Consider the following 54912-nt stretch of genomic DNA (forward strand, 5'->3'; position numbering starts at 1 on the left):
TTTGCCGCGCTGCTCTACTTCAGCCGGACGGATAAGGACGAGGCCGCAGACCTCTGCCTCTTTTTGTCGCTCGGTATGACTGTCGCGCTCTTCATCTGCACCGTCTTCCCGAACGGCACGGATCTCCGCGTCCCGGCGGATCCCGCAAACGGTTTCTTTGCGTCTCTGGTCCGGATGATTCAGTCCACCGATACGCCGACCAATGTGTTCCCGAGCATCCATGTCTTTAACGCGCTCGCGGTCCATGTCGCGGTCACGCGGAGCCGCTCGCTTGCGCACCGCCCGCTTGTGCGGCGCGCCTCTCTGATTCTGATGCTTCTGATTTGTCTCTCGACCGTCTTCTTAAAGCAGCACTCGGTCCTCGATGTGTTCGGCGCCCTGCTGCTCGGTTACTTTGTGAATGCGGTCGTCTACGGCAGCTATGAAGTCCCCGCCCTGATTCCGGCCGGTGCCGATGCCCTGTTCCGGCGCAAAAAAAATCCGGCCAAGGCCTACCGGCAGCTTCGAAAGAAATAAAAAGAGACAAACAGCCCGGAAGCGCTCCAAGCGCTTCCGGGCCTTTTTGTCTCAATTAAAACCGTAGAACTTCTGTGCGATTTTATAGCCCGCAATGCTGATTTTTCTGCCGCCCTTGCCCGGCAGATTCATGCTCTGTCCGAGGAAGCCGAAGCGAATGCGGAAGTAGAGCCGCGGATTCTGCTGCTTTAAGTAGCGCCAGATTTCCTTCTTCTTCTCGAGGTTCTCGGGGAGCTCTGACTTGATTGCGAGAATCGAGCATATCGTCATCATGATCTCCAGATAGAGTATCATATAGCGTCTCAGCTTCTTTTGCGGAATCTTGTAGGGATCGTAGCTCTCGACCATGAGTCTCGTCACGCGGAGCTGCTGGTCGATGCGCCCTATCATGACCTGCTCGTTGACCGACTGATCCTCTCTGCCGATATAATAGCGGTAAAAGTTCACATCGAGATAGTAGAGCGTCTTCACATGGGGCAACGGCTGATAGACAAAGATATTGTCCACATAGAAGGTGTGCGCCGGGAGCTCCAGGCCGCAACTCTTTAAGAGCGCCGTGCGGTAGATGACCGAATGCATCAGGATATACTGTCCCGGCAGGAAGTGTCCGATTTCATCCCAGCCGATCAGCCTCTCTGTCGGCAATACCTTCCGGTAGTTCATGACGCGCTTATGCGCGGCGCCCTCTTTCTCGTAGACAAAGTTGCTGATCAGGAGATCCAGCTGCGTGTTCTTTGCCGTGAAGTCCCGGAGCGTGTCGAGTATCTTATCATAGCTCTCGGGGTCGACCCAGTCATCCGAATCCACGACCTTAAAAAAGACACCGCTCGCGTTTTTAAGACCGGTCATGACCGCAGCGCCGTGGCCGCCGTTCACCTGGTGAATTGCCCGGCAGATGGTAGGATACTCCCGCTCGTAGCGGTCCGCAATCTCGCCGGTATTATCCTTTTGCGAGCCGTCGTCGACAATTAAAATTTCGACCTCTTCGCCGCCGTGCAACAGCGCGCGGATACAGCGGTCCATATATGCGGCGCTGTTGTAACAGGGAACCGCAATACTCAATAGCTTCATGCTTTCCTCCTTTGATTTGGATTGCAACGAACGCATTGTTTCATTTTACCCGCTTTCCACCTATTTTACCAGCCTAGAGACGCAGCGCGAGGAGGTTAATCGAGAGGTGCGCTGCGACGGAGGCACGGAGTCCGCCGCGCGCTTTCAGCCGCGAAAAGGCAAGCCCCAGCGGAAAGGCAAGCAGCCCCTGGGTCAAGTTCCCGTGGTAAAGCGCGAAGAGAAACGCACTGCCGCAGGCAAGCTGCCAAGGCCGCCCAAAAAAGGCGGCAAGTCCCCGCTCCGAAATGCCGCGAAACAAAAGTTCTTCGGCGACCGCCCCGCAGAGCGCATAGACAACTAGCGTAGCCCGCGCCGCTTGCCCGCCGAGGTTTCGAAGCGCGCCTGCGCTACTCCGGTACAGCCGGTCTGACATCGCAAAGCTGCTTCTGTCGAGCAGCAGCATGAGAAGCAGATAGAGGCAGAGTGTTCCCGCAAAATCGCGCCACGGAAAAGATCGCTCTTCCCGCACGCCGCTTTTACCGCCCTGCCGGTACCAAGCGAATGCCGCGAGGAACAGGCAGCCCTGGTAAGCCGCATTGAAGCGGAGCGCTGTCTCGCCGAGCGGGAGCAGCTTTAGGAGAAGCGAGGCTGCAAGATTCGCGACAAGCGGCAGGAAAAAGACCGCGAGGAGATCCGCAATACAGCGCCGCTTACTTTCCCAAAAACTTGTGCTCATTCCGCAGCTCCTCTCGCATCCCGGGCGGCGAGATCCTCCAGAATGCGCCTTGTCACCTCCCGGTTTCCGCCGCTCGCCTGCATTTTGCGCTTCATTGCAAGCCGCGCCTTCCGGGCTTCCGGATCTCGTAGCAGCTCCTTTGCCGTTCGCCAGAGCCGCGCGGAGGTAAGTTCCTGCGGCGCTATTAACCGCCCGAGCTTATGTTGCGCAAGCTCCTGCCCGACAAGCGGCTGATCCAGACCGAAGGGTAGCACAATCATAGGAACGCCGTAGTAAAGCGCCTCATTTACGCTGTTCATCCCCCCGTGCGTCACGAAAAGGGCGGCGCGGCAGAGCAGTGTGAGCTGTGGCACTTTTGAGAACACCCGCACATTGGGCGGCAAGTCCCCGAGAGAACGCGCAAGCTTTTCGCTGCCGACCGAGCAGATCACTTCGACTCGCTTGTTCGCGAAAGCCCCGATTAGCTTCTTCCAGAAGCGCTTATCCGCATGCATCAGCGTTCCGAAGGAAATGTATACGATCGGATTACCGCTCTCTCCGAAGGAAAAGGCCTCTTCCGCCCTGTCTTCGACCGTGAGCCCCACAAAATGATAGTGCGCCGCCGGAAAACTCGCCTCCTCCGGCTGAAAGTCCCGCAGCGTGTAAATAAAATTGTGCGGCGGCGCTTCTCGCACCAAGGCTTCTGCGAGGTTTTTCTCCCGCAGCGAAAACTTCGGGAGAAAGAGGCGGCTCACCAGCGCACAGAGCCAGTCCGAACGAAACAGCGCCGTCAAATAAGGTCCGCCGGTTTTTCCGAACACACGGAGTAAATGCCGGTTCAGCGCAAAGGTGGAAATCAGACGATAACAGGGAATGCCGAGTTCTGCAGCGAGCGCCTTCCCCGGGAAAAAGAGAAGTTCATAGATCAGGCAGTCGTAGTTCGCGCCGATGCGCCGCACCGTGCGATAGGCCGCCCCCCAGTTTTGGATTTCATTCAGCGCCGGAACAAAGCTGTGCGGCGGCTTGTCGTAGGGCACAAAGCGCGCGCCGCTCGCCTCCACCCGCTCCCGAAACGCTTCCGCCTGGATATAGTCCACCTCGTGTCCCGCCGCGACGAGGCAGCGCACCAGGCCGAGCGAGGGGTTCGTGTGTCCCGCATACGGCAAATTTACCATCAGAATGTGTCTCTTCTTCCCTTCCATACGCTCACGCCCTCCCCCGCGGTTGCTTTTTTGTTCCTCTGAATTTATAATTTTATCATGATTTTTCACGCATATCAGCTGAATTAGGAGGTCTCTCATGTCCAAAAAGCGTCTGGTTCTCTCTCTCGGCCACAAGGATCTCGGCACCAACCTGCCGGAGCAAAAAGCGGCCGTCGCCAAGACCGCGCCGATTATCGCAGATTTTGTCGAGGAGGGCTGGCAGGTCGCCGTGACCCACTCCAACGCGCCCCAGGTCGGCATGATTCACGGCGCACTCTCCGAGTTTGCGGCGCACCACGAGGGCTATACGCCTTCGCCGCTCTCGGTCTGCTCGGCCATGAGCCAGGGCTACATCGGCTACGACCTGCAGAACGGACTCCGCTCGGAACTTCTGTCCCGCGGCATTTATAAGTGCGTCTCGACCATCATGACCGAGGTCACGGTGGATCCCTATGACGAGGCCTTCTATCAGCCCCTGAAGACCATAGGCCGCTTCATGACGAAAGAAGAGGCCGAAGCCGAGGACGCAAAGGGCAACCATACGGTTGAAATCCCGGGCAAGGGCTACCAGCGTATAGTCCCCGCGCCGAATCCGGTCGCCATTGTTGAGATCGATGCGATCAAGGCGCTCCTCGACGCCGATCAGGTGGTCATCTGCTGCGGCGGCGGCGGTGTGCCGGTGCTCGAGCAGGGCACGACGCTCCGCGGCGCGAGTGCCGTCATCGAAAAGGATCTGACTTCCGGACTCCTCGCGCGGGAGGTGGATGCGGATGTGCTCCTCATCCTGACCGCGGTTGACAATGTGACCCTGAACTTCGGCACCCCGGCCGAGGAAGCCATCTCCGAGATGAGCATTGACGACGCCAAGGCCTATATGGAGGCCGGACAGTTTGAGTTTAAGAGCATGCTCCCGAAGGTCAAAGCCGCGGTCGACTTTGTGAGCGCGGGCAAGAACCGCGCTGCGATTATCACGAGCCTCGCAAAGGCCGGGCAGGCGCTCCGCGGTAAGGCGGGCACGCGCATCTCCTGAGTTCCGCCTGTTCTTCGAATCACTTCGGCAACGCAAAGAGCCGCAGAGAAACCCTTCTCTGCGGCTCTTTTTTCGTTTCGTAGGCTACGCGCATAAAAAATTTATGCACCATTTACCTTGTTCAAAGACGATAAGACCCCGCAGCACCTGTCTGTCGCGCTGCGGGGTCTTCTGTAAACTTTTTTTTGACCTGTAACTCTATTCCTCTCGATTACCACTGGAACGGGAACAGACTGCCGTCCTCATTGCTGTTATCGCCGCTGTTACTGTCGCTGCGGTTTCCGCTGTCTCCGCGGCTGTTCCGGCGCTCGCTGCCGCTGTCCCGACTGTCCTGTCCGTCTTTGCTCTCGCTCTCTGCGGTCGCATTCTTCATGCTGTCCTGTCCCTTGAGGGTGAGCTGAATTTCCTTCTCCTCATAGCCCTTGTTCGACGGACGCTTGACTGTCAAAGTCACGGTCTCGCCTTTTTTGTAGCGCGTGAGCTTCTCTTTCAAATCCTCAATCGAAGAGACACTCTGTCCCTCGAACTTCGTGATGATATCGTTCTCCTGCAACTCGGACTCCGCCGCCGCGCCGCCGTCGATAATCTTGTAGACAAAGATACCGACCGGCATGTTGAACTTCTGTGCCGCCTCGTTGTCCACATTCTGCCCGCGGAAGCCGATGTAGCCGCGGTCTGCCTCGGCGACCGTGCCTCTCGTCTTCTGCGAGGAGAGCTGGTTGATGAGCTCCGTCACGCTCGAAATCGGAATCGCATAGCCCATGCCCTCGACCTTCGTGTCGACACTCTTCGACTCGTTGATGCCGATGACCTGTCCCTGCATATTGAGGAGCGCGCCGCCCGAGTTACCGGGGTTAATCGCCGCGTCGGTCTGCAGAAGGTTTTCGACCTTGGTCTCCTGTCCGGTCGAGCCGTCCTGTGCCGTAATTGTGCGGTCCTTTGCGCTCAGGTAGCCGACGGTCACGGACTGTCCGTAGCCGAGCGCATTGCCGATTGCAATCACGCCCTGACCGACCTTTAATTCATTCGAATCGCCAATTTCCGCAATCGCAATCTTCGACTTGGTCTCATCGGCGACATCCGACTTTTTGACCGCAATCACCGCGACATCGGCGCCGGAATCGGTGCCCTTAAGCTCGGCGTCAACGCTCTTGCCGTCGATAAACTGCACCTTCATGCTGGTCGTATTCTCAATGACATGGTTATTGGTGACAATCAGATACTCCTCTTCGTTCTCGCCGATGATAATGCCGGAACCGGCGCCCGAAGTCTCATAGGAAGCGGTGCGGCCAAAGAAGTCGCTGACCTGCTGCTCGCCCTTCACATCGATGGCGACGACCGAGGGCATGGCCTTTTCAACGATAGCCGATACATCGAGCGTAGCGCCCTCGCTGCTGCCGGCCGTGCTGCCCGCCGCTGCCTCCTTGGTCGCCGTCTTTGTCAGGTTCGGCATGACCTCTGCCGCTGCGCTGCTCTCTGCGGATGCGACGCTGCTCTTCGGTGCGACCGCGCGGCTCACCATGCCCATTGTGACGCCCGCCACGGCGCCGAAGACCAGCGCACAGGCCGCTGCGGTGCCGAGCTTCTTTGCGAAACCGCTGCCCTTCTTCGGCTCTTCGGGCGCACCCGCTACATTTCCGGCGTTCCGATCCGAGACTGTGTTGTAGGGATCCTCTGCCTTCCGCGCGCTGCTGTCATAGGGGAAGTTATTGAAATTGCTGTATTGATTGTCCGAGTCGTACATGCTGCATACCTCTCTTTCGATCGCTTTCTCTCGTGTTTCTATGTTGCCCAGTATAAAAAGAAGCTGTGAACGAAATGTGTTGAGAGACAGAGCAAAGTGTGAACAATTCGCCTGTCAGGTTCTACGCGCCGACAAAAAAGAACTGCCCTGCCGGTCTTACACTGCGCTGGAAGGACAGTTCTTCTCTTTGCTTTCTCGTATTACTCTTCATTCGCCGCGGGACCGTTGGTCTCCGACGGCGCCGCTGCCGTGGTCACCTCGCGCGTTGTGACCTGCGCGCTGGTCTCGGCCGCCGTGGTCTCGCGCGCCGCGGAACTCTCTCCGGCCGCACGGCTGCTCTCTCTGACCGTACCGTTCTCCGCTGTCGAGCTGCTTTCGCGCGCAGCGCTGCTGCTCTTCGCACCGGGTCCCGTGATCACATTGCCGCGGGAATCCGTCGCCTCCGCGCTCGTCTCACGCGCACTGCCGGACTCGCTCTCCTCCCGCGTGCTCTTCGAAGAAGCGCTGCTGCCGCTCTCCGTTTCACTGCGGCTCCTTCTGGTCTCCTCCTCGGTACTGCTGTTTCGCTTTCTCGCTGCGGTCGTCTCCTCGCCCTCGTTGTACTCGCGCATCTTCGCCTTGTACTTTCGCTCCTCCGAGCGGCCGCGGTAGCGCGCAATGTCGGAGGCAATGTGGTTGTCGATCTCCTGCACCTGGTTGGAAACCGTGTACTCTTCACCGCCGAACAGGAAGGTGTGCAGATCCTTGACATTCTTCTCGAGCGTGTTCGGAATGACGCAGGCGCCCTTGAAGCCCATGTTAATCTCGCGGCGATCCATCGGGAAGCCTATGGTCTCCACAATGCTGTACTTCTTGACATTGGTCGCGAGGCTCATGCCGTCGTCCCAGGTGAGACTCGTCGCAACCATCGAGAGCAGGTTGCCCGCGAGGTTCGAGAGTGTCGCCGGATCCGCCTGCTTTGCCTTCTGCACGCAGAGCTCCAGGACGCGGCGCTGCCGCTCAGTTCTCGTGTAGTCGTTGTCCATGTAGCGGAGGCGCGCATAGGCGACTGCCTGAATGCCGTCCAAATGGTTCATGCCCGCGTGCGTCAGCTGCACCGAGCCGATCTTGGTGCCCTTGACTGTCTCCGTGATATAGGAGTTGATGTACTTGAACTCCGGCTGGGTCAGGTCGATATCCACGCCGCCGAGGATGTTGATGCCGGTCGCAACCGCCTTCCAGTTGAAGGTCACATAGTCGGTGATGTTGAGGTCGAGGTTCTGGTTCAGCGCCTTGACCGCAAGCTCCGGGCCGCCGACCGCATAGGCCTGGTTAATCTTATTGTAATTGCCGTTTGCGAGACTCAGATAGGAGTCGCGGAACACGCTCGCAATGCGGATTTCGCCGTTCTCGCGGTTGATGCTCACAATCATAATGACGTCCGCATTGTTGCCGCGTCCCACCGAGGAGTCGCGCGAGTCGACGCCGAAGGCCGCGATGTTCCAGTATCCCTTCATCTTCGCAATGTCGTCGGTCGTGAGCTCCGTATTCTCGACATTCTTCACCTCAAAGACCGGGCGCTGTATCTTGGAATACTGCTTCAGAAGATAGGCATAGGCGAAAATGGCGAGCAGAACGAAGACCTCGAGAACTGCCATAATGATAAATCTGCGCCGCTTGATTGCCTTCGCGCTCTTCGGTGTTTTCTCTGCAACTGCCGCTTCCGCTTTCTTCCGGCTTCTGCCTCTCTGCGGCTCCTGCAACTCATTTTCCATACAATCTCCTGTTTTCCTCAATAAGCGTTTTTGTTGATAAATCCGCGGACAAAGGTGAGCAGTATGATTTTAAAATCAAAGCCCAATGTCCAGTTCTCGATATAGTAGAGGTCGTATTCGATTCTCTTCTGTATCGAGGTGTCCCCGCGGAGGCCGTTGATCTGCGCCCAGCCGGTGAGACCGGGTCTCACCTGGTGCTTGATCATATAGTGCGGAATTTCTTCCTTGAACTTCTCGACAAAGTAGGGGCGCTCCGGTCTCGGCCCGACCAGACTCATATCGCCGCGCACAATGTTGAAGAACTGCGGCGTCTCATCGAGACTGGTCTTCCTAAGGATGCGACCGATCCAGGTGACCCGCGGGTCTTTTTTGACGGTCCAGCCCTTTTTCTCCTCCGAATCGACCTGCTGTCGCATCGAGCGGAACTTGTACATCCAAAATTTCTTCTGGTGTAAGCCCACCCGCTCCTGTTTGAAGATAATCGGGCCGGGACTCGAAATCTTCACCAAAATTGCCGCAAGCAACATAATCGGCGAGAAAACAACCAGCCCGACAATGCCGCCGATAATATCCACGAGGCGCTTCGCCGCCGCATTGTAAAACTCGGTCAGCGGCACATGGCGAATGTTGATGACCGGCATACCGGCCACATCTTCCATATAGGGAATGGTCGGAATGACACCGTAGTAATCCGGGATAAACTTCGTGTGCACGCCGGATTTCTCGCAGATGGACACGATATTCTTTAATTTTTCATACTGTGAAAGCGGCAGGGTAATCGCAATCTCATCCAGCGCGTTTCTCTCAAGCAAAGGTTGCAGCTCGTTGACGGCGCCGATAATCCGTATGCCGTGATAGCTGAACCCGGGCTCATGGGTGTCGTCGAGAATGCCGTTGATCTGATAGCCCCACTCGGCATTGGTCAGAATGCGGTCAATGTAACCCTTCGCCGCTTCGCCGTAGCCGACCAGGAGTATATTCTTCTGGTTAAAGCCGAGCCGCCGCATGCGCCGCAAAAAGCTGCGTATCACATTCCGCTCAATCGTCATCCAGACCACACAGGTCAGATAGAAGACCAGCACCAGTCGGCGCGAAAAGTGATACAGAATCGCATTCTTGGATCCCAGATACAACACCAGCGTAAAGAGCAGCACGCCGATTGTATTGACTTTCAGGATGCCCGCAAACTCCGCGCGCCGCCCCTTGGTGCGCTTCGGCGCATAGAGCCCGAAGAGCGCATTCAGCAGGAGGTACAGCGGCACAATGAAAAACAGCGCCTGCATGTAAATCGCAAAGCTGAGGCGCCCGACTTTCTCGTGGTAGAGACCGAACAGAATGTACCAGGCGAGAAAATAAGAGCCGCTGATCACCGCTGCATCAATTAAAATATGCAGTCGATTGAACTGCTTTTGGAAGTCTTTTACCATACGAAAATTATACTGGATTGGAGGCCGATTTTCCAGCTTCCTTTTTCGCGCCCCGCGAGACATAGTGTCTCACATAGGCGGCGGTGCCGAGAACCAGTTCCCACTCGATTGCGAGCATGCGGGAAGTCGGAATCTTCGAGAAATCCGTTTTCTCCCGCGCGGGGAGCGCCGTGAGCCCCTCCGTGAGACCGCGCAGATAGTCGGAAAGCAGGCCCTTCTTCGCGAAGAAAGCTGCCTTTACGGCAATGCCGCCGAGAAGGAAGGGCAGATTCCAGATGAGCTGCCAGAGCGGCTGGTTTTTCGCCATCGTGAAAATATGGTTTCTCGCGGAGAGCCGCACCTTAAACGCATTGTATTTCGAGCCGCTGGTCGCGGAACCGAAGTGATACACCTTGGCCGCCGGGCAGTATAGATTCCGGTAGCCCGCAAGTTTCGCGCGCCAGCCGAGGTCTATATCCTCCAGATAGGCAAAGTAGCTCTCGTCGAGCCCGCCGAGTGCCCGGTACAAGTCTGTCCGGTAGATCGCCGCGCCGCCGCAGGCGGAGAAGACCTCCGCCTCTTTTTCATAGGCCGCGCAGGGCTCCATGGTGCCGCGCTGAAACGCCCAGCCGGGCAGAGAGACCAAATCTCCGGCGTCATCGATTTCATCATGGTTCTGCGTGCGTATCATCATCGCGCTGACCGAAAAGATGCGCTCGTTCCGCGAAATACTCGCTTCGAGGGCGCGCACAAAGTCCGGAAATACCTCGGTGTCGTTGTTTAAGAGCAGTACATAGGGCGTTCTGACCTCCCGGACCGCGCGGTTTACGCCGCCCGCAAAGCCCAGATTTTTCTCGCTGAAGATAGTCGGAATCCCTTCCTCTCGGAGCCATTCCGCGCTCCCGTCCGTCGAACCGTTTTCCATGACGAGGAGCGAAAAATCCCGCTCTGTCTGACGCCGAAGCGCCGCAATGCACTGCGGCAGATACTTCATGCCGTTATAGTTCGGGATAACCACCGTGACGCGCGCATCCTCGCGCTCCCATTGTTCCGCTCTCACGCCTCTTCCTCCAGTTCGCGCAAATATTTTTCGATGCCCGGCATGTGATAGGGCTCGCCGATTTTCTCCTTGTCGAGATCCCGGAGCGCAAAATTCGACTTCCGGAGTGTCAGATTGGGGTTGTAGTAAGGGTCTCCTTTTTCGAGGATTTCCGGCCAGCGCTTCATGAAGCGCGCCACCTCGCGGTTAAAGCGCTCCACTTTTTCCGGCGTGTCCTCGAGACCGCGCGACTTCGACTCGTAGTGATGTAACAGCGCATAGGGGTTATAGACCACCAGTTTTCCGGCCGCTCTCACCTTGAGGCAGTAGTCAATGTCGTTGAACGCGACCGCAAGTTCCTCCGTGAAACCGCCGACCGAGAGGAAGAGTTCCTTTTTTGTCAGCAGGCAGGCCGCTGTCACCGCCGAGTAGTCCTGCGCGGTCAGCGCGCGGTGGAAGTAACTGTTCTGCACTTCGTGGAGGCCGATAAAGGTGTGCCCCGCAATGCCGCCGAAGCCGATCACCACGCCCGCGTGCTGTATCGTATCGTCCTCGTAGAGGAGGCGGCAGCCGACCGCGCCGACATCTTCCCGCTGTCCGTAGCCGATCAGCTCCCGCACCGTGTCGGGATTCATAAGCTCCACATCGTTGTTCATAAAGAGCAGATACTCGCCCTTGGCATAGCGAACGCCGAAATTATTAATCTTCGAGAAATTAAAGCCGCCCTCGTAGTAAACAACCTTGACCTGCGGCAACTCCTTCTGAATCGCCCCATAATAGGCAAAGGTCTCGGGATCGGTCGAATTGTTCTCGACGACAATGAACTCCAGATTCTTGTAAGTTCCCTTCTCGAGAAGCGAACGCACGGCCTTGTCGAGATCCTCGCGATGATCCTTGTTCGGGATAATCACCGAGACCAGGGGCTCTCCCGTGAGCTCGAAAATCGTGTGGTAAATGCCGTAGTCCACACCCTTTTTGACTTCTTTGATCTTGAGTTCCGGATAGACGCGCTCGTAGTGCGCACGGATGGCCCTTGCCCCCGCCTCGAAGGCATAGAGCTTGCTCTCCGGGTTCGAGGCCGTCGAGTTCATGTGGCAGCGCCAGTGGTAGAGCACCTTCGGGACATGGACTATGTGCCGCGCTTTCTCGGTCACGCGAAAGATAAAGTCATAGTCCTGGGCGCCGTCATAGGCCGCGTCAAACTGCCCGACCGTGTCGAGAAGGCTCTTCCGCACCGCAAAGAGGTGGCAGATATAGTTGACCGAGCCGAGCAGATCCGGGTTAAAGTCCGGCTTAAAATGCGGGTCAAAGAGAGAGCCGCCGTCCATGTCGAGCTTGTCCTCGTCGGAATAAAGGCAGTCGGTCTCCGGCTCCTTCACAATGGCCTCTGCAAAAGAGAAGAGCGCCTCGGGCAGCAGAATGTCGTCGTGGTCACAGAGCACCGCAAAATCGCCTGTCGCGAGGGCAAGCGCCGCATTCGTATTGCCCGCGATGCCGCGGTTCTCGCCGAGTACCGTATAGCGGATTCTCGAATCGCGCGCCGCATAGTCCCTGAGGACAGCCTCCGTGTCCTTTCCGGGGCGGCTGCCGTCCGCGAGACAGACCTCAAACTTCGCATAGGTCTGCGCGAGCAGGGAGTCGAGGAGCGCCTTCAGATACACCGTCGGCGTCTCAAAGAGCGGAATTACAATCGAAAAGAGGGGCGCCGTACCGTCAAAGACCGTTTCCCGCTGGCGCTGTAACTCCGCCTCCGTGGGTCTGGTCTTTTCGTACCACTCGGCGTACTCGTAATCCGAGTCTATGCCCTGCAATTTGTTCTTGGACTTCAAAAAGAGCTTTTTCAAGCCGTGCTTCCTAAAATAGTCAAAGGCCACGCGCACGGTCTCCATATTGCAGAGATCCTTGATTTTCTCCATGCGCTTATGCGCTACCGAAGAACGCTTCGCAATCAGCTCTTCGTTGTATTTGATGCGCGCCTTATGCCCCTCGACAGAAATGACCAGATAGTAAATCTTGCCCCTCTCGTAGGGAAAGCGGATGTCAAAGCCGTATTCTTTTTCCGAGGCTTGGTGATAGTAGATCTGGCTCACATCGTCCCGCCGCGTTCTGACGAGCTTGAAGGGAAGGGCGCGGTGTGCCTCATCCTCGACCGAAAATGTCGCCTCGCTCCCCGGGTTCCGCCCGATGGCCCAGCCGTTTAGGGTGATGTAGTTTTCCCGAATGCGCACCACATCGACTCTGTACTTCATCGCGTCTCCTCCGCGTCTTCGCTTTCAAAATTAAGTCGCTCCGCCTCGACCACCAGCGGGCGCTTCATGACGCGCTGGTTAATCGTCAGCACATACTCACCGACCATGCCGATGAAGAAAATCTGCACCGCGCCGAGAAAGAGCATGCCGATTAAAAGCGGCGCAAGTCCCGCCTGGAAGCGATCCCAGTAGAGGAGCTTCATCACAAGGTAGATGAGCGCGATTACAACGCTCACCACCAGGGTGATACCGCCGAGAAAGGTCGCAAGGCGCAGGCCGAACTTCGTATAGGAGGTCACCGAGAGCATGGCTGCGTCGTAGAGCTTATAGAGATTGTTGCTCGTCTTGCCCGCGCGGCGCTTCGGCTGGTCGTAGGGGATTTCCTTCCGGCGGTAGCCGAGTTCCGCGACAATGCCGCGGAGGAAGGGCGTCGGGTCATCGAGATCCCGGAGCACCTGAATAAAGCTCTTGTCGTAGAGTCCGAAGCCCGTGAAGTGCTCAATCTGATCCACCTCGGAGAGCTTCCGGATCCACTTGTAGTAGAGCGAGCGGAGGTGGTACATGAGCGGATTCTCCGCGCTGTGGGTCTTGATGCCGATTGCGATTTTGTAGCCCTCTTCCCAGGCCGCGACATATTTCACAATCATCTCGGGCGGGTCCTGGAAATCCGCTGCCATCAGCACCGTCGCATCGCCGGTCGACTGGAGCATCCCGTAGTAGGGCGAGTTGAACTGCCCGAAGTTTTTGGCGTTAAAAATCGCCTTGATTTTATGATTCTCCGCACAGAGCGCGCGGAGATATTCTCTGGTTCTGTCCTGCGAATCGTTGTCAATGAAGATGAGCTCGTAGTCATAGGCTGCGAGCTCATGCCGAAAGAGGCCCACGAGCGTTTCCGCCATCGGCCCGACATTTTCCTCTTCGTTATAGCAGGGAATCACAACGCTGATTTTTTTCATGCCTGCTGTTCCTCTCCTCCCGGCGAAAGGCGCACCATCACCTTGATTAAATCCTGCGGTTTTCGCCGCATGAGTTCGAGCCCTTCCGCAAGTGCCGGAAAGCCCTCGAGCTTATGCGTGACCATGCGCCCGGGCTCTATTCTTCCGGCCTTCACAAGGCGCAGAAGCCGCTCCATCCGCGCTCTTCCGCCCCTGCAGAGCTCCAGATGGACGGTCTTTCCCGCCATCCCTCTGCCGCCGGAAAACTTCGGAATCCCGATATCGCCGTCTCCGGGATAATGCTTTAAGTTCACGACGCGGCCGATGCCGTAGCGCACCATGTCGACAGCCTCCCGAAAGGTATCGTCGTTGCCGCCGCAGACAAAGACCGCATCCGCGCCCCGTCCGCCGGTTCTCGCCATAATCTGCTCCCGGATATCGCCGTCCTTATAACTCAGCACCTCTGTCGCGCCGAATTCGAGGGCGCGCCGCACGCTGATTTCCCGCGTGCCGACCGCATAAATCTCCGCAGCCCCCTGCAGTGCGGCGCCCTGCACGGCCATAAGTCCCACCGCGCCGATGCCGAGCACCACGACCGTGTCGCCGAATTTGAGTTCCGCTGCCTCAACGCCGGTAAAGCCTGTCGTCACCATGTCGACGCACATCAGCGCGTCCTCGAGGCGCACGCCCTCCGGCAGTTTTGCGAGCGTCGTGTCGGCATCCGCAATGCCGAATGCCTCGGCAAAGACGCCCGGAATGCTCCGCCCGAGCGCATTGCCCGAGAAGGGTCGCCCCGCATGGCGGTCATTTCCCTCCTGAATTTCGACATTCCGCCAGTCCGGCGTGATGGCCGGCACCGCGACCAAATCGCCGACCTGAAAGTCCCGCACGCGGCTTGCAACCGCCTTGACCCGCGCAATGCACTCATGCCCGAGAATCAGGTTGTCCGGCTTTTTGGAACCGCTTCCGTAGACCGTGTTGACATCCGAGCTGCAGGGCGCCACAACCACCGGCTCCAGAACGGCGCCGTACGGCTCCTCGAGCAATGGATACGGCGCGCTGTCAATGAGCGTCGCCTGCCCGGGTCTCTCCAGTACAAATGCTCTCATGCCTCTCTCCTGTCTGTGAGTCGCTCGGGTACATCGCTCCGGAGCGTCCAAATCTCGGTGCCTGCCGGAAACTTCTCGCAGATGCGCGCCGCAATCTCCTCGGTGTAGCCCGGCGCGACAATCAAAATACAAGTCGCCGGGTCCGCCGCTGCTGCGTCCGGCGAGACAATCGGGATGTGCGAAGAGGGGGCAATGTGTCCCTGCTTAAAGGGCGCGGAGTCGATGATGTAGCAGATTTTATCGCCGAGTCCGAGGGAGGCCGCAATCGAAAAGCCCTGGTGCGAAGCGCCCCAGATTGCGACCTTGCCGCGCGCCGCCGCCTCATTCACAAGCCCGGTGATGTCCCGCGCAATGCTCTTTTGCTTCTCAATGAGCCCCGAAACATCCGGTCTCGCCTTCTTTTTGATCCAGACCGAAATCGTATCGCGGTTCACGCGTTCTTTTTTTAGGACGTCAAAGCCGCAGCGGTTCAAGAGAGAACTTAAGCTGTCCTCGGTGAAATAGGAGAGATGGTCCGGAATGAACTCGTAGAAGCTGTTCTCTTCGAGAATGTACTCAAAGCTCGGCACCGTCACAAGACCTGCGCCGCCCGCCGTCAGATTGTTTGCAATCGCGCGGAGATAGGCCGCCGGGTCCGGCTGGTGCTCAAGAAAATTAAACGAAGTGAAGGCGTCAAAGGGTCCGTTCTCAAAAACCTGATCCTCCCGCTCCGGATACTCCTCCGCGACCGTGAGGCCCTTTTCGCGCGCCTTTACCACAAGCTCGTGAAAGTGCTCCATCCCGTAGGCTTTGACCGGATACGCCGCGAGGATGGAAAGAAACTCGCCCTGCCCGCAGCCGGCCTCCAGTATCTTCTTGCCCTCTAAGTGAAAGGCCGGAATCCAGGCGTCGTACTGCGCGCGGCGAAGCTTGTCCATGGTCTCGGAATAGCCGCCGGAGCGTATCACATCGCGGTAGTAGGAAACCGGCTCGGTGTCGAGCTGCGTGAGCCCGCAGCCCGTGCAGGCGCAGAGCCTGAGTGTGACGCCGCGCTCGGTCGCCGCATCTTCCGGACGCGGCAGATGCTGCGCCGCGGCGGGCATGTTCTCAATGGTAAGCAGCGGCTCCGCGGAAAGCGGCGCACCGCAGGCAATACATCTCTTCACGTCTGTTTCCTCCCTCAGTTCTCTCCGTTGACGGTATCCGAGAGCAACTCCCGCACGCCCGCGCGAAAGCTGATTTCGGGCGTCCAGTCAATGTTCCGCAATAATTTCGCGATATCCGGCGCGAGATAAGGCGTTCCCTCCGGCCCTGTCTCCCGCGGCGCAAAGTGCGCAAGCGAAGCGGGTTTGCCCGCTGTCTCAAAAATTTCCTCCACAAAGCGCCGAAGTTCTCTGGTATCGAGACTGCCGACATTGAAGACCGGGTTGCCGTCAGTCCGGAGCACTTCTGCCTCGCCGAGCAGGCGAAGGGCCCGCACGGCGTCGGCAAGCGCCAGAAAGTTCCACTGCTGCGCGCAGAGGCTGAATGTCGCTGTCTCTCCTGTCCGTGCTGCGCGGACAGCCGACGCGACCAGCGAAGTCTCATGGTCTCCCGGCCCGTAGACCGAGAAAATGCGAAGGTGACGGTAGTCCGCGCCGAGTCGCGCCGCCATCTCCCCCCCGCGCGCCGAAAAGGCGAGCTTGGCGCGCCCGTACTCCGAAATCGGACAGCAGGGCGTCCGCTCGTCAATCGCCGTGCCCGGCATCTCCCCGCGCTGCACGCGCTCCAAGGTGACGCCGTACTCGGCCTGCGAGCCCGCAAACAGAAAGCGCTTCGCGCCGAATTCCGCCGCGAGCGCTACCATGTCCTCCGAGGCCGCGAGATTTCTGTCCTGGATCTCCCGGTCCATGCGTCCGCGCTGTCCCACGCCACCCCAGGCGAGATGGAAACAGACATCTAACGGCAGCGCCCCCGCTGCCGTCAGTTCCCGCTCCAGATTTTGCCGCAGCGCTGCCCTATCCTCCATGTCGCCGGAAAACAGGTGAAAGCCGGCTCCCGTGAGCGGCAGGCCCGCTCGCCCCGGCTTATCCCGGAGCGGCGCGAACACTTCATGTCCCGCGTCGAGCAGCTCTTTTGCGAGTGCAAGCCCCAAGAAGCTGCTTGCACCGCTTAAGAGCACTCTCACGGCCGATACCTCGGCACAATCATATTCTCATCAAGCTCTTCCTCGCTGAGGAACGGCGTCAGCTCCTCGAGCGGCGGGCTCACCATCGTTCCGTCCGGCAGACGCTTGCCGCCGGACTTCGGCTCAAAGTTCTGGTCCGTGTCCACGAAGACCTCGCAGAGAATCGGTCCCTCTGCCGCGAGGGTCTTTTGTAACGCCGCATCAATCTCATCGTTATTCCGCGCCGCGACATAGGGCAGCTCGAACGCCGCCGCAATCTTTTCGAAAGACGGGAAGCTGAGATCCCCGCTGTCGCTGCCGATGCCGACCAGTTTCTGGTCGCCGAAGAAGTTCCGCTCGGTCTGTCGAATCGAGTGATAACCGTCGTTGTTAATCAGGAAAATTTTAATCGGCATCTTTGCGCCGGAGATGGTCTGCAGTTCCTGCAGGTTCATCATAATGCTGCCGTCGCCGGTCAGGAGGACGATGTCGCGCTCATAGCACTCGCGATCCTCGTTTGCCTTCGCCGCACCGATGGCCGCCGGAAGATCGTAGCCCATCGAAGCGATTGCGGAATTCGAGATGAAGCGCTGCCCCTTCTTAATCCGGTAGGCATGACCGCCGACCACGCAGGCGGAGCCGTTTCCGACCACGGTGATCGTGTTCTCCTTCACCGCATCGCCGAGCTTCCGAATCAGCGCATAGACATTTGCCGGGCGCGAAGCAGGAACCGCTAAGTGCTTCTCCTGCACGACCGGATAGCGCTTCACCCAGTACTTGCAGGTCTCGCTCCAGCTCATGCCGCGGAGCCCCTCGCCGCCGCCGAAAATTGGTGTCTGTCTTTCATCCAACAACTCGTTCATGACTGTCAAGAGATCCTTTGCATCCGCATGAACCGGAAGCGAGACGTGGATGGTGGGCTTCTTCAGCTCCTCTGCGTCGATGTCGTTCACAATCGTGAAGGCCTCGCGCGCCCACGCCTTCGACTGGAAACCGACCTGGCGCACGCTGAGGCGAGAGCCCACCGAGAAGACCAGGTCCGCGTTCTGAACCGCAAAGTTACCCGGTCTATCGCCGAAGTTGCCCGGGCGTCCCGCGTAGAGCGGGTCGTCGCTCGGGAGGCAGTCCTCGGAATCCCAGCCGACCACGACCGGAATGCCGAGTTTCCGCGCGACCGCAAGGAATTCCGCGTGCGCATTCGCAATCCGGATACCGTTGCCCGCGTTAAAGACCGGGCGCTTGGACGCGGCAATGCGGTCAATGATTTCCTCCGCAAGTTCCCGTGTCACCTTTTTCGGCAGCGCAGCACGGTACTCGCCCTTCCCCGCCTCGTCCTCGGGAATTTTATGCGTCGAGGGTGCCGCAAAGCCGTCGCCGCCCGCCTCGTAGTTCCCGGGGTCAAAGCCCGGGAGCTCGTCTGTCTCCACAAAGGCGCCCTGCACATCGAGCGGAATGTCAAGCCAGGTCGGACCCGGTCTGCCGCTCTCCGCGAGGTACAGCGCTTTCTCGAGGCAGTAGCGGATGCGCAGCGGATCCGTTACCATCTCACAGTACTTGGTCATCGCCGCGACCGACTTGCAGATATCAAACTCCTGGTCGCCGAGCGCGCGGATATGCACACCCGACATGCGCGCCGTCCAGTCCGTCCGGATCTGCCCCGAGAGCACAAGCATCGGAATCGAGTCCAGCCACGCGCCGACCACACCGGTCAACGCATTCGTGCCGCCGGGTCCCGTGGTCACGCAGACCACGGCGGGCTTGTTGTTGATGCGCGCGTAGCACTCCGCTGCAATCGCACAGGCCTGCTCGTGGTGGTTATAAGTGATTGTGAGGCCGTCTTCATGGCCGAGGGCATTGTTTAAGTGCATCGCACCGCCGCCCACGACACTGAACCCGCGCACAATGCCGCTCTCTACCAGTTTTCTCGCAATGTAGTTGCTGACTTTAATCCGCATTTTCTCCTCCGGCTTGCAACTTTTTCTTGCCACCCGTCTGATGGCATACCCTTGAAAGTATACCACAAAGCACATATGCTGCATAGAATACGCCTGCCGCCGTAAACACGGAAGAATTCCTTACAATATGTTTACAGCTCTCCTAAGTCGCTTTTCACACCGCAAAAATCTGGTATAATTATTCTGACGAAAGGGGAAAGGAGGATTAAAGCATGAAGAAAAAAGGGTTGCGAATTGCTCTGCTGTTCGCGCTGGTCCTTTCCATGTCACAGGCAGTTCCCGCATTTGCGGCGCATACGCTCGTTGATGCAAACAGCTATGTTCTCACCAAAACAGCGCAAGGTGTCGCTGTCACCGGAAAAGACGGTAAAGCAGTCTCCGGCTGGGTGCAGGACAAAGACGGAAATTTCTACTACTTTAAAAAAGGAGTCAGAAATTCCGGCTGGGATAAAATCAACGGAGACTGGTATTATTTTTACCCGGAGACAGGCGCACTTGCGCGGAATACCAAGGTCCTGAATTATGATGTGGATGATGACGGCCGCATGATTAAAGTTCACGAGTGGTAAGGCAATCGTTTCCTTAAGTCAAGGCAAGAAAAAAGAAGCGCAACTGCACTTCTTTTTTTCTTGCCCTTTAATGCCGCCACGCGCCGTCCGCGTCCACATAGAATGTGTCCACCGTCGTATTCCGCGCCATCTCCCCGCTCTCCGGGTAGAAGTAAGACCAGTGGTCGCCGAGCTGCACCCAGCCCTTGGCTCTCTGTCCGTCCGCGAGCGCGTAGTAGTACTTGTTGCCGTCGACAATCAGCTCATTGGCTGCCATCTTACCGTAGGTCGCCGAATCCGGGTCCGCATTCAGATAGTACATCTTTCCGTTCACATCCTGCCAGCCGCTCAGCATCTCTCCGCTCTCCGCGAAGTAATACCAGCCCGAGACAGCGCGCGCCCAACCGGTGCGCATTTTCCCCTCGGAACTGAAGAAATACCACTTGCCCTCGATTTTCTCAAAGCCGTCTTTCTTAAAGCTGCCATCCGGGAAGCGGTACATCCAGGCGCCGCCGCTCTGAATCCAGCCTGCCTTCTCGATATTGCTGCCGTCGCCCTTGCCGGTCTGATCCCAGACTGCACCCTGACCGTTCGAGACCTGCGCGGCGTTGACCTTCTGCGTCTCCGACTCCGTGAAGCCGGAACTCTTACCGCTGCCCTTTGCCTCGGTGCGAATGCGGAAGCTGTAGTTTCCGCTCTTCGTCATGTACGGATAAAAGTTATAGCTGTTGCCTGTCACGCCGAAGACGCGCTTCACAATGTCGCCGCCGCGCCGGAGCACAAGCTCATAGCTACCGCTCGTGTTTGCGGGCTCGCGCCAGCTCGCCTGGCCGAGCGCGCCCTTCTGCCAGCTGACGCCCTCCGGCTCCGCAAAATCGCCCTTGATGCCCGGGAAGCGAAGTCCCACAATCAGGCGCGTCTTGCTGCGCCGAAGCTCTGTCACCTTAACCGCATTGTCGGAGAGGTGCACATCGCTCTCGCTTAAAGTCTGCGAAAAACTCCTGTCGCTGTCCGTGGTCCGGAGCACTGCCTCGACGCTGATGACACTGCCGACCGGCAGATTGTCGCCGACACCGCCGGTTACGCGCACGCTCTCTAGCTGATAGGAATCCGCATTCACCCAGACCCCCAGTTCGCCCTTGGCGGGATCTCCCTGCACAACGCCGTCCCGCGTGATGCTTCCGCCCGTCTCAATCCGGTTCTTCGCATTGAGACGCACACTCCCGATTTTCTGCTTGGAAGCGGCTAGCGCCGGTACCGCGGCAAAGGCCGACAACAGCGCCACAGTCAATGCTGACAAAAGTATCTTTCTCGGTCTCATCTGACACCTCCTTCTGTGCAAATGGTACAAACAGTTTTCTTCCTGTTAAGTATACCGAATATTTCCGGTCAGAACAAGCCACTCATACCACTCCTTTTCTGTGCACTCCGCCATTCGATGAGCTCTGCCTCTCTGCTCTGCCCCTCTTTCATACAAGGCCCGCCACAGGAAGAACAGACCGTATGCTTCCTGACCTTTTCCTCCGGCCATTCCGGTGCAAGGAACATTTTTTACCGACTCTTTTTATCCTATCACTCCACAAGATTCGCCGCAAGAAAGACAGTATGTTCCCCTACATTTCCCCCGGCCATTCCGGTGAAAGGAAGATGTACGCAGAAAAAGCTCTGTATCGCAAGAGCTTGACGCTCTTTTTAGCAACTCTTTTTGTCCGTCCTCCTCCTGTTTCAAAGAAGCCAAGGCCCTCACAACACTTGATTTTACCGGCGCTGCGGGGTGCTACCGACTCTCTTCCCCTATAACTTTTTTGGATTCTATATCACCGCAAAAAAATACCGGCTTTCCTTGCGGAAAACCGGTATTCGAAAAATGCTTCGGATTCTGCTTAGACCAGCTCGAGCAGCACTTCCATCGCTGCATCGCCCTTTCTCAGGCCGATCTTTACGATGCGGGTGTAACCACCCTTTCTGCTCTCATACTTCGGTCCGTACTCATCGAAGAGCTTCGCAACAAGGTCAACCTTCTTGCCTGCCTTCTTGTGCTTCGGATCGAACTCGCCGACTGCGTAGAGCTTCGCGAGCATGTGGCGTCTCGCGTTCATTCTGGACGGCTTGTCCTTCTTGATTTCCTTCTGAACCGTGTCATAGACAACGACTCTCTTGCCGTCCTTCTCTTCTCTGACGCGCTTGCCGTTTGCATCCTTGCGCGGCACTTTAGCCGTGACGCTCACGGTCTCGAAGTTGTCCTTCTCCTTCACTGCCAGCGCAATGAGGGGCTCGACCATCTTTCTGACTTCCTTTGCTCTCGCCTCGGTCGTCACAATCTTGCCGTTTGCGATGAGCGCCGTCGCCTGACTTCTCAGGAGAGCCAGTCTCACATCCGTTTTGCGTCCAAGCTTTCTGTACTTTGCCATTGGTTTTCTCCTCCGTTTGGGAGCGCGATCCGTGCCATATCGGGACTCATCGGAATCGCACCATACTCAGGGGCTGCCGCTGTCTTGCCGGGCAGCCTGTTATTGCTCTTCTTCTTCCTCTTCTTCGGTCTCCTCGCTCTGGCGCAGCTGCAGATTCAGATCCGCGAGTTTCTCCAGAACTTCATCGAGGGACTTCTTGCCGAGGTTGCGCACTTTCATCATATCTTCCGGCGTCTTGCTGATCAGCTCTTCAACCGTGTTGATGCCCGCGCGCTTCAGGCAGTTGTAAGAGCGCACCGAGAGCTCGAGCTCGTCGATGTTCATCTCGAGCACTTTCTCCTTCTCGTCGCTCTTCTTCTCGGACATGACCTCGACTCTGCGTGCATTCTCCGAGAGATCCACGAAAAGGCTCAGATGCTCTGAGAGCACCTTGGCCGCGAGGCTCACCGCCTCGTCCGGCGCCGCCGTTCCGTTGGTAAATACGTCAAGGGTCAGCTTATCGTAGTCCGTCATCTGACCGACACGGGTATTCTCGACGCGCATGTTGACGCGCTCTACCGGCGTGTAGATGGAATCCACCGCAATCACGCCGATCGGCAGGTCGCCCTGCGCTTTATTCTTCTCCGCGCTGACATAGCCGCGTCCGCTTGTGATCGTGAGTTCTGCCGAGAACTTCGTGCTGCCGCCGGAAATGGTCGCGATGACCTGATTCTTGTTCAGAATCTCAATGTCCGCATCGCACTGGATGTCTGCTGCGGTGACCACGCCCTCGCCCTCAAAATCAATGTAGGCGGTCTTCGGCTCTTTCGAGGAAGAATGATTCTTGATTGCAAGGCTCTTGATGTTCATGATGATTTCCGTCACATCTTCCTTGACCTGGGGGATGGACGAGAACTCATGGAGCACACCGGCAATCTTCACCTGACTAACCGCCGTGCCCGGCAGGGACGAGAGCATAATGCGGCGCAGGGAATTGCCCAGCGTCAGACCATAGCCTCTCTCCAGCGGTTCACAGATGAAACGGCCAAACGTTTTGTCTTCGGAGATCTCAGCAATCTCGATATTTGGTTTCTGAAATTCGAACAAGAATGATACCCCCTTTAAATCTTTGGCCACGCATGGAAACACTCCGAAAAGTCCCACTTAGGGAGTCTCTCAAACAGAGACTCCCTAGCGGTAGACATATTACTTGGAGTACAACTCAACGATCTGCAGTTCATCGACCGGAACGTCGATTTCCTCGCGGGACGGCAGTGCCTTGACTGCGCCCTTCAGATTCTCCTTATCGGACTCAAGCCAGGTCGGCACAATGCGACCGGAGGTCATCTCGATAATCTCCTTGTAGCGCTCCGAAGACTTCGCCTTCTCCTTAATCTCAACCGTATCGCCGGCCTTGATCAGGTAGGAGGGGATGTTCACAATCTTGCCGTTCACAAGAACGTGTCTGTGACCGACAATCTGACGAGCCTCTCTTCTGGTTCTTGCCCAGCCGAGGCGGAAGATCACATTGTCCAGTCTGCTCTCGAGAAGAATCATCAGATTCTCACCGACCTGTCCCTTCATGCGGGACGCCTTCTCGAAATAGTTGCGGAACGGCTTCTCCAGCACACCGTAGATGAACTTTGCCTTCTGCTTCTCGCGAAGCTGAGAACCGTACTCGCTCATCTTGCGGTTTGCTCTTCTCAATTCTCTGTTGGATCTTTTATCGATGCCGAGGAATCCAGGCTCCAGGCCGAGAGATCTGCATCTTTTAAGAACAGGAACTCTGTTAACTGCCACTTTTCTACCTCCTGATTATACTCTTCTGCGCTTCGGCGGACGGCATCCGTTGTGCGGAACCGGGGTCACGTCCTTAATGCTGGTCACCTCAATGCCACACGCCGAGAGCGCGCGGATTGCGGCTTCACGCCCGGAACCCGGACCCTTCACCATCACGTCGACAGACTTTAAACCATGGATGATAGCTGCTTTTGCGGCAGTCTCTGCAGCCACGGAAGCTGCATACGGAGTAGATTTCTTTGAACCTCTGAATCCAAGGCCACCGGCACTTGCCCAGGACAGCGCATTGCCCTGTAAATCGGTCAGCGTAACAATCGTGTTGTTAAACGAAGACTGAATGTGTGCCTGGCCGCGTTCAACGTTTTTCTTAACGCGCTTCTTGGCGGACGCCTTCTTCGCGCTTGACATCTGCTGCTTTGCCATTAAACTAACCTACTTTCTCGTTTACTTGAACCAAGTTCGCTCCTGTCGTTAAAACATGCAACGTGATTCAATTCTGCGGTTACTAAAATTACTTCTTCTTATTAGCAACGGTTTTCTTCGGGCCTTTGCAGGTTCTTGCATTCGTCTTGGTTCTCTGACCGCGAACGGGCAAGCCCTTGCGATGGCGAATTCCGCGATAGCAGCCGATTTCGGTGAGTCTCTTGATGTCCATAGCGATCTGTCTTCTCAGATCACCTTCGACAACCTGAGTTTCAGCGATCACTTCGGCAATCTTCTTGACTTCGTCATCGGTGAGATCCTTGACTCTCGTGTTCGGATCCACGCCGGCCTGGGACAGAATTCTGTTGGAACTCGTCACACCGATACCATAGATATAGGTGAGTCCGATTTCAACACGCTTCTCTCTCGGTAAATCAACGCCTGAAATACGAGCCATTGTGCTGTCTTCCTCCTGTATTATTTTTGCTGCGTCTTAGCCTTGTCTCTGCTTGTGCTTCGGGTTCTCGCAGATGATTCTGACGGAGCCCTTGCGCTTGATGACTTTGCACTTCTCGCACATCGGCTTGACTGAAGATCTGACTTTCATTGTGTGATACTCCTTTCATCTGCCAACAAAGTCGCCATAGTAGTATAGCAGTTTTGAATCTGCTTTACAAGCCTATTGCACACTTCCGCAGATTATTTATTTCTCCAAGTGATTCTGGCCTTGTTGAGGTCATAGGGGGATAATTCCACCGTCACCCGGTCGCCCGGGAGTATGCGGATATAATTCATTCTGAGCTTGCCGGAAATGTGTGCGAGCACCTGGTGACCATTTTCCAGTTCTACCTGAAACATCGCATTCGGCAGCTTCTCAATGACCTTGCCTTCCAGCTGGATTACGTCGGTCTTTGACATCCTACTGTCCTTTCGGTTTAATGCACTCTGTCCGGATCGTTCTTGCCGAGCGATAAAATCTCCGGTTCGCCGTCCGTAATCAGAATTGTGTTCTCGTAGTGGGCTGCGAGACTGCCGTCGGCCGTGGTCACGGTCCAGCCGTCATCGCCCCAATCCACTTCGTAGGTTCCGATGGTGATCATCGGCTCCAGGGCCAGGGTCATGCCCGCCTGCAGGCGGATACCCTTGCGGTTCATGCGGAAATTCGGAACTTCCGGATCCTCATGCATCTCGGTGCCGATGCCGTGGCCAACTAAGTCTCTCACGACGCCGTAGCCGCGCTCTTCGGCGTAATCGCCGATTGCACCGCAGATATCGTTTAAGTGATTGCCCGCCTTTGCAAAGCGGAGTCCCGCAAAGAAAGATTCCCGCGTCACATCAATCAGATCCTGCGCCTCTTTCGAGATTTCGCCGATGCCCCAGGTTCTGGCCGCATCGCTCTGCCAGCCCTTCCAGATCACACCGGTGTCGAGCGAGACAATGTCGCCCTCGCGGATCACGCGCTTCTTCGAGGGAATGCCGTGGACAATTTCATCGTTCACGGAGACACAGACACTCGCGGGATAGCCCTCATAGCCGAGAAACGAGGGAATGCAATCATAGCCCCGAATCAGCTTCTCGCAGAGTCTGTCGATCTCGAGGGTCGTCATGCCCGGCTTCAGCGCCGCATGGAGCTCCTCGTGCACCTTGGCGAGAATTTCACCCGCCTCCCGCATCAACTGAATCTCATGTTCCGATTTTACCGTCACTGCCATTTCTTAACTCCAATCTCCGGGGCCCGTCAGAGCAGCGCTTTGATTGCCTCGAACACTTCTCCCATCTCCTGCGTGCCGTCCACTTCCCGAAGTACGCCCTGTCCTCTGTAGTAATCGATCAGAGGCTTGGTCTGCTCGTGGTAGACCCTGAGGCGCGCCGCCACCGTCTCAGGCTTGTCGTCCGCGCGCTGCACGAGTGCGTGGCCGCAGACATCGCAGATGTTCTCTGTCTTCGGTGCGCGATAGCGGACATGATAGCTCTCGCCGCAATTCGGACAGCTGCGCCGTCCCTCCATGCGGTCGATGATGGCCTCATCCGGCACTTCGATATCGACCGCTTCGTCGATCTTCGTGCCCTCCGCCGCCAGTGCCTCGGTCAGCGCCTCCGCCTGCGGTATGGTCCGCGGGAAGCCGTCCAGCACATAGCCCTCGCCGCAGTCAGCCTCGTGAATGCGATCTTTCAGCATTCCGATGGTCACCTCATCCGGCACAAGACCGCCCGCGTCCATGTAGCGCTTGGCCTCAAGGCCGAGGGGCGTGCCCGCTTTGATGTTCGCGCGGAAAATATCTCCGGTCGAGATATGAGGAATTCGATAGTAATCCGCAATCCGTTTCGCCTGTGTTCCTTTTCCGGCGCCAGGAGCGCCGAGCATGACAATCTTCACTGCCTTCTCCTTTGCTAGCGTGCCCATCGCAATGTAGAGCATCCGGCGGACAAACTTGCCCGCCGGACGCCGCGCTCTGCGTTAATTTCCGAGGAAGCCTCTGTAGTTTTTCACCAGAGTGATCGACTCAATCGACTTCAGCGTCTCGAGAATTACGCCGACAATAATGATCAGAGAGTTTCCGGTGAACGTGAGCGAGCCGATGTTGAACACGCCCGAGATGAAAATCGGAATCACGGCAACAATCGTGAGTCCCGTCGCACCGAGAAAGATGACATACTTTAAAACTTCACTCAGATAGTCACTGGTCGGACGACCCGGGCGGATACCCGGGATGAAGCCGCCGGACTTCTTCATGTTGTTCGCGACCTCCAAGGGATTAAACGTGATGGAGGTGTAGAAATACGCGAACAGGATGATGAGCACAATGTAGAGCACCAGACCGACCGAGTATGCCGGACGCTCGAGCTTTAACCAGTTCGACGAGTTCAGAACCATGATGATTTTTCCCGGAATGCTCGCATAGTCCACATTGAAGAACTGCGCAATCACAACCGGCATCGACATGATCGAGCTCGCGAAGATGACCGGGATCACGCCTGCGGTGTTGACCTTCAGCGGAATCTCCGAGGACTGTCCGTTGCTCATCATTCTTCTGCCCTGCATCTTTGCCGTGTACTGCACCGGAATGTGACGCTCCGCGTCGCAGAGCAGCACGACAAAGACAGTCATGAGCAGGATGAAGGCCACAATAATCAGGCCCGCAACCACTGCCGTCGCCGGCGACTTCGCGTTCATGATGAAACGCTCCCAGAGCGTTGCGAAGTCGTTCGGAATCGAGGACAGAATGTTAATCAAAAGTACAATCGAAATGCCGTTGCCGACACCCTTCTCCGTGATTCTCTCGCCGATCCACATGAGGAAGGCGGAGCCCGCGGTCATCGCCGCAATCGTGACGAAGACACTCTTCAGGGTGAAGTGGGTCAGAAGACCCTGGCTGCCGAAACCGACCGCCATGGCAATCGACTGAATGAGTGCGAGCGCAACTGTCAGGTAACGCGTATAGCTCAGCATTTTCTTTCTGCCGTCCTCGCCCTCCCGCTGCAGCTCTTCGAGCTGCGGGATGGCAATCGTCATCAGTTCCATGATAATGGAAGAGGTGATGTAAGGCGTGATGCTGAGTGCCAGCACACTCATCTGCTCAAACGAGCCGCCGGTGATCGCATTGAAGAAATTGAATGCGTTGCCGGCGCCCTGACGCTGCTGTTCAAAGAAGTTCTTCAGATAATCCGTATTCACGCCCGGAATGGGAAGATTGCTTCCAAAGCGGATCACAATCAGCATCAGCAGGGTGAAAAGAAGACGATCTCGAACCTCCTTGACTTTTAATGCCTTTTGGAGACTCTTCAGCATGTTTACAGCACCTCGCAGGTACCGCCCACAGCCTCAATCTTTGCCTTTGCGCCCTCGCTGACTGCGTTGACCTTGACGGTCAGCTTCTTCGTGAGCTCGCCGTTGCCAAGGATCTTCACGCCGTCGCGTGCGTGAGAAATGATGCCGAGTGCAATCAGCGACTCAGCCGTCACTTCGCTTCCGTTCTCGAACTTCTCAAGTCTCTCGACATTGACCGCCACGATATCCTTCGTGTTGCGGTTCTTGAAGCCTCTCTTCGGAAGGCGTCTGTACAGCGGCATCTGGCCGCCCTCGAAGCCCGGTCTCGGAGCGCCGGAACGCGCCTTCTGACCCTTGTGTCCCTTACCGGCAGTCTTTCCGTTGCCGGATCCGTGACCGCGGCCGCGTCTGAAGTTGTCAGAGTGGACAGCGCCCTCAGCCGGTCTCAAATTCGATAAATCCATGACTGAACCTCCTATCCTTATTCTTCTACTTCTTCGACACGCACAAGGTGTCTCACACGCCAGACCATGCCGCGCATTGCTGCGTTGTCCGGCATGACGACGGTCTTATGCATTTTCTTGAGTCCCAGCGCTGCTACAGTCGCTCTCTGCTTCGGAATTGCGCCGATCGGGGACTTGACAAGAGTAATCTTAAGCTGTTTCGCCATGTTCCTGTCCTCCTTTTCAGCCGAGAATGTCTTCCACGGACTTGCCGCGTCTCTTTGCAATCTCCTCCGGGGAGCGGATTGCCTTGAGTCCTTCCAGCGTCGCGAGCACAACGTTGGTCTTGTTGTTCGAGCCGAGCGACTTGGTACGGATGTTCTGGATGCCTGCGAGCTCCACAACCGCACGAGCCGGGCCGCCTGCGATGATACCGGTACCTTCCGGTGCGCGCTTCATCAGCACCACTGCGCTGCCGTACTCACCCGTGAAGTCGTGCGGGATGCTCTTGTTCTCGTCAATTGCAACCGTGACAATGTTCTTCATTGCCGCCTCTTTGCCCTTGCGAATAGCCTCCGGAACCTCACCTGCCTTGCCGAGTCCGACACCGACCTTGCCCTTGCCGTCTCCTACAACCACGAGAGCGGAGAAACGCATCGTGCGGCCGCCCTTGACGGTCTTACTGACGCGCTTGATGGCGACGACCTTGTCGTTGTACTCAGAATTCTTCTGATCGTTTCTATCGCGATTCATTGCCATTGTCTTCTGTTCCCCCTCTTAGAATTGTAAGCCGGCTTCGCGTGCAGCGTCTGCGAGCGCCTGAATCTTACCCGTATAGAGGAATCCACCTCTGTCAAACACGACGGCGCTGATGCCCTGCTCCTTCGCGCGCTCTGCGATGAGCTTGCCGACATATGCAGCAGCTTCCACGGTATCCGTGTGCTCCAGTGCGCTCTTCGCCTCCTTCTCCAGCGTGGAAGCAGCGACGAGGGTACGGCCGACCGTATCGTCGATAATCTGCGCGTACATATGGCTGTTGCTGCGGAACACGGAGAGGCGCGGTCTCTGCGCAGTGCCGCTCAGGTGGCTGCGCATTCTCCAGTGCTTCTTCTCGCGGACAGCTTTTCTGGATTCTTTGCTTACCATAATAAAACCCTCCTAATTATTTCTTACCGGTCTTACCGACCTTGCGTCTGATGGTCTCCGTAGCGTACTTGATACCCTTGCCCTTATACGGCTCCGGCAGTCTCTTCTCACGGATCACGGCAGCATGCTGTCCGACTTTCTCTTTATCGATACCCTGCACCTTGATGATGTTCTGACCGTCGAGGACCGTCGTGACGCCTTCCGGATCCTCCATCTCGACCGGATGAGAATAACCAAGAGACAGGACGAGTTTGCTTCCCTGCTTAGCGGCTCTGTAACCAACACCGTTGATCTCCAGAACCTTCTCATAGCCCTCAGTCACGCCGACTACCATGTTCTTGATCAGTGTTCTCGTGAGACCGTGCAGCGACTTGATTCTCTTCAAGTCGTTGGGTCTTGTGACAATAATCTCGCTGCCTTCCTGCTTGATCTCAAGCTCAGCGGGCAGCACTCTCTCCAGCGTACCCTTCGGACCTTTTACAGTCACAAGATTATTTTCTGCGATTGTGACAGTGACGCCTGCCGGAATCGCGATAGGCATTCTTCCAATTCGTGACATGCCGATTTCCTCCTGATGTCTTTAAAATGATCGGGATCTTATGTGCATTTCATGCGGTAATTTCTTACCAGATAAATGCTAAAACCTCACCGCCCACACCTAAACGGCGCGCTTCCTTGTCTGTGATGACGCCCTGGTTTGTGGAGATGATTGCAGTGCCGAGGCCGCCGAGGACCTTCGGCATATCTTCCTTGCCCGCATAGATACGAAGACCGGGCTTGGAGATTCTCTTGAGGCCGCTAAGGATGCGGTCGTTCTTGGTTGCGCCGTACTTCAGCGTGATACGAATGTCCTGGAAGCCCTTGTTCTCGACGAACTCGTACTTCTCGACATAGCCCTCGTTCACAAGAATATCGGCAATTGCGACCTTCATCTTGGAAGCCGGGACATCGACCACATCATGCTTTGCAGTATTTGCATTGCGGATTCTTGTCAGCATATCTGCAATCGGATCGTTCGTTGTCATGGAATGTTTCCTCCTGTTGGATTTCTATCAGCTTCGCCTTACCAGCTTGCCTTCGTGACACCGGGGATCTGCCCCTTGTAAGCGAGCTCTCTAAAGCAGATACGGCAGATTCCGTACTTTCTGAGATAAGCGTGAGGGCGTCCGCAGATTCTGCAGCGGTTGTACTCTCTGGTGGAGAACTTCGCCGGACGCGCCTGCTTGATCTTCATCGACTTCTTAGCCATGAGTCTTTTCCCTCCTGATTATTTGGCAAACGGCATATTGAACAGCGTTAACAGGTAGCGCGCCTCTTCGTCCGTCTGTGCCGTGGTGACAAAAATGATGTCCATGCCGCGCACCTTGTCGATCTTGTCGTACTCGATCTCCGGGAAAATCAGCTGCTCTTTGATACCCATTGCGTAGTTGCCTCTGCCGTCAAAGGAGTTCGGGTTCACACCTCTAAAGTCGCGGACACGCGGCAGTGCGAGGTTGATCAGACGATCGGCGAACTCGTACATCTTCTCGCCGCGCAGCGTCACCTTGCAACCGATCGGCATATCCTCACGAATCTTGAAGTTTGCGACCGACTTCTTGGACTTCGTAATCACTGCCTTCTGGCCCGCAATGATCTCCAGGTCGCGGACCGCAGCCTCGAGGACCTTTGCGTTCTCCTTCGCCTCGCCGACACCCATGTTGATCACGATCTTGTCGAGCTTCGGGACCTGCATCGGATTCTTGTATCCGAACTTCTCAATCATCTTTGCGACAAGCTCGTTGTCGTAGATTTCTCTTAATCTAGCTCTAGCCACTTGGAATGCTCCTCCTCTCTGCGTTAGTCGATGACCTTGCCGCTCTTCTTTGCGACACGGACCTTCTTGCCGTCTCTCAGCTCAAAGCCGACCTTCGTGCGCTCACCGTTCACGAGGAGCGCCACGTTCGAGACGTGAATGGAACCTTCCTTGCTCACGATGCCGCCGTTCTGGTTCTGCGGGCTCGGCTTCTGGTGCTTCTGCACCATGTTGCAACCCTCGACGATGACTCTGTCCTTCGCCGCGTCCACATGCAACACCTTGCCGCTCTTGCCCTTGTCCTTGCCAGCGATGATCTGAACGTTATCGTTCTTCTTAATCTTGCGCATTGCGGACCTCCTTATAATACTTCCGGAGCAAGGGAAACGATCTTCATGAACTGCTTTTCACGAAGCTCTCTTGCCACCGGCCCGAAAATGCGGGTACCTGTCGGCGTCTTGTCATCCTTGATGATGACTGCTGCGTTCTCGTCAAAGGTGATGTAAGAGCCGTCTTTTCTGCGGGTCTTCTGCACCGTGCGGACCACGACTGCCTTGACGACATCACCCTTCTTAACAACGCCGCCCGGCGTTGCGTCCTTAACGGACGCCACAATCACGTCGCCGATGTGCGCATATCTTCTGGTTGAACCGCCCATCACGCGGATGCAAAGGAGTTCCTTCGCACCGGTGTTGTCGGCAACTCTCAAGCGTGTTTCCTGCTGAATCATGCCGGATACTCCCTTCCTCTACTCGATTATCTCGCCTTCTCGACGATCTCAACCAGTCTCCATCTCTTATCCTTCGAGAGCGGTCTGGTCTCCATGATTCTGACTCTGTCACCGATTCTGCACTCATTGTTCTCATCGTGCGCCTTGAACTTCTTGGTCTGCTTGATGATCTTGCCGTACAGCGGGTGCTTCACGTGATCCTCGACCGCAACCGTGATGGTCTTATCCATCTTGTCGCTGACGACCTTGCCGACACGTGTCTTTCTAAGATTTCTCTCTTCCACGGTTTATCTCCTTTCGGCTCACGCTCTCGCCTGTTCCGTGATAACGGTCTGGATTCTCGCGATGTTCTTGCGAACCTCGCTGATTCTCGCAGTGTTATCCAGCTGGCTGGTGGCGTTCTGGAATCTGAGGTTGAAAAGCTCCTTCTTCGCGGAGACCAATGCCTCTCTCAGCTCAGCTGCACTCTTCGCTCTTAACTCTTCGACATACTTATTCGTTTTCACTCTGTTCACCGCCTTCTGCAGTCACTGCGGAAACTCCGTCCACGCCTGCGTTGACTTCTTCCTTGGAAGCAATCTTGCACTTGCACGGAAGCTTGTGCATTGCGAGGCGCAGTGCCTCTCTAGCATCAGCCTCTGCGACGCCGTCGATCTCAAAGAGAACGCGTCCGGGCTTGACAACAGCCACCCAGTACTCCGTGGAACCCTTACCGGAACCCATTCGGGTCTCAGCCGGCTTTGCGGTGACAGGCTTGTCCGGGAAAATCTTGATCCAGACCTTACCGCCACGCTTCGTATAACGGGTCAGTGCGACACGGGCCGCCTCAATCTGATTGCTCCGGATCCAGCAGGGTTCCTGAGCAACAAGACCGAAGGAGCCGTTCGTGATTCTGTTTCCGCGCATTGCTTTTCCGGCCATGGAACCGCGGAACTGCTTTCTGTGCTTGACTCTCTTAGGCATTAACATAGTTTATTTCGCGCTCCCTTCTCTGGTCTCAGCTCTCGCCGGCAGAACTTCGCCCTTGTAAATCCAGACCTTAACGCCGACCTTACCGTAGGTCGTGTCTGCCTCGGCGAAGCCGTAGTCGATGTCCGCGCGCAGGGTCTGCAGCGGAATGGTACCCTCCGAGTAGAACTCGCTTCTTGCGATATCCGCACCGCCGAGACGGCCTGCGCAGCAGGTCTTGATGCCGAGGATGCCCGACTTCATGCTTCTCTGCATTGCGGACTTCATCGCGCGGCGGAAAGAGGTTCTGTTCTCAAGCTGCTGTGCGATGTTCTCTGCGACGAGCTGTGCCTCTCTGTCCGGTCTCTTGATCTCCTTGATGTCGATGAAGACCTTCTTCTCGGTGAGCTTTGCAACTTCCTTCTTCAGCTTCTCGATCTCTGCGCCCTGCTTGCCGATGACCACACCCGGCTTCGCCGTGTGAATGATCACGCGGACTCTGTCCGAAGCGCGCTCAATCTCGATGTCGCTCACGCCGGAGGCATAGAGTCTCTTCTTCAGGAACTTCCGGATGTTGTAGTCCTCGACTAAGTTGTCCGCGAAGTCTCCCTCTGCGAACCATCTGGAGTCCCAGTCTTTGATCACGCCGACTCTAAGGCCGTGCGGGTTAACCTTCTGTCCCATTCTCTACCTCCTCATCTCTCGTCCAGAACAACCGTGATGTGGCTCATTCTCTTGAAGATTCTGTAGGCTCTACCCTGCGCTCTCGGGTGGACTCTCTTCATGATGGGGCCGTTGCTTGCATGGCACTCTGCGATGTAGAGCTTGTCAGCCTGCAAGTTGTTGTTGTTCTCTGCGTTCGCGATAGCGGACTCCACGAGCTTCTTAATGACGCCGGAAGCATATCTGGGGTTGTATGCCAGGATGCCGAGCGCCGTCTTCACGTCTTTGCCTCTGATTGCGTCCAGTACGAAGCATGCCTTCTGTACCGGGATTCTCGCATAAGAAAGCTTTGCAGACGGTCTCTTGTCGTTCTGTGCGTTTCTCTCTCTCTTAAACTGGGATCTATGTACTTTCTTGTGTACGTTAGCCATGTTGAAACCCTCCTTTCAAACCTTTCTTATTATCTGGGCGACCCGACCTTCTTCTCGTCTGCGCCGTGACCTCTGTAGGTGCGCGTTGCAACGAACTCGCCGAGCTTGTGTCCGACCATATCCTCGGTGATGTAGACCGGGACATGCTTTCTGCCGTCGTGAACCGCGATCGTGAGACCGACCATAGCCGGGAAGATCGTGGAGCGGCGGGACCAGGTCTTGATAACCGTCTTCTGGCCGGATTTGTTCATTTCTTCGACCTTCTTGAGCAGGCTCTCGTCTGCGAAGGGTCCTTTCTTCAGTGAACGTGCCATCTGTGTCCTCCCTTAATTAGGCCTTGCCGTTTCTTCTTCTGACAATCAGCTTGTTAGACTGCTTATTCTTCTTTCTGGTCTTGAGGCCCATAGCCGGCTTGCCCCAAGGTGTGCACGGACCCGGGCGACCGATCGGCGCTCTGCCCTCACCACCACCGTGCGGGTGATCGTTCGGGTTCATGACAGAACCGCGGACCGTCGGGCGGATGCCCATGTGGCGCTTTCTGCCTGCCTTACCGAGGTTAATCAGGTTGTGCTCGCCGTTTCCGACGCTGCCCATCGTTGCGCGGCAGTTGATCGGCACCATTCTCATCTCGCCGGACGGGAGACGAAGTGTTGCGTACTTGCCTTCCTTTGCCATGAGCTGTGCGGTGATGCCTGCAGCACGTGCAAGCTGTGCGCCCTTGCCCGGGTAGAGCTCGATGTTGTGAATCTCGGAACCGACTGGAATGAGTGCAAGCGGAAGGCAGTTGCCCACTCTCGCCTCAGCCTTGTCGCCGCTCATCACGGTCTGACCGACCGTAAGGCCCTGCGGTGCCAGAATGTAAGCCTTTGCGCCGTCCGCATAGCAGAGCAGCGCGATGTTAGCTGTTCTGTTCGGATCGTACTCGATCGCAACAACCTTTGCCGGGATGTTGTCCTTCGAATTTCTCTTGAAGTCGATGATTCTGTACTTTCTTCTCGCGCCGCCGCCTCTGTGTCTGACCGTGATCTTACCCTGCGCGTTGCGTCCAGCGTGCTTCTTCTTGCTGACGACCAGGGACTTCTCCGGCGTGGATTTCGTGATCTCAGCGAAATCGGAACCCGTCATGTTTCTTCTCGACGGAGTATACGCGGTATACTTTCTAATTCCCATTGTCTTCTCCTTTAGTTTGTTATCGCGGATTCACACCGCATAGTTTGAGGCATTACAGACCCTGGAAGATCTCAATCTCCTTGGAGTCCGCGGTGAGCTGCACAATTGCCTTCTTGCTCTTTGCAGTCTGACCGACGGTCATGCCTCTGCGCTTGGTCTTGGTCGGGCGGTTCATCGTGTTGACGCTCTTAACTTTAGCGCCCGCGAACATCTTCTCCACCGCTTCCTTGATCATCGTCTTGTTTGCTTCCGGATGAACCAGGAAGCAGTATCTCTTCTCCGCCATGCCCGCCATGCTCTTCTCGGTGACCAGCGGCTTGAGGATTACATCATAGTACTGAATGCTTGCCATTATGCGTATACCTCCTCAATTGTGGCGACAACGTCCTTCGACGTGACCACCGTGTTGTACTTCAGAATGTCGTACACGTTGATGGTCTTCGGCGATGCCGTCTTGACGCCGGCAATGTTTCTCGCGGAGAGAACCGTGGTCTTATCGTTCTCCGGTGCGACAACCAGTGCCTTCTGTACCTTCAGGTTCTTCAGGGTCTCTGCCATCTTCTTCGTCTTGACCTCGCTGAGCTCAAAGCTCTCGAGGACAATGAACTTCTGCTCCTGAACACGGCTCGAGAGTGCGCAGCGAAGTGCCTGGCGCTTCTCCTTCTTGTTCAGCGTGATGGTGTAGTCTCTCGGGGTCGGTGCGAAGACAACGCCGCCGCCCTTCCACTGCGGAGATCTCGTGGAACCCTGTCTTGCGTGACCGGTGCCCTTCTGTCTCCACGGCTTTCTGCCGCCTCCGGAAACCTCGGAGCGGGTCTTCGCCTTCTGCGTGCCCTGGCGCTTATTGGCGAGCTGTGCAACCACAGCCATATGTACGAGATGCTCGTTCAGCTCTACGCCGAACACAGCGTCATTCAGTTCGATCGTTCCGACTTCTTTGCCGTCGGTGTTGTAAACAGATACGTTTGCCATCTTGCGTTCCTCCTTTCCTCTCGAATTACTTCTTGCTCTTCACGGTCTCGCGAAGCGTGACCAGAGCTTTTCTGGAACCCGGGATTGCGCCCTTGACCAGAATGAGGTTGTTCTCAGCGTCGACTCTCACGACCTCAAGGTTCTGCGTCGTGACCGTCACATGGCCCATGTGGCCCGGCATTCCCTTGCCCTTGAACACGCGGCTCGGATCCGAAGAGGAACCGTTGGAACCCTGGTGTCTGTGGAACTTGGAGCCGTGTGCCATAGGTCCGCGGTGCTGGCCGTTCTTCTTGATTGCGCCCTGGAAGCCCTTACCCTTGGAGACAGCCGTCGCATCGACCTTGTCGCCCGCTGCGAAGATATCTGCCTTGATGACATCCTTCACATTGAACGAAGCAGCGTTCTCGAAGCGGAACTCTCTGAGGAAACGACCTGCCTTGAACACCTCTCTCTTGTGCTCGCCACGCGTCACAACTTCCTTCTCGATGCCTGCCTTCTCGAGCTGACCTGCATTCGGCTTATTCACGAGTTTTGCGCGAATCTCGCCGTATGCGACCTGAACCGCATTGTAGCCGTCGCTCTCTTCGGTCTTGACGCGGGTCACGACGCAGGGACCTGCCTGCAGCACCGTGACCGGCACAAGCACACCGGCCTCATTGTAGACCTGGGTCATACCGACCTTTGTTGCAAGAATTGCCTTTTTCATTTCTTCCTCCTGTTTATCCTACAGCGGAGCGCCGAGGCGCTCATACTAGAGCAGGATATTATTTTGTCTTCATGCGGATGTCAATGTGAACACCCGCCGGCATCTCGAGACGGGACAGTGCATCGACCGTCTTGTCCGTCGGTGCGAGAACGTCGATGAGTCTCTTGTGAGTTCTCTGCTCGAACTGCTCGCGGCTGTCCTTATACTTGTGGACCGCACGAAGAATTGTAACTACCTCTTTCTTGGTCGGCAGCGGAATCGGACCGGAAACCTTAGCTCCCGTTCTCTTCACCGTGTCGACAATCTTTCCGGCAGACTGATCAACCAGCTTGTGATCATACGCCTTCAACGTGATTCTCATTACCTGATTTGCCATAAAAAAAGTCGCCTCCTTTTCGCACTTTTTTAAAGTACGACAAGCGGTGACTGTACACAGTGCCGTGTGTGTCCTCTTGGAAACCCCACAGCAGGCCATCTTTCGTTTTGAAATCCGGCGCTCTTCGTTTGTACAGTGACTTGTCGTCAGTATCGAGACTTGACATTCGCTCCGCGGAACTCCTGCTCTTTCGAGACAGCAACCTCTCGCTTCACAGCTATCATGTCACAGCGCCATATAGCTTACCACAAAAAAAAGAGCTGCGCAAGTAGTGTCGCAGCTCTTTTTTTAGCTTTAGTGAGCGGATTCCGACTCCTCCGGCATGGTCGCGCTGAGCGGCGGCTCGACAGCCTTGCTCGTGCTCTCCGGCTTCACATAGTTTCCGGCTTTGTTCTTCTTGATTTTCGTCACCTTGCCGGTCGGGCCGTCGTCCGCCTTTGCGGACTCCTGTGCGCCCGTCTCCTCCTTGGCATCCTCTTCGGCCTCTTCCTTGGCCTCTTCATCTGCCTCCGACTGCTCGATCGAGGAAAGTTCCTCCGGCGAATAGGTGTCGTAGACAACATTCTCGTCGCCCGGATCCGTGCTCTCGCCCGCAACCGTGCTCGCACCCTCGCTCGTCGCCACCGACTCCGCCGTGCTGCTCTCGGAAGCCGCTGTTGTGTCACTGTTCTTCTTTGCGCCGCAAGCGGTCGCAAGCATCAGGCTCGCCGCCGCAAGGAGCACAACTGCCATCTTCTTTTTCATAAGGTTCCCTCCGTTGTGCACTTCTGTCATTCAGTTTCCGCTATTCTAGCACGACAGCGCAATTCTTGAAAGCTTTCCGCGAAAACACAAGAAAGTTGTAAGAAAGCGCCTTGAAGCCCTCCGTTCCCTTTGCTAGACTAGACCCGTATATTCGCTGAGAGAGGAGGCTGCTATGCTGAGAGCCGATCGCTGGAAAGACTATGAAGTATTGGACTGCGCCGGAGGGGAAAAACTGGAGCGCTGGGGGGACTTTTTTTTGGTGCGCCCGGACCCGCAGGTCATATGGCGCGGTGACAAAAAAGACCCGCACTGGAGAAAGCCGGACGCGCACTACCACCGGAGTAACCGCGGGGGCGGCGACTGGGAGTTCTTCTCCCTGCCGAAGCAGTGGGACATCTCCTATGCACTTCCCGCCTCTCTTGTAAGGCCCCGCACGAGTACGCTCCGCTTCCAGTTAAAGCCCTTCCGCTTTAAGCACACCGGACTCTTTCCGGAGCAGGCGGCGAACTGGGATCGTTTTTCTTCCATTATTAACGGCGCGGTGCAAGAGGGGCGTCCCGCGCGCGTCTTAAATCTCTTCGCCTACACCGGCGGCGCGACACTCGCCGCGGCGGCCGCGGGCGCGGAAGTGACCCATGTCGACGCGAGCAAGGGCATGGTCGCCTGGGCCAAGGAAAACGCGGAGTCCTCGGGGCTCTCGACAGCGCCGATTCGCTGGCTCGTCGATGACTGCGCAAAATTTGTCCAGCGCGAACTCCGGCGCGGTCACCGCTACGACGCCATCATCATGGATCCGCCCTCCTACGGACGCGGCCCGAACGGCGAGCTCTGGAAACTTGAGGATACGCTCTACGACCTCCTGGTCGACTGTGCCGCACTGCTCTCCGACACGCCGCTCTTCTTCCTGATCAGTTCCTATACGACGGGACTGCAGGCTTCCGTCCTCTCCTACCTGCTCGGTGACCTCATTGTGCCGCGTTTCGGCGGCAAGATTGCCGCCGAGGAACTGGGGCTTCCAATCAGCGGAAACGGTCTCACCTTGCCCTGCGGTGCGAGCGGCCTCTGGATTGCGCCCTGATACGGCGCAAAATTCATCTCATCCATACAAAAAAGAGCAGCTTTCGGGCTGCTCTTTTCTGTGTTTACAAATCCTCTTCGCACTTGGCGACGGCGTTCTCCGCCTTCTCCTCGTTGAAGACAATGCCGGTAATGGCTCTGCCGTAGCGCTCAAACATTGCCGCCGGGCAGGAAATGCTGTTGTCAATGATGTCACGGTTCGGCACCATACCCGTGCTGTCCACATGTACCTTGAAGCGAATCTCGCCGTCTCGCATGTCGAGCTCAAAGTTGCCGAGCTTCAGATTGTAGTTCGCACGGCAGGTAAACTCTGCCATTTCCTTCATCATGCGCGCATCATCCTTGTCGGCGCCGATCGGCGAAATCGCATAGCAGGTATAGGACTGCTGGCCGACCACAATCACATAGCGAATCTGCTGCAGTTTGCCGTCAATCGAAAGGCCGAAGCGAAACACGCCCGTGTCCTCATCAAACGAGATCTTCCAGTCGTTCTCAATCAGATAGTTGTCAATTGCCTCCGCGAGCTCGCGCGAATACTCTCTCTCTGCCATCTTTTCCCTCCGTCGTACTTGCTTTCTTCCTTAACTATTCTACCACGAATTGCGCCTTCACTCTAGCAGAATCACTGCTCTTCCAGTATCTTTGTCGCCGCCGCAGCGAGATCATCCGCGACAAGATCCGGCGTGACCGCATACTTTCCGTCCCGTCCGGCCTCTCCGGTCTTAACCAACACCGTCCTGACGCCGGCATTTTTTCCGCACTGTATATCACCGGTCGTATCGCCGACCAGATAGCAGGCCGAGAGATCCAGATGATAGCGCTCCGCCGCGCGGCGTAGCATACCGGTCTTCGGCTTCCGGCAGTCGCAGTCGATTTTCAGTTCCTTCACCTCGCCCGGGAAGCCGCTGTCCGGGTGATGCGGGCAGTAAAAGACATCATCCACAAAGGCGCCCTCGCGCCCGAGCAGGGTCTTCATCTTGTTGAATATGGTCTCGAGTTCCGCTTCGCTCGTCTCACCGCGCGCCACAACGGGTTGATTGCTCACAACAATCGCGAGGTACGCCGAGCTGTTCAGCTGCCTTAAGCCCTCGGCCGCACAGGGCAGGAGTTCCAGTTCTTCCGGCGTTCTCACAAAGCCGTTGTAGCGGTTGATGACGCCGTCCCGGTCGAGGAACACCGCGCGCTGCGGGAATTCCAGATTCCGCTTGGCCGGAAAGCCCGACCTCCACTCTTCCTCGGCGGCCCGAATGCGGTCCACCGTGCCGACATCCTTGACGTACTCCGGCGAGCGGTAGGCGTAAATCGCCTCGCCCGCGGCCGCCATGGGCGCAAGAATTTCCTTCTCAAAGTCCGTCTTTTTGACTTCGGGAACACGGCGCAGCATATCCCGCGACAGAATGTAAATGCCTGCATTCACGAGATTGTCCTGCCAGCCCGTCCGCACATTGTGCTTGGAATCGAAGCCCGTGACGCGGTTCTCACCGTCCGTCACAATGAGGTCCGAGTCGTAGGGATGGGCATTCGGGTGCGCAAAGAGCAGGCACTCTGCCCGCTTCTCGAGAAAAAAGCGCTCCATCCGCGCAAGATCGATGTCAAAGCGGATGTCGCCGAAGAGGAGCAAAAAATGCTCACTTTCGATTTTCGGCAGCAGCAGCGGAAATGCGCCCGCCGTGCCGAGCGGCGCTGTCTCTTCGACATAGTCGAGCTCCAGGCCGAGCGTACTGCCGTCCCCGAAGTGGGAGATAATTTTCTCTTTCAGATGTCCGACCACCAGGGTTACGCGCCGTATGCCGTAGCGCTTCAGCTGTTCGAGCTGCCATTCGAGCAGGGGCTTTCCGAGGAACGGGGCCATGGGCTTCGGAATTTCGTCTTTTGTGAGCGCCGCAAGGCGACTGCCCTTGCCGCCCGCCATGATTACTGCCTGCATCTTTGCTCCTCTCCGTTTTGTTTGCTGTTTTCTGGTCGATTATACCATAAAATGTCCTTTTTCCAGCGGAACATTCTATTTTTCATTTTCACGGCACACTGCTATACTAAGTCCGAAAACAGCAATTGTTGCTATTGTTGTTTCGTGTAAGGGGGTACTCATGAAGGGATTTATGAAAGAGTTCAAGGAGTTCGCGCTGAAGGGCAATGTCCTTGACATGGCGGTCGGTGTCATCATCGGCGGTGCGTTCAGCACCATCGTGAAATCTCTGGTCGACGACATCATCATGCCGTTACTCGGTATGATTCTCGGCAAGATCAACATCGCGACGCTCGCGCTGACCATCCCGAACCCGCTCGGCGGCGAGGCTGTCTCGCTTGCTTACGGCGCATTCTTACAGAATGTCCTGAACTTCTTCTTCATCGCGCTCGCAGTCTTCTGCATCGTGAAGGCGGCAAATGTGGTCAGCAAGAAGAAAGAGGAGAAGCCGGAGGAGCCGAAGCCGAGCAAGGAAGAGATTCTGCTCACCGAGATTCGCGACGCACTCCGCGAACAGCACTGACTTCCGCAAAAAAAGAACAGCCGGGCAAGCGCCCGGCTGTTCTTTTTTTGCATCTGTTTCGTAAGGCTGTGACTCAGCGCCCCTCTCGCAGTTCTTTGACTCTGTAGTAGAGCACCAGATGGACCGCCTGCGCAAAACTGCCGTCCTCAATGGCCCGCCGAAGTTCCGACTCACCGAGATGCAGATAGACCACACACTCGGTCGCATCGAGTTCCTGCGCGGTGACGGTCTCGCAGTCCTCTGCGAGAAAGCAGTGCGCGCGGCTTGTTCCCATGGTGGGATTCGCATAGAGACTGCCGAGGTCCGTCCAGCGCGCCGCGACCGAACCGGTCTCCTCGCGGAGCTCCCGCTTGGCGGCGTCGCGCGGCGTCTCGCCCGCCTCAATACCTCCCGCCGGAAACTCGGTCGTGACCTCATCGATGCCGACGCGAAACTGTCTCACACAGATATATTTTCCCTGCTTGTCAATGGCCGCAATCACGACAAAGTCGCGCCCTGTATAGTGATAGAACGGCGCTACCGTGTTGCCGTTCGGCATGCGGTAAGTTGCCTCCCGAAAGTCGACCCATCTGTCCTTCCGGATAATTTTGTCCTCCAGTTTTTCCCAACGAAGATTCTCGTCCATCGTTCTTCTCCTCTCTTCCGATTTGTCCGCTCAACGCCGGCGCCGGCTCCGGTGACTCGGCGTCCGCGCTTCCACTTCACGGCTTTCCGCCCGCTGCCGCTTCCTAAGCACGAGCTGCAACCCTTCGCCCGCATTCAGTATCCACTGCAAAAGATAATTCAGTCCGTAGCAGATGAAAAGCAGAACCGTCGGATGCATGCGCTGCGGGAAAAAGAGCCCGAGCAGGCAGTAAACATAGCTGCAGACCGAGAACCAGACAAAGAACCAGACCGTTAAGCGGAGCGCCGGGAGCCGGATTGCAAACCAGATTGCCGCAATGCCGAGCAGTGTGCCCAGCAAAAGGAAGGGCAACAGTTTCAGCCAGGCACCGCTCTGCAGCGCCGCCCAGACATGGTTCAGCGGAATCGACAGTGTCTCGGCAAGCTCATCCCCCGCGATCGCGTCCTGCCCCTTGTCCGCCGCGCGGTTCAAAAGTTTCGAGAGTAACGGCAAAATCCAGATCTGAAAGAGTAGCTGATAGCCCGCGTTCAGATTCTTCTCATACTTTGTGCTCATCTTCACTTCGACCAGCGACAGCGCGCGCGACACAAGCAGTGACAAAAAATAAGAGAGTGCGAGCGCCTGTGCGACGCCGAGCTTTTTCAGCTGATAGAGGCTGCCTTGGTAACCGTAGATGCTGCTTCCGAAGAAGAGCTTCATCACATCGTGAAAGGAACCGATGCGCCCCGTGAGCCAGGTGATAATCCAGAACAGCACACAGATCAGGGCGAGTAACAGCGTCTGCTCCCGGCTCGCTTTGAGCGAAAGAAGCGGCTTCTTTTTCGGCCCCGCCTTTTTTGTGCTGCCGAACTTCCAGGCCTTCGTCAAAACCTGTAAAAGAACTGCGGAAAGCACTGCCGCGAGCAGTCCGAGTAGCAGCTGCAACCCGCCGCCGAGGAGTGCCGCATGTCCCGCGAGCCAGACTGCCGCGGAGAGCGCGCTTGCAAGCAATGCGGGGAAAAAGTTTCTCAGTCCCAAAACGCGCAGGCTCACGAAGAACGGATAAAGATACAGGAGCGCCGCCGCCACCTGCCACCCGAGCTGTCGGTCCCAGTTTGTTTTCATCCGGAACACGCCCGCAATCACATCTGCGAGCGAGTGCACGAGACTGTCCGTGAAATGCCCCGTCATGAACCACGCCGTCGTGAAGTGATTGTCAAGCAGCGTATACGGGCGAAGGCAGGCGAAGAGATACAATAAGAAACCGAGCAGCACGAAGCCCGCAAGCTGCAATGCCCGCGTCTCCCGCACCAGGGCTCCGAGTGCGAGCAGCATGGTAAAGAGCAGCTGAAAGAGCAAAATCAGCACAAAGAACAGCAGGAGCATCGCATCCAGCTCGCTCTCCGTTCGGAAACTGCGCGCCGCAACGGCTCGCGGCAACGAGAGCGGGCCGCCGGCCGCCCGCAAACTCCAATACAGCAGAAAGCATCCCAAAAAAAGAGCGGCAGCGCGGAAGCACTGCCGTTTAAGCTGCTCAGGCATGGTCTGCCTCGCCGCCCGTGCGGCTCACCGTATCCTCGCCCATAATACGGTCAAAGTCCTTTTTCTCCGACGAAAAACTCGACGTGCAGCCCGCACCGCAACTGCTACAGCTTCCGCAGCAACCGGTGCTGTGCTGATGACTGCCGTGTCTCAGAATAAAGCGGGTGATGAGAACGATTCCCAGGAGAATCGCAAGTGCCAACAGAGTGGTATATATATTTGTTCCGTCTGCCATAATACACCTCCTGCGCTTTCGCGCTTTTTCATTGTAGTCCTAATCCAAAATTTTGTCATTAAGGATTTCGTAACGTCTGGTCACATAATATTCAGAATAGTTTTCGACAAACTTCAAGCATTATCGCAGCACTTCTTCTATACTAAGTGCATAATAAATGAACAAAGCACGGGAACACTCCCCCGGTTTTGAAACCCCCACCCTAATGAAAAAAGCCTCCGGCCGGTAACGGAGGCTTTTTTCATGTCCTTTTTTGCCCGAAACCTTTTCTGCCAGGCAAACAGAAAGCGCGGTTTCTGCTTCATGCGCTTTCACGCTGTGCCGTACAGGCATGCAAGCGGCATCGACGGAACCCGTATTGATTCTTCCGCAACGCCCCGCACATACTACCGTTTTGCCATCGCGCCGTTTATTTCAGATACTTGTCCATGATATTGCAGAAGTCGAAGGTCGCAAAATAGTCCTTCGGCGTCTCGGCCCGGCGTATTAACTGCACGGAACCGTCCTCACGGAGCAGAAGTTCCGCGCTCCGAAGCTTGCCGTTATAGTTATAGCCCATCGAAAAACCGTGCGCGCCCGTGTCATGGATGTAGAGATAGTCTCCCATCTCGATTTCCGGCAGTTCTCTGCCGATTGCGAACTTGTCGTTGTTCTCGCAGAGAGAGCCCGTGACATCGTAGACATGGTCAAGCGGCGCATCCTCCTTGCCGAGCACGGTGATGTGGTGATAGGCCCCGTACATGGCCGGACGCATCAGATTCACGGCGCAGGCATCGACCCCGATATACTCCTTGTAGATGTGCTTCTCGTGAATTGCCTTCGTGACGAGCGCGCCGTAGGGTGCCAGCATAAAGCGCCCCATCTCCGCATAGATTGCGACATTGCCGAGCCCCGCAGGCGTCAGAATTTCCTCGTAGACCTTCCGCACCTCGCGGCCGATTGTTAGAATGTCGTTTGCCTGCTGCTCCGGGCGATAGGGCACGCCGACACCGCCCGAGAGGTTGATAAACGCAATCTCGGCGCCGGTCTCTTCTTTTAAGCGCACCGCCTCGCGGAACAGGACCCCTGCGAGCTTCGGATAATACTCGTTTGTCGTCGTATTGCTCGCAAGAAACGCGTGCAGACCGAAGCGCTTTACGCCCTTCGCCTTCAGAATGCGGAACGCCTCGGTAATCTGCGCCGGTGTCATGCCGTACTTCGAGTCGCCCGGGTTATCCATGATGCCGTTCGAGAGTTCGAACATGCCGCCCGGATTATAGCGGCAGCTCATAGTCTCCGGGAGCTGTCCGAGCTCTTCTTCCACACTCGATATGTGGGTGATGTCGTCCAGGTTGATGATGCCGCCGAACTTCGCCGCGAGCGCAAACTCGCCGGCCGGCGTATCATTCGAGGAGAACATAATCTGCTCGCCCGAAAACCCGCAGGCATCGCTCATCATGAGCTCGGTTTCCGAAGAGCAGTCCACGCCGCAGCCGTACTCCTGCAAAATCTTTAAAAGGAACGGATTCGGCGTCGCCTTGACCGCAAAATACTCGCGGAAGCCCTTGTTCCAGGAGAACGCCTCCGTGACGCGCGCCGCATTTTCCCGGATGCCGCGCTCATCGTAGATATGAAACGGCGTCGGGTATGTCTTTGCGATTTCTCGCGCCTGCTCCAGCGTCAAAAATGTCTTTTTCTTCGTCATACAATCTTACCTCACGATTCCAAATGCTCATGTGTGTAGAGATGGTCGCTGCAATACTCATGATCCCCCTTGCACTTCGAGCAATACCGAAACTCCAGCTCAGGGTTGGTGAGTTCTGTTCTGCCGCAGACAGTGCAGCAGTGCCGCGCCTTTTTCTCGGGTGCAGCTTCTTTCTTCCGCTTTGCGCTGTCCAGCGGAATAATCTTGGGGCCGCCCGCACTGCCCTGCCGCCGCTTCGTACCCCCGAATTTTCCGGCAAGGAGACGCTTCAGCGCGCCGGACCAGTGAAGATAGAGTCCCAAGTTCAGCAGCGAGAGCAAAATTGCAACCCGGCTGCCCGCAGTGCCCATAATGAAATAGTAGAGCTCAATTCCCACATAGAGCACCGCCAGATAAATCGCGCGGACAGGAAACAATCCCATGAAATAAATCTGAAGATTGGGGTAGGTGAGCGCAAACGCAAGGAAAAGCGACAAATTCAGCGCGGTCGGCGTAATCAGCACAAAGCTGTGCATCACAAAATAGACGACGAAGGCTGCCGTAATGTGAAACAGTATGCCGAGGAAGAGATAGAAGTTAAAGCGGAAGCGCCCCCAACTCTGCTCCAGCATGCCGCCGACCCAGTAGTAAAAGTAAAGCCCCATTGCGCCGTAAACCACCGTCTCTATGATATTTTCGCCGTAGCCCGGCGGGAATAAGAGCCAGGTAACCAGGCGCCAAACCTGCCCCCTCAAAATAGCGTTCGGGTTGAGCGCAAGATAAAGCATATAGGCCGTCGGATTGATGATCCAAAGCACCAAGCCTATGGCATAGATTACGGTAAAGATTCGCATCACATTCGGGATGGCAAAGCGCCCAAAGCGCTTCTCAAGGCGATCCAAGGTATTCATGTAAAATCCTCCTCCAGAATAGAACTATTATCCGGTAAGAAAGGGGCTTTGTCAAATTGCGTTATCGCTTGCTTGCAGAGCGACAGTCCGTCCGTTCGAACGTGCGTTCTTATTTCTTGTTTTTCCCTATGTGCTGTGCTAGAATGTGTCACTATATATGGTATAATTGTTGTGTATGCGCTGTCACGGCGCATGTGTCACATCATTGCAACTACTTTGAGGACAGTAAAGTATGGATAAGAAACAATACAGATTAGGCATCGACATCGGTTCCACGACCGTGAAGATTGCCATCTTAGACGAGAAGAACGAAGTGCTCTTCTCGGACTACCAGCGACACTTCGCGAACATTCAGGAGACCCTCGCGCGTCTTCTGGTCGAGGCGCGGGAAAAGCTCGGCGAGATTGATTTGGTGCCGATGATCACGGGATCGGGCGGTCTGACGCTCGCGACCCACTTACATGTGACCTTCGTGCAGGAGGTCGTCGCGGTCGCGACGGCTCTCAAGGCGATTGCGCCGAAGACGGATGTCGCAATCGAGCTCGGCGGCGAGGACGCAAAGATTATCTACTTCACCGGCGGCATTGACCAGCGCATGAACGGCATCTGCGCGGGCGGCACCGGGTCGTTCATCGATCAGATGGCTTCTCTGCTCCAGACGGACGCCTCGGGTCTCAACGACTACGCGAAGAACTACAAGGCCATTTACCCGATTGCGGCGCGCTGCGGCGTATTCGCGAAATCGGACATTCAGCCGCTCATCAACGAGGGCGCGACCCGCGAAGACCTCGCGGCTTCTATTTTCCAGGCGGTTGTGAACCAGACCATCTCCGGCCTTGCCTGCGGTAAGCCGATTCGCGGCCATGTCGCCTTTCTCGGCGGTCCGCTCCACTTCCTGCCGGAGTTAAAGAATGCGTTCATCCGCACCCTGAGGCTCACCGACGAGTACATCATCGATCCCGATAACTCCCACCTCTTTGCAGCCATCGGCTCGGCCATGAGCGCAGAGCAACAAGAGGGCGTCGAAATCACCGCGCTCATCACCCGCCTGCAGAAGGGTGTCTCGATGGATCACGAGGTGCAGCGCCTCGCACCGCTCTTCCGGAACGAGGAAGAATACCGCGAATTCGAAGCGCGCCACACCGGTCACTCGGTCAAGTCCGGCGACTTCGAGAGTTACGAAGGCAAGATTTTCCTCGGCATCGATGCAGGTTCCACAACCACCAAGATCGCCCTGATCGGCGAAGACGGGCAGCTGCTCTACAAGTTCTATTCGAGCAACGAGGGCTCGCCGCTCACCACCGCAATTCGCGCGGTCGAGGAAATTCAGAAACGCATGAATCCGAACGCGGAGATTGTCTACTCCTGCTCGACCGGCTACGGCGAGGCGCTCTTAAAAGCTGCCTTCCAGCTCGACGAGGGCGAGGTCGAGACCATCTCGCACTACTATGCCGCTGCCTTTTTCGAGCCCGACGTGGACTGTATTCTTGACATAGGCGGTCAAGATATGAAGTGCATCCGGATTAAGGATCACACCGTCGACTCCGTGCAGTTAAACGAGGCCTGCTCGGCGGGCTGCGGTTCCTTCATCGAGACCTTCGCAAAGTCGCTCGGCTACTCCGTGCAGGATTTTGCAAAAGAGGCGCTCTTTGCAAAGAATCCCGTGGACCTCGGTACCCGCTGTACGGTCTTCATGAACTCGAACGTGAAACAGGCGCAGAAGGAGGGCGCAACCGTCGCCGATATCTCGGCCGGTCTCGCTTACTCGGTCATCAAGAACGCGCTCTTTAAGGTCATCAAAATTGCCGATGCCTCGAGCCTCGGCAAGCACATTGTGGTGCAGGGCGGTACCTTCTACAATGACGCCGTGCTCCGCGCCTTTGAGCGCACCGCGGAGTGCGAGTGCGTGCGCCCCGACATCGCCGGCATCATGGGCGCCTTCGGCGCGGCATTAATCGCACGCGAGCGCTGGGAGCACCAGCCTACCACCATGCTGCCGCTCGACAAAATCATTGCGCTGCAGTATAAGACCGCCATGACCCGCTGTCAGGGTTGCAACAACAAGTGCGTGCTCACCGTGAACCAGTTCGGCGGCGGTCGCCGCTTCATCTCGGGCAACCGCTGCGAGCGCGGCCTCGGTCTGGACCGGAAGAAGAAGGAAGTTCCGAATCTCTTTGATTACAAGATGCACCGCCTCTTTGACATTGAGACACTCTCCGAGGATCAGGCACCCCGCGGCACGATCGGCATTCCCCGCGTTCTGAATCTCTACGAGAACTACCCGTTCTGGGCGGTCTTCTTCCGCGAGCTCGGCTTCCGCGTGGTACTCTCACCGGTCTCGACCCGGAAAATCTACGAGCTCGGCATCGAGTCGATTCCCTCGGAGTCGGAGTGCTACCCGGCGAAGATTACGCACGGCCATGTGAGCTGGCTCATCAAGAACGGCATAAAGACCATCTTCTATCCCTGCATTCCCTATGAGCGGGATGAGGAAAACGGCGCGGGCAATCACTACAACTGCCCGATTGTCACGAGCTATGCCGAGAACATCAAGAACAATGTCGAGGAGCTTGAGACCGAGCACGTCCGCTTCCTGAGCCCCTTCATGGCCTTTACGAACGAGAAGATTCTGACTGCGCAGCTCGAGAAAATCATGCAGCAGGAATTCGACATTCCGGCGGCCGAGACCCGCGCCGCGGCACATGCGGGCTGGGGCGAGCTCATTCAGGCAAAGAAAGATGTCGAGGCCGAGGGTGAGCGCGCCGTGCAGTGGTGCAAGGACAATAAAAAGCACGGCATTGTCCTCGCTGGCCGTCCCTATCACATTGACCCCGAAATTCACCACGGCATCCCGGATATGATTGCGGGCTTCGGACTCGCGGTTTTGACCGAGGACAGTGTCTCCCACCTCGGCAAGGTCGAGCGCCCGGTTGTGGTCTCCGACCAGTGGATGTACCACTCCCGCCTCTATGCGGCGGCGAGCTTTGTGAAGAACACGGACGAGCTGGATCTCGTGCAGTTGAACTCCTTCGGCTGCGGCCTTGACGCGGTCACGACCGACCAGGTCTCCGATATCCTGACCGGCTCCGACAAGATTTATACGGTACTGAAGATTGACGAGGTCAATAACCTCGGCGCGGCGCGCATCCGCATCCGCTCCCTGATTGCGGCGCTCCGCGTCCGCGACCGGAAGCACTACCAGAGAACCGTGAAGTCCGCGGCATATGACCGCGTCCTCTTCACGAAGCAGATGAAGAAGGACAACTACACGATACTCTGCCCGCAGATGTCGCCGATTCACTTCGACTTGCTCGCACCGGCGATTTCGGCCTTCGGCTACAATGTGGTGCTCCTCGACAACGACGACCGCCGCGCGGTCGATATGGGCCTAAAGTACGTGAATAACGACGCCTGCTTCCCCTCGCTCTGCACGATAGGTCAGGTCATGGATGCGCTGCTCTCCGGCAAGTACGACTTAAACCGCACCGCGATTTTCATGAGCCAGACCGGCGGCGGCTGCCGCGCTTCGAACTACATCGGCTTTATCCGCCGCGCCCTCGAGAAAGCGGGCATGGGCCACATTCCGGTCATCTCGGTCAATGTGGGCAACATGGAGCAGAACCCGGGCTTTAAGGTCACAATTCCGATGGCCATCAAGGCGATTCAGGCGACCGTCTACGGCGATGTCATGATGCGCTGCCTCTATGCGACCCGCCCCTACGAAAAGGTGCCGGGCAGTGCGGAGCAGCTCCACAAAAAGTGGCGCGCCATCTGCACCAAGGCGGTCTCCAAGCGGAATCCCGCAATGAACGAGTACCGCCGCATTGTCCGCGCGATTGTCAAGGACTTTGACGAACTGCCGCGCCGCCCGGTCAAGAAGCCGCGCGTCGGCGTGGTCGGCGAGATTCTGGTCAAGTTCTCGCCGCTCGCAAACAATCACATTGTGGACCTTCTGGAGCGCGAGGGCGCCGAAGCGGTTATGCCGGATCTCCTCGACTTCATGTACTACTCTTTCTATAATCTGAACTTCAAGGCCGAGAACCTCGGCTTCTCGAAGAAAGGCGCTTTCCTCTGCAACGTGGGCATTAAGCTCATGGACTGGTTCCGCGCGGATGCAAAGGTAGCCCTCCGGAAGAGCAAGCACTTCACCGAGCCCGGTGACATTCGCCACATGGCAGAGATGAGCTCCAAGTTTGTCTCGCTCGGCAACATGACGGGTGAGGGCTGGTTCCTGACCGGCGAGATGTTGGAGCTCATCGAGAGCGGCGTGAAGAATATCGTCTGCACCCAGCCCTTCGGCTGCCTCCCGAACCATGTGGTCGGCAAGGGCGTAATCAAGCAGCTCCGTGCCTCCTATCCGGATGCGAACATCATTGCGGTCGACTACGACCCGGGCGCGTCCGAAGTGAACCAGTTAAACCGCATCAAGCTCATGCTCGCCATGGCGCAGAAAAACCTGCAGGGCGGCTCCTGTGCGACGGGCGCCGAAAGCCACGAAGAGCACACTTCCTCCTGCGGCTGCGGTTGCGGCGGTCACAGCGACAATCACAGCGGCGGCTCCTGCGGCTGCTCACACTGCGGTTAATGTTCCCGCAGTGCACTTGCTACCATAACGCAAAAAACACCTCCGAAGCTCCCGCTTCGGAGGTGTTTTTTAATGCCGTGATACCTTTCCGCTCACTGAATGCCGCTGATTGTGACATTGCCCATTTCACTGCGGAGCAACAGGCGCTTGCCGCTGTTGCCGCGCTGCAGGAACTTGCTGTCCACGACCGCGCCCTGCGAGCGCACTGTCCCCTGCCCTGTCCGCGCAAAGAGAGTAAAATCTGCGAGCGGCTCTGCGAGCGTGACCGTCAGATTCGAGAGTTCGGCATCTGCCTTAAAGTCACTCGTGCTGAGCGCATCCGCGCGAAGTTCTCCCGCTGTCAGACTGAGAAGCGCGCGCTGCACATTCACCGTCTGCAGCGTCACATCGCCGAGCTCTGCGGAAATCATCAGGCTGTCCGCATTGACACCTGTGATTGTCAGATCTCCGGCGCCGAGCGTAAAGCTGAGTGTCCCCAGATTGGTGCCGCGCGGCACCGCAATGCGGAGCAGCTTGCCCGCCGTGCCGCTCTCCTTTACATAGAGCGTATCATTCTCGCGGTCTTCGGTCTGCAGCGCCGGTTCACCGTCGTAGTCAAAGTGAAAGTTGCCGTCAATGCTCTCCGCGAGTTCAACCGAGAGACTGTCGCCCTCGACCGTCAGATTCCGGAAACGGCGCGCCAAGGTCTGCGGCGTCTCGGCCGCCGTGCTCTCTGCAGCCGTCGTCTCGGCTACCGCTCCCTCAGCGCTGCTCTCTGCGGCTGCGAGCGTCTCGCCGTCGGCCGCGGTCTCGGCTGCGCTCTCTCCGCCCGCAGACTCTCCCGCCGCCAGCTGCTCTTCGCCGCTCTCTGCCTCTCCGGACGCTTCCGCCGTGCTCTCCTCTCCGCTCTCCGTCGCATTGCTCTCGCTTGCGCGACTCTCCGCCGTGCTGCTCTCCGCTGCCGTCGTGCTCTCTGCCCTGCTCTCCGGGCGCGAGAAGCGCTCCGCAAACGAGGAGCAGCCGGCCAAAAGCAGAAGGCTTCCGCCGAGCGCCGCGAGCAGCGCGCACATCCTTTTTTTCATCTGAAATCCTCCCAAAACGGTACCTAAATTGTAATCGCATTCAATTATCCAGTATGCCGAAAAAGAGGGCATATGTCAATTGACAGGAAGAGGTACCTATCCTATACTCCGTATATGAAAAGAAAATATCTCTCACCAAAAATTCGCAGTGCACATTTTGAGACAGAAAGCGAATCGAGTTTCATCGACCTTGTTCGCGATCTGTTCCCGACTCTCAGTCTGCTGGCTCTTAGCAAATTGTCCAAAAACAGCGTATCGGGCGACATCGTAACGCTCGCCTATGCAGTGTATACCCTGCGTTTATTATGGCAGAACCGTCACGCCGAACATCCGACGAGCGAAGTTACCTTACAGATAGGTCGTGACATCCGCAAAGTGTTCCGCTTCTGATATTCCGCTTGCCGAAGCTTAATCGAATAAAAAGACACAGCCGAGATGGTTGTGTCTTTTTGTGATGCCTTCTCCGGCAATTCCGCTGTCGCAAGCGCTCTATCTGTTCCCGATAAGTCAGGAACGGCTTGCTCCTTCTCTCGTCCTGCATGAGGCAGATTGTCTCCATATATCGGTTCGGTATATAAAAATGCCCCCCCGGGTCACTTCTTCGAGAGGTGTAGGGAGATCCTAACGGCGTTACGATAATCCGTTTATCGGCATATTTCAACGGCAATCACATTTTTCATGCAAAAAACACCCGCGGCATCTCTGCCGACGGGTGTTTCTGTTGTCGTATTCTTAGAGGGAAAGCACATCCGCAAACGCCTGGATTGCGGTCTGCGCCTGACCGAAGTCTCTCATCTGCTGGTCGATGCCCAGCTTGATGTGCGGGATACCCGCATCGTCCAGAGCCTTCTTGAGGTACGGATACTCCATCTCCTCCGGATCGCAGAACTGCTGCATGAAGAGCACCAGTCCCTGTGCGCCGCTCTTCTTCACGAGCTCTGCAACGAACTCGCCACGGCGGTTCTTTGCGGACTGCGGATCGTAGAGCAGAATATCGTGGTCGCGGTTTGCGAACTGCACGGCGAGATCTCTGATCGGGTCGTCGGTCTCCGGCGCATCGGTCTTGAAGAAACGGCTCTCGTGCGCGACATCGTCCGCTGCGATTGCAATGTGGTTGTCGTCGAAAATCTGCAGGAGCTTCGGGTTGTCGCAAATGATACCGCTCGTCACAACCTTGCTGCCCGTCCACTTCGCAGCCGGCAGCTTCTCAAGCTCTGCATTGAGTTCTTCGAGAAGCGGCGTATACTCGCTCTTTGCCATGAACCACGCGGACTTCAGCACCTGCATTCTCTTGACTGCCGTGATCACATCGCAGTGCTCGCTTGCGAGCTCCACAAAACGGCGCGCCGCACGGCGGTAACGGTTGTAGAGCTTGATGCTCGCCTGCAGTGCCTCCGGCGTAATTGCCTTCGAAGCAATCTTCTCAAGCTGGCGCTTGACCTCGTGGTACTGATCCATTGTGAACTGCAGACCCCACTCCGCAAAACGGTTCTGCGGATGTGCGAGGAAGATGGTCGGCATCTTGCCGCCCATTGCCACGCGGATGTTCTGGGACATCGGGCGCAGCGTATCGCAGATGGTCGGCGTAATCACGCCATCCAGCTCATCGAGGGTGCCGTTTAACAGCATCTCGAGACCCAACTGCGCAATCGTACAGTAGAATGTCGCACAGTACTCCTTTGCCATGCTGATGGTCTGGTCGTTTGCACCCCAGACACCCATCGGCACCATGCCTGCCGCATCGACAAGCTCTTCCGGCGCATAGTACGGAAGCACACCGATGACCTTCTTGCCCTCTGCCTTATACTTCTTCAGCTGCGCCTTCGGATGTGCGGAGACCGCTGCAAACTTGTCTAACAATGCCTCGATGCTCATGCCTTACGCCTCCTTCGTCTCGTTGTTCTTCTCGTTTGCTTCCATTGCTTCCATGAGACCCTGGACTCTGGTCTCGTACTGCGCCGCGTTGAAGTTACGCGGGTCAGCCTGGTCGCCGTCAAAGCCTGCGGTCGGAACACCGAGGTCCTTCGTAAAGCGTCTCTGCATCTCTGCCATATAGCCGGACCACGGCTTGCAGGAGCGGTTGTAGTGCACCAGCACGCCATCAACCTTGTTGTCGCGGCAGATGCCCTCTCTCCACGCCACGCCCTGCTCGATGCAGACTGAGTTCGGCGCCTTGTAGTACGCTCTTGCCATGCCGTCCATGTCCTTGTAGACAAAGCCGAATGCCGGCGCATACACGACTGCCGTGACGTTGATGCCGTTCTCCTTCAGCGGCTTGAAGAGCTGCGGGAGCTTCGGCCAGCACGGAATACCCTCGAACATGATGCGCTTCTTCTCCGGGAACGGAAGCGTCGTCGTGCCTTCCTTCACATTCTCCTCGAGGTCGCGCGCGAGCTGCTCGAATGCTTCTGCGGTCTCGACCTTGCCGCGTGCGGTAACGATATCCGCCATGTGGTTGAAGAGGTCAAAACCGGACATCGGCGCCGGCTTGTACTGGAGATAATCACAGACCCTGAGCCATGCCGTTGCCGAACGGTTCGCGTTCGCACATGCCTGCTCGAACTTCTTCTCATCGAACTTCTTGCCGGAAATCTGCTCGAGCTGCTTGATTGCCGCATCGAACTGTGCGCGCACATACCTGACCTTGGAATCATCGACCTCGACATCGTTGTTGTACGGGATGTCGATCATGATGAGCGGGATGTTGTGAATGCGGGCAATGTTCTCGTACCACTTCGTCATGCAGTTGCAAATGTTGTTGCAGCAGAGGACAAAGTCGGGCATCGGCATCAGGTTCTGACGGATCGGCTTCAGAGCCTTTAAGCGCATTTCCTTCTCCGGACCGTCCGGAAGTGCCTCGATCTC

The 54912-nt window shown here is 56.6% G+C and carries 63 protein-coding genes (2 of these 63 cut by a window edge); 7 read left to right on the forward strand and 56 right to left on the reverse strand.

What is annotated here, in order from left to right:
* Positions 1 to 516, forward strand: partial view of a phosphatase PAP2 family protein gene (locus tag HMPREF9623_RS03930; protein ID WP_009532599.1) — the 3' portion only. 219 nt of this gene lie to the left of the window's left edge; the window shows 516 of its 735 coding nt (coding positions 220–735); its start codon lies beyond the left edge, outside the window; it ends in the stop codon at positions 514 to 516.
* 51 nt (positions 517 to 567) lie between these two features.
* Here the strand turns inward: HMPREF9623_RS03930 and HMPREF9623_RS03935 are convergent, their stop codons facing one another.
* The 3 genes from HMPREF9623_RS03935 to HMPREF9623_RS03945 form a co-directional block, all read right to left on the reverse strand.
* The gene (locus HMPREF9623_RS03935) at positions 568 to 1587 is read right to left on the reverse strand and encodes a glycosyltransferase family 2 protein (RefSeq protein ID WP_009532600.1); all 1020 of its coding nucleotides are present in this window, start codon (positions 1585 to 1587) and stop codon (positions 568 to 570) included.
* A 73-nt stretch (positions 1588 to 1660) separates the two neighbouring features.
* On the reverse strand, positions 1661 to 2302 hold the full coding sequence (locus tag HMPREF9623_RS03940; protein WP_009532601.1) for a CPBP family intramembrane glutamic endopeptidase: 642 nt from the start codon (positions 2300 to 2302) through the stop codon (positions 1661 to 1663).
* On the reverse strand, positions 2299 to 3483 hold the full coding sequence (locus HMPREF9623_RS03945; protein ID WP_009532602.1) for a nucleotide disphospho-sugar-binding domain-containing protein: 1185 nt from the start codon (positions 3481 to 3483) through the stop codon (positions 2299 to 2301). Before HMPREF9623_RS03945 ends, HMPREF9623_RS03940 begins: the two co-directional genes overlap by 4 nt.
* Before the next feature lie 97 nt (positions 3484 to 3580).
* Here HMPREF9623_RS03945 and arcC point away from each other — a divergent pair, with 97 nt between their 5' ends.
* Entirely contained in the window at positions 3581 to 4513 is a 933-nt protein-coding gene (arcC, locus tag HMPREF9623_RS03950; RefSeq protein WP_009532603.1) for a carbamate kinase, read from the forward strand.
* A 211-nt stretch (positions 4514 to 4724) separates the two neighbouring features.
* On the opposite strand, the gene HMPREF9623_RS03955 is transcribed toward arcC, so the two are convergent.
* From HMPREF9623_RS03955 to HMPREF9623_RS04000, 10 genes are all read right to left on the reverse strand, one after another.
* Entirely contained in the window at positions 4725 to 6257 is a 1533-nt protein-coding gene (locus tag HMPREF9623_RS03955) for a S1C family serine protease (RefSeq protein ID WP_009532604.1), read from the reverse strand.
* 200 nt (positions 6258 to 6457) lie between these two features.
* The gene (locus HMPREF9623_RS03960) at positions 6458 to 8011 is read right to left on the reverse strand and encodes an LCP family protein (protein WP_009532605.1); all 1554 of its coding nucleotides are present in this window, start codon (positions 8009 to 8011) and stop codon (positions 6458 to 6460) included.
* A 17-nt stretch (positions 8012 to 8028) separates the two neighbouring features.
* The gene (locus HMPREF9623_RS03965; RefSeq protein WP_009532606.1) at positions 8029 to 9438 is read right to left on the reverse strand and encodes an undecaprenyl-phosphate glucose phosphotransferase; all 1410 of its coding nucleotides are present in this window, start codon (positions 9436 to 9438) and stop codon (positions 8029 to 8031) included.
* 7 nt (positions 9439 to 9445) lie between these two features.
* Complete coding sequence (locus HMPREF9623_RS03970) at positions 9446 to 10477, reverse strand: glycosyltransferase family 2 protein (protein WP_009532607.1); 1032 nt, start codon at positions 10475 to 10477, stop codon at positions 9446 to 9448.
* Complete coding sequence (locus tag HMPREF9623_RS03975) at positions 10474 to 12705, reverse strand: glycosyltransferase family 2 protein (RefSeq protein ID WP_009532608.1); 2232 nt, start codon at positions 12703 to 12705, stop codon at positions 10474 to 10476. The genes HMPREF9623_RS03970 and HMPREF9623_RS03975 overlap by 4 nt, the downstream gene beginning before the upstream one ends.
* On the reverse strand, positions 12702 to 13661 hold the full coding sequence (locus tag HMPREF9623_RS03980) for a glycosyltransferase family 2 protein (protein WP_009532609.1): 960 nt from the start codon (positions 13659 to 13661) through the stop codon (positions 12702 to 12704). Before HMPREF9623_RS03980 ends, HMPREF9623_RS03975 begins: the two co-directional genes overlap by 4 nt.
* Complete coding sequence (locus tag HMPREF9623_RS03985; RefSeq protein WP_009532610.1) at positions 13658 to 14749, reverse strand: zinc-binding dehydrogenase; 1092 nt, start codon at positions 14747 to 14749, stop codon at positions 13658 to 13660. The genes HMPREF9623_RS03980 and HMPREF9623_RS03985 overlap by 4 nt, the downstream gene beginning before the upstream one ends.
* The gene (locus HMPREF9623_RS03990; RefSeq protein WP_009532611.1) at positions 14746 to 15894 is read right to left on the reverse strand and encodes a class I SAM-dependent methyltransferase; all 1149 of its coding nucleotides are present in this window, start codon (positions 15892 to 15894) and stop codon (positions 14746 to 14748) included. The genes HMPREF9623_RS03985 and HMPREF9623_RS03990 overlap by 4 nt, the downstream gene beginning before the upstream one ends.
* A 14-nt stretch (positions 15895 to 15908) precedes the next feature.
* Entirely contained in the window at positions 15909 to 16895 is a 987-nt protein-coding gene (locus tag HMPREF9623_RS03995; protein WP_009532612.1) for an NAD-dependent epimerase/dehydratase family protein, read from the reverse strand.
* Positions 16892 to 18829, reverse strand: a complete 1938-nt coding sequence (locus tag HMPREF9623_RS04000; protein ID WP_009532613.1) for a thiamine pyrophosphate-binding protein — start codon at positions 18827 to 18829, stop codon at positions 16892 to 16894. The genes HMPREF9623_RS03995 and HMPREF9623_RS04000 overlap by 4 nt, the downstream gene beginning before the upstream one ends.
* Positions 18830 to 19041: 212 nt before the next feature.
* On the opposite strand from HMPREF9623_RS04000, the gene HMPREF9623_RS10825 reads away from it, so the two are divergent.
* Positions 19042 to 19398 (forward strand): hypothetical protein, encoded by a 357-nt coding sequence (locus HMPREF9623_RS10825; protein ID WP_009532614.1) that lies wholly within the window; start codon positions 19042 to 19044, stop codon positions 19396 to 19398.
* A 67-nt stretch (positions 19399 to 19465) separates the two neighbouring features.
* Here the strand turns inward: HMPREF9623_RS10825 and HMPREF9623_RS04010 are convergent, their stop codons facing one another.
* The 33 genes from HMPREF9623_RS04010 to HMPREF9623_RS04175 all read right to left on the reverse strand — a co-directional run bounded on the left by HMPREF9623_RS04010 (position 19466) and on the right by HMPREF9623_RS04175 (position 37880).
* Entirely contained in the window at positions 19466 to 20698 is a 1233-nt protein-coding gene (locus tag HMPREF9623_RS04010) for an N-acetylmuramoyl-L-alanine amidase family protein (protein WP_009532615.1), read from the reverse strand.
* Positions 20699 to 21260: 562 nt separating this feature from the next.
* Positions 21261 to 21788, reverse strand: coding sequence for a bL17 family ribosomal protein (locus HMPREF9623_RS04020; RefSeq protein ID WP_009532616.1), 528 nt, complete (start codon positions 21786 to 21788; stop codon positions 21261 to 21263).
* A 99-nt stretch (positions 21789 to 21887) separates the two neighbouring features.
* On the reverse strand, positions 21888 to 22874 hold the full coding sequence (locus tag HMPREF9623_RS04025; protein ID WP_009532617.1) for a DNA-directed RNA polymerase subunit alpha: 987 nt from the start codon (positions 22872 to 22874) through the stop codon (positions 21888 to 21890).
* Between the two features lie 99 nt (positions 22875 to 22973).
* Complete coding sequence (gene rpsD, locus HMPREF9623_RS04030) at positions 22974 to 23567, reverse strand: 30S ribosomal protein S4 (protein ID WP_009532618.1); 594 nt, start codon at positions 23565 to 23567, stop codon at positions 22974 to 22976.
* A 15-nt stretch (positions 23568 to 23582) separates the two neighbouring features.
* Complete coding sequence (rpsK, locus tag HMPREF9623_RS04035) at positions 23583 to 23975, reverse strand: 30S ribosomal protein S11 (RefSeq protein ID WP_330362064.1); 393 nt, start codon at positions 23973 to 23975, stop codon at positions 23583 to 23585.
* A gap of 103 nt (positions 23976 to 24078) precedes the next feature.
* Positions 24079 to 24447: a 30S ribosomal protein S13 gene (gene rpsM / locus HMPREF9623_RS04040; protein WP_009532620.1), complete on the reverse strand. Its 369-nt coding sequence runs from the start codon at positions 24445 to 24447 to the stop codon at positions 24079 to 24081.
* A 36-nt stretch (positions 24448 to 24483) separates the two neighbouring features.
* Positions 24484 to 24597, reverse strand: coding sequence for a 50S ribosomal protein L36 (rpmJ, locus tag HMPREF9623_RS04045; RefSeq protein ID WP_009532621.1), 114 nt, complete (start codon positions 24595 to 24597; stop codon positions 24484 to 24486).
* Between the two features lie 92 nt (positions 24598 to 24689).
* Positions 24690 to 24908 carry a translation initiation factor IF-1 gene (infA, locus tag HMPREF9623_RS04050; RefSeq protein WP_009532622.1) on the reverse strand — a complete coding sequence of 73 codons (219 nt, stop codon included), beginning with the start codon at positions 24906 to 24908 and terminating at the stop codon, positions 24690 to 24692.
* A gap of 17 nt (positions 24909 to 24925) precedes the next feature.
* Positions 24926 to 25702, reverse strand: a complete 777-nt coding sequence (gene map / locus HMPREF9623_RS04055) for a type I methionyl aminopeptidase (protein WP_009532623.1) — start codon at positions 25700 to 25702, stop codon at positions 24926 to 24928.
* A gap of 26 nt (positions 25703 to 25728) precedes the next feature.
* Entirely contained in the window at positions 25729 to 26367 is a 639-nt protein-coding gene (locus HMPREF9623_RS04060) for an adenylate kinase (protein WP_040799661.1), read from the reverse strand.
* 81 nt (positions 26368 to 26448) lie between these two features.
* Complete coding sequence (secY, locus tag HMPREF9623_RS04065) at positions 26449 to 27780, reverse strand: preprotein translocase subunit SecY (RefSeq protein WP_009532625.1); 1332 nt, start codon at positions 27778 to 27780, stop codon at positions 26449 to 26451.
* A 2-nt stretch (positions 27781 to 27782) separates the two neighbouring features.
* A complete protein-coding gene (gene rplO, locus HMPREF9623_RS04070; protein WP_009532626.1) occupies positions 27783 to 28223 on the reverse strand; it encodes a 50S ribosomal protein L15 in 441 nt (146 codons plus the stop codon).
* 17 nt (positions 28224 to 28240) lie between these two features.
* A complete protein-coding gene (gene rpmD, locus HMPREF9623_RS04075) occupies positions 28241 to 28429 on the reverse strand; it encodes a 50S ribosomal protein L30 (RefSeq protein WP_009532627.1) in 189 nt (62 codons plus the stop codon).
* A gap of 16 nt (positions 28430 to 28445) precedes the next feature.
* Complete coding sequence (gene rpsE / locus HMPREF9623_RS04080) at positions 28446 to 28955, reverse strand: 30S ribosomal protein S5 (RefSeq protein WP_040799664.1); 510 nt, start codon at positions 28953 to 28955, stop codon at positions 28446 to 28448.
* A gap of 24 nt (positions 28956 to 28979) precedes the next feature.
* Complete coding sequence (gene rplR, locus HMPREF9623_RS04085; RefSeq protein WP_009532629.1) at positions 28980 to 29348, reverse strand: 50S ribosomal protein L18; 369 nt, start codon at positions 29346 to 29348, stop codon at positions 28980 to 28982.
* A gap of 16 nt (positions 29349 to 29364) precedes the next feature.
* Positions 29365 to 29907 (reverse strand): 50S ribosomal protein L6, encoded by a 543-nt coding sequence (gene rplF / locus HMPREF9623_RS04090; protein ID WP_009532630.1) that lies wholly within the window; start codon positions 29905 to 29907, stop codon positions 29365 to 29367.
* Positions 29908 to 29971: 64 nt separating this feature from the next.
* Entirely contained in the window at positions 29972 to 30373 is a 402-nt protein-coding gene (rpsH, locus tag HMPREF9623_RS04095; RefSeq protein WP_009532631.1) for a 30S ribosomal protein S8, read from the reverse strand.
* A 38-nt stretch (positions 30374 to 30411) separates the two neighbouring features.
* Positions 30412 to 30597 (reverse strand): type Z 30S ribosomal protein S14, encoded by a 186-nt coding sequence (locus tag HMPREF9623_RS04100; RefSeq protein ID WP_009532632.1) that lies wholly within the window; start codon positions 30595 to 30597, stop codon positions 30412 to 30414.
* 18 nt (positions 30598 to 30615) lie between these two features.
* Entirely contained in the window at positions 30616 to 31161 is a 546-nt protein-coding gene (rplE, locus tag HMPREF9623_RS04105; RefSeq protein ID WP_009532633.1) for a 50S ribosomal protein L5, read from the reverse strand.
* A 23-nt stretch (positions 31162 to 31184) separates the two neighbouring features.
* Complete coding sequence (gene rplX, locus HMPREF9623_RS04110) at positions 31185 to 31490, reverse strand: 50S ribosomal protein L24 (protein WP_009532634.1); 306 nt, start codon at positions 31488 to 31490, stop codon at positions 31185 to 31187.
* Positions 31491 to 31501: 11 nt separating this feature from the next.
* Positions 31502 to 31870, reverse strand: a complete 369-nt coding sequence (rplN, locus tag HMPREF9623_RS04115) for a 50S ribosomal protein L14 (protein ID WP_009532635.1) — start codon at positions 31868 to 31870, stop codon at positions 31502 to 31504.
* Positions 31871 to 31896: 26 nt separating this feature from the next.
* Positions 31897 to 32154 (reverse strand): 30S ribosomal protein S17, encoded by a 258-nt coding sequence (gene rpsQ / locus HMPREF9623_RS04120; protein WP_009532636.1) that lies wholly within the window; start codon positions 32152 to 32154, stop codon positions 31897 to 31899.
* A gap of 18 nt (positions 32155 to 32172) precedes the next feature.
* Positions 32173 to 32376 carry a 50S ribosomal protein L29 gene (gene rpmC, locus HMPREF9623_RS04125; protein WP_009532637.1) on the reverse strand — a complete coding sequence of 68 codons (204 nt, stop codon included), beginning with the start codon at positions 32374 to 32376 and terminating at the stop codon, positions 32173 to 32175.
* Entirely contained in the window at positions 32363 to 32839 is a 477-nt protein-coding gene (gene rplP, locus HMPREF9623_RS04130) for a 50S ribosomal protein L16 (protein WP_009532638.1), read from the reverse strand. The genes rpmC and rplP overlap by 14 nt, the downstream gene beginning before the upstream one ends.
* A 3-nt stretch (positions 32840 to 32842) precedes the next feature.
* Positions 32843 to 33502 (reverse strand): 30S ribosomal protein S3, encoded by a 660-nt coding sequence (rpsC, locus tag HMPREF9623_RS04135; protein WP_009532639.1) that lies wholly within the window; start codon positions 33500 to 33502, stop codon positions 32843 to 32845.
* An 11-nt stretch (positions 33503 to 33513) separates the two neighbouring features.
* Positions 33514 to 33912, reverse strand: a complete 399-nt coding sequence (gene rplV, locus HMPREF9623_RS04140; RefSeq protein WP_009532640.1) for a 50S ribosomal protein L22 — start codon at positions 33910 to 33912, stop codon at positions 33514 to 33516.
* Between the two features lie 29 nt (positions 33913 to 33941).
* The gene (gene rpsS, locus HMPREF9623_RS04145) at positions 33942 to 34226 is read right to left on the reverse strand and encodes a 30S ribosomal protein S19 (RefSeq protein ID WP_009532641.1); all 285 of its coding nucleotides are present in this window, start codon (positions 34224 to 34226) and stop codon (positions 33942 to 33944) included.
* A gap of 16 nt (positions 34227 to 34242) precedes the next feature.
* Positions 34243 to 35082, reverse strand: a complete 840-nt coding sequence (rplB, locus tag HMPREF9623_RS04150; RefSeq protein WP_009532642.1) for a 50S ribosomal protein L2 — start codon at positions 35080 to 35082, stop codon at positions 34243 to 34245.
* 52 nt (positions 35083 to 35134) lie between these two features.
* Positions 35135 to 35434: a 50S ribosomal protein L23 gene (gene rplW / locus HMPREF9623_RS04155; RefSeq protein ID WP_009532643.1), complete on the reverse strand. Its 300-nt coding sequence runs from the start codon at positions 35432 to 35434 to the stop codon at positions 35135 to 35137.
* Positions 35434 to 36054, reverse strand: a complete 621-nt coding sequence (rplD, locus tag HMPREF9623_RS04160) for a 50S ribosomal protein L4 (protein ID WP_009532644.1) — start codon at positions 36052 to 36054, stop codon at positions 35434 to 35436. The genes rplW and rplD overlap by 1 nt, the downstream gene beginning before the upstream one ends.
* Before the next feature lie 25 nt (positions 36055 to 36079).
* Entirely contained in the window at positions 36080 to 36760 is a 681-nt protein-coding gene (rplC, locus tag HMPREF9623_RS04165) for a 50S ribosomal protein L3 (protein ID WP_009532645.1), read from the reverse strand.
* Positions 36761 to 36818: 58 nt separating this feature from the next.
* Complete coding sequence (gene rpsJ / locus HMPREF9623_RS04170; protein WP_009532646.1) at positions 36819 to 37136, reverse strand: 30S ribosomal protein S10; 318 nt, start codon at positions 37134 to 37136, stop codon at positions 36819 to 36821.
* Between the two features lie 294 nt (positions 37137 to 37430).
* Complete coding sequence (locus HMPREF9623_RS04175) at positions 37431 to 37880, reverse strand: hypothetical protein (RefSeq protein ID WP_009532647.1); 450 nt, start codon at positions 37878 to 37880, stop codon at positions 37431 to 37433.
* Between the two features lie 172 nt (positions 37881 to 38052).
* On the opposite strand from HMPREF9623_RS04175, the gene HMPREF9623_RS04180 reads away from it, so the two are divergent.
* A complete protein-coding gene (locus HMPREF9623_RS04180; RefSeq protein WP_009532648.1) occupies positions 38053 to 38958 on the forward strand; it encodes a class I SAM-dependent methyltransferase in 906 nt (301 codons plus the stop codon).
* 64 nt (positions 38959 to 39022) lie between these two features.
* Here HMPREF9623_RS04180 and HMPREF9623_RS04185 read toward each other — a convergent pair whose 3' ends face one another.
* Together HMPREF9623_RS04185 and HMPREF9623_RS04190 are read right to left on the reverse strand one after the other, a co-directional pair.
* The gene (locus tag HMPREF9623_RS04185) at positions 39023 to 39508 is read right to left on the reverse strand and encodes a YbjN domain-containing protein (RefSeq protein ID WP_009532649.1); all 486 of its coding nucleotides are present in this window, start codon (positions 39506 to 39508) and stop codon (positions 39023 to 39025) included.
* Between the two features lie 71 nt (positions 39509 to 39579).
* Positions 39580 to 40884 (reverse strand): HAD-IIIA family hydrolase, encoded by a 1305-nt coding sequence (locus HMPREF9623_RS04190; protein ID WP_009532650.1) that lies wholly within the window; start codon positions 40882 to 40884, stop codon positions 39580 to 39582.
* A 160-nt stretch (positions 40885 to 41044) separates the two neighbouring features.
* Here HMPREF9623_RS04190 and mscL point away from each other — a divergent pair, with 160 nt between their 5' ends.
* Positions 41045 to 41446 carry a large-conductance mechanosensitive channel protein MscL gene (mscL, locus tag HMPREF9623_RS04195; RefSeq protein ID WP_009532651.1) on the forward strand — a complete coding sequence of 134 codons (402 nt, stop codon included), beginning with the start codon at positions 41045 to 41047 and terminating at the stop codon, positions 41444 to 41446.
* 73 nt (positions 41447 to 41519) lie between these two features.
* Here mscL and HMPREF9623_RS04200 read toward each other — a convergent pair whose 3' ends face one another.
* The 5 genes from HMPREF9623_RS04200 to HMPREF9623_RS04225 all read right to left on the reverse strand — a co-directional run bounded on the left by HMPREF9623_RS04200 (position 41520) and on the right by HMPREF9623_RS04225 (position 46401).
* Positions 41520 to 42071, reverse strand: a complete 552-nt coding sequence (locus HMPREF9623_RS04200) for an NUDIX hydrolase (protein ID WP_009532652.1) — start codon at positions 42069 to 42071, stop codon at positions 41520 to 41522.
* Between the two features lie 30 nt (positions 42072 to 42101).
* A complete protein-coding gene (locus HMPREF9623_RS04205; protein WP_009532653.1) occupies positions 42102 to 43592 on the reverse strand; it encodes a hypothetical protein in 1491 nt (496 codons plus the stop codon).
* A complete protein-coding gene (locus tag HMPREF9623_RS04210) occupies positions 43585 to 43827 on the reverse strand; it encodes a hypothetical protein (protein WP_009532654.1) in 243 nt (80 codons plus the stop codon). Before HMPREF9623_RS04210 ends, HMPREF9623_RS04205 begins: the two co-directional genes overlap by 8 nt.
* A 409-nt stretch (positions 43828 to 44236) precedes the next feature.
* Positions 44237 to 45511 (reverse strand): diaminopimelate decarboxylase, encoded by a 1275-nt coding sequence (locus HMPREF9623_RS04220; RefSeq protein ID WP_009532656.1) that lies wholly within the window; start codon positions 45509 to 45511, stop codon positions 44237 to 44239.
* Between the two features lie 11 nt (positions 45512 to 45522).
* A complete protein-coding gene (locus HMPREF9623_RS04225) occupies positions 45523 to 46401 on the reverse strand; it encodes a hypothetical protein (RefSeq protein ID WP_009532657.1) in 879 nt (292 codons plus the stop codon).
* Positions 46402 to 46633: 232 nt separating this feature from the next.
* Here HMPREF9623_RS04225 and HMPREF9623_RS04230 point away from each other — a divergent pair, with 232 nt between their 5' ends.
* On the forward strand, positions 46634 to 50986 hold the full coding sequence (locus tag HMPREF9623_RS04230; RefSeq protein ID WP_009532658.1) for a 2-hydroxyacyl-CoA dehydratase: 4353 nt from the start codon (positions 46634 to 46636) through the stop codon (positions 50984 to 50986).
* A gap of 92 nt (positions 50987 to 51078) precedes the next feature.
* Here the strand turns inward: HMPREF9623_RS04230 and HMPREF9623_RS04235 are convergent, their stop codons facing one another.
* Positions 51079 to 52047, reverse strand: coding sequence for a DUF4097 family beta strand repeat-containing protein (locus HMPREF9623_RS04235; protein WP_009532659.1), 969 nt, complete (start codon positions 52045 to 52047; stop codon positions 51079 to 51081).
* 72 nt (positions 52048 to 52119) lie between these two features.
* Between HMPREF9623_RS04235 and HMPREF9623_RS04240 the strand changes: the two genes are divergently transcribed.
* Positions 52120 to 52437, forward strand: coding sequence for a hypothetical protein (locus HMPREF9623_RS04240; RefSeq protein WP_040799512.1), 318 nt, complete (start codon positions 52120 to 52122; stop codon positions 52435 to 52437).
* Between the two features lie 342 nt (positions 52438 to 52779).
* On the opposite strand, the gene hgdB is transcribed toward HMPREF9623_RS04240, so the two are convergent.
* Together hgdB and hgdA are read right to left on the reverse strand one after the other, a co-directional pair.
* Positions 52780 to 53922 carry a (R)-2-hydroxyglutaryl-CoA dehydratase subunit beta gene (gene hgdB, locus HMPREF9623_RS04245; RefSeq protein WP_009532660.1) on the reverse strand — a complete coding sequence of 381 codons (1143 nt, stop codon included), beginning with the start codon at positions 53920 to 53922 and terminating at the stop codon, positions 52780 to 52782.
* Between the two features lie 3 nt (positions 53923 to 53925).
* A protein-coding gene (gene hgdA, locus HMPREF9623_RS04250) for a (R)-2-hydroxyglutaryl-CoA dehydratase subunit alpha (RefSeq protein ID WP_009532661.1) crosses the window boundary here: on the reverse strand, positions 53926 to 54912 show its 3' portion. It continues 501 nt past the right edge of the window; only the last 987 of its 1488 coding nucleotides appear in the window; its start codon lies beyond the right edge, outside the window; the stop codon is at positions 53926 to 53928.

It is taken from the genome of Stomatobaculum longum, from assembly GCA_000242235.1.
Lineage (GTDB): Bacteria > Bacillota > Clostridia > Lachnospirales > Lachnospiraceae > Moryella > Moryella longum.

Bases quoted from the DNA above. Each gene is read 5' to 3' on its own strand.
- HMPREF9623_RS03935 (WP_009532600.1), bottom strand. From the start codon at position 1,587: ATGAAGCTATTGAGTATTGCGGTTCCCTGTTACAACAGCGCCGCATAT.
- HMPREF9623_RS03940 (WP_009532601.1), bottom strand. From the start codon at position 2,302: ATGAGCACAAGTTTTTGGGAAAGTAAGCGGCGCTGTATTGCGGATCTC.
- HMPREF9623_RS03945 (WP_009532602.1), bottom strand. From the start codon at position 3,483: ATGGAAGGGAAGAAGAGACACATTCTGATGGTAAATTTGCCGTATGCG.
- arcC (WP_009532603.1), top strand. From the start codon at position 3,581: ATGTCCAAAAAGCGTCTGGTTCTCTCTCTCGGCCACAAGGATCTCGGC.
- HMPREF9623_RS03955 (WP_009532604.1), bottom strand. From the start codon at position 6,257: ATGTACGACTCGGACAATCAATACAGCAATTTCAATAACTTCCCCTAT.
- HMPREF9623_RS03960 (WP_009532605.1), bottom strand. From the start codon at position 8,011: ATGGAAAATGAGTTGCAGGAGCCGCAGAGAGGCAGAAGCCGGAAGAAA.
- HMPREF9623_RS03965 (WP_009532606.1), bottom strand. From the start codon at position 9,438: ATGGTAAAAGACTTCCAAAAGCAGTTCAATCGACTGCATATTTTAATT.
- HMPREF9623_RS03975 (WP_009532608.1), bottom strand. From the start codon at position 12,705: ATGAAGTACAGAGTCGATGTGGTGCGCATTCGGGAAAACTACATCACC.
- HMPREF9623_RS03980 (WP_009532609.1), bottom strand. From the start codon at position 13,661: ATGAAAAAAATCAGCGTTGTGATTCCCTGCTATAACGAAGAGGAAAAT.
- HMPREF9623_RS03985 (WP_009532610.1), bottom strand. From the start codon at position 14,749: ATGAGAGCATTTGTACTGGAGAGACCCGGGCAGGCGACGCTCATTGAC.
- HMPREF9623_RS04000 (WP_009532613.1), bottom strand. From the start codon at position 18,829: ATGCGGATTAAAGTCAGCAACTACATTGCGAGAAAACTGGTAGAGAGC.
- HMPREF9623_RS10825 (WP_009532614.1), top strand. From the start codon at position 19,042: ATGAAGAAAAAAGGGTTGCGAATTGCTCTGCTGTTCGCGCTGGTCCTT.
- HMPREF9623_RS04010 (WP_009532615.1), bottom strand. From the start codon at position 20,698: ATGAGACCGAGAAAGATACTTTTGTCAGCATTGACTGTGGCGCTGTTG.
- HMPREF9623_RS04020 (WP_009532616.1), bottom strand. From the start codon at position 21,788: ATGGCAAAGTACAGAAAGCTTGGACGCAAAACGGATGTGAGACTGGCT.
- rpsK (WP_330362064.1), bottom strand. From the start codon at position 23,975: ATGTCAAGCGCGAAGAAGGCGTCCGCCAAGAAGCGCGTTAAGAAAAAC.
- rpsM (WP_009532620.1), bottom strand. From the start codon at position 24,447: ATGGCTCGTATTTCAGGCGTTGATTTACCGAGAGAGAAGCGTGTTGAA.
- rpmJ (WP_009532621.1), bottom strand. From the start codon at position 24,597: ATGAAAGTCAGATCTTCAGTCAAGCCGATGTGCGAGAAGTGCAAAGTC.
- infA (WP_009532622.1), bottom strand. From the start codon at position 24,908: ATGTCAAAGACCGACGTAATCCAGCTGGAAGGCAAGGTCATTGAGAAG.
- map (WP_009532623.1), bottom strand. From the start codon at position 25,702: ATGGCAGTGACGGTAAAATCGGAACATGAGATTCAGTTGATGCGGGAG.
- secY (WP_009532625.1), bottom strand. From the start codon at position 27,780: ATGCTGAAGAGTCTCCAAAAGGCATTAAAAGTCAAGGAGGTTCGAGAT.
- rplO (WP_009532626.1), bottom strand. From the start codon at position 28,223: ATGGATTTATCGAATTTGAGACCGGCTGAGGGCGCTGTCCACTCTGAC.
- rpmD (WP_009532627.1), bottom strand. From the start codon at position 28,429: ATGGCGAAACAGCTTAAGATTACTCTTGTCAAGTCCCCGATCGGCGCA.
- rpsE (WP_040799664.1), bottom strand. From the start codon at position 28,955: ATGAATCGCGATAGAAACGATCAGAAGAATTCTGAGTACAACGACAAG.
- rplR (WP_009532629.1), bottom strand. From the start codon at position 29,348: ATGGTAAGCAAAGAATCCAGAAAAGCTGTCCGCGAGAAGAAGCACTGG.
- rplF (WP_009532630.1), bottom strand. From the start codon at position 29,907: ATGTCACGAATTGGAAGAATGCCTATCGCGATTCCGGCAGGCGTCACT.
- rpsH (WP_009532631.1), bottom strand. From the start codon at position 30,373: ATGACAACGAACGATCCGATTGCAGATATGCTGACAAGAATCCGCAAT.
- HMPREF9623_RS04100 (WP_009532632.1), bottom strand. From the start codon at position 30,597: ATGGCTAAGAAGTCGATGAAGATCAAGCAGGCGCGTCCGGCGAAGTTC.
- rplX (WP_009532634.1), bottom strand. From the start codon at position 31,490: ATGCGCAAGATTAAGAAGAACGATAACGTTCAGATCATCGCTGGCAAG.
- rplN (WP_009532635.1), bottom strand. From the start codon at position 31,870: ATGATTCAGCAGGAAACACGCTTGAGAGTTGCCGACAACACCGGTGCG.
- rplP (WP_009532638.1), bottom strand. From the start codon at position 32,839: ATGTTAATGCCTAAGAGAGTCAAGCACAGAAAGCAGTTCCGCGGTTCC.
- rpsC (WP_009532639.1), bottom strand. From the start codon at position 33,502: ATGGGACAGAAGGTTAACCCGCACGGCCTTAGAGTCGGCGTGATCAAA.
- rplV (WP_009532640.1), bottom strand. From the start codon at position 33,912: ATGGCTAACGTACACAAGAAAGTACATAGATCCCAGTTTAAGAGAGAG.
- rpsS (WP_009532641.1), bottom strand. From the start codon at position 34,226: ATGGCACGTTCACTGAAGAAAGGACCCTTCGCAGACGAGAGCCTGCTC.
- rplB (WP_009532642.1), bottom strand. From the start codon at position 35,082: ATGGGAATTAGAAAGTATACCGCGTATACTCCGTCGAGAAGAAACATG.
- rplW (WP_009532643.1), bottom strand. From the start codon at position 35,434: ATGGCAAGCATTCAGTACTATGATGTAATCCTCAAGCCGCTGGTCACC.
- rplD (WP_009532644.1), bottom strand. From the start codon at position 36,054: ATGGCAAACGTATCTGTTTACAACACCGACGGCAAAGAAGTCGGAACG.
- rplC (WP_009532645.1), bottom strand. From the start codon at position 36,760: ATGAAAAAGGCAATTCTTGCAACAAAGGTCGGTATGACCCAGGTCTAC.
- rpsJ (WP_009532646.1), bottom strand. From the start codon at position 37,136: ATGGCAAATCAGGTAATGAGAATCACGTTGAAGGCGTATGATCACAAG.
- HMPREF9623_RS04175 (WP_009532647.1), bottom strand. From the start codon at position 37,880: ATGAAAAAGAAGATGGCAGTTGTGCTCCTTGCGGCGGCGAGCCTGATG.
- HMPREF9623_RS04180 (WP_009532648.1), top strand. From the start codon at position 38,053: ATGCTGAGAGCCGATCGCTGGAAAGACTATGAAGTATTGGACTGCGCC.
- HMPREF9623_RS04185 (WP_009532649.1), bottom strand. From the start codon at position 39,508: ATGGCAGAGAGAGAGTATTCGCGCGAGCTCGCGGAGGCAATTGACAAC.
- HMPREF9623_RS04190 (WP_009532650.1), bottom strand. From the start codon at position 40,884: ATGCAGGCAGTAATCATGGCGGGCGGCAAGGGCAGTCGCCTTGCGGCG.
- mscL (WP_009532651.1), top strand. From the start codon at position 41,045: ATGAAGGGATTTATGAAAGAGTTCAAGGAGTTCGCGCTGAAGGGCAAT.
- HMPREF9623_RS04200 (WP_009532652.1), bottom strand. From the start codon at position 42,071: ATGGACGAGAATCTTCGTTGGGAAAAACTGGAGGACAAAATTATCCGG.
- HMPREF9623_RS04205 (WP_009532653.1), bottom strand. From the start codon at position 43,592: ATGCCTGAGCAGCTTAAACGGCAGTGCTTCCGCGCTGCCGCTCTTTTT.
- HMPREF9623_RS04210 (WP_009532654.1), bottom strand. From the start codon at position 43,827: ATGGCAGACGGAACAAATATATATACCACTCTGTTGGCACTTGCGATT.
- HMPREF9623_RS04220 (WP_009532656.1), bottom strand. From the start codon at position 45,511: ATGACGAAGAAAAAGACATTTTTGACGCTGGAGCAGGCGCGAGAAATC.
- HMPREF9623_RS04225 (WP_009532657.1), bottom strand. From the start codon at position 46,401: ATGAATACCTTGGATCGCCTTGAGAAGCGCTTTGGGCGCTTTGCCATC.
- HMPREF9623_RS04230 (WP_009532658.1), top strand. From the start codon at position 46,634: ATGGATAAGAAACAATACAGATTAGGCATCGACATCGGTTCCACGACC.
- HMPREF9623_RS04235 (WP_009532659.1), bottom strand. From the start codon at position 52,047: ATGAAAAAAAGGATGTGCGCGCTGCTCGCGGCGCTCGGCGGAAGCCTT.
- HMPREF9623_RS04240 (WP_040799512.1), top strand. From the start codon at position 52,120: ATGTCAATTGACAGGAAGAGGTACCTATCCTATACTCCGTATATGAAA.
- hgdB (WP_009532660.1), bottom strand. From the start codon at position 53,922: ATGAGCATCGAGGCATTGTTAGACAAGTTTGCAGCGGTCTCCGCACAT.